The sequence below is a fragment of the Duganella sp. GW821-FHT01E12 genome, assembly GCF_059422325.1.
On the sequence record NZ_JBWKWR010000007.1, the window covers coordinates 56,208 to 113,878 of the forward strand.

Genomic DNA, 57,671 nt, shown 5'->3' on the forward strand with positions numbered 1-57,671 from the left:
GAATTCGGTTTCGCCTTCGCCCAGGTCCATGCTGGTCAGGCCCATGTAGCGCCCGATGCCGTGGTTGATGTGCACCACCGGATCGCCGATCTTCAGCTCCGACAGGTCGCGCACCATCGATTCGACCTGGGTGACGGCTTCCTGCTTCTTCTTGCCGACGCGGCGGCCGGAACCCGCATACAGCTCGGTCTCGGTGACGAAAATCAGATTCTCGTCCGGCGTCGACAACTCGAAGCCGGCGTGCAGCGGCGCCACGCCCAGCATCAGCTTCGCGCTGGAGGTGGCGAAGCCCTCGTAGCCTTCGACCGGCGTCAGCGCCAGGTCGTATTCGGTGAAGTACTGCTGCAGCGTTTCGCGGCGGCCGTTGGACTCGGCGCAGATCATCACGCGGCGGCCCGCCTGCAGCAGGTAGGCGCGCAGATTGGTCAGCGGGTCGTCGTCGTGGCGGTTGACGGCGATGTTGGGCACCGGCGCGGACAGCTCGGAGGCGCCTTCGCCCGCATCCTTGGACACCACCAGCCGGCCGTAGGGCTTGGCCAGCGTGAAGAACTGCTCGTCCGACAGGAACAGCGCTTCCGGCGCCAGGATCGGGCGGTCGCGGTCGGACTTGAGGAAGCGGTAGCGCGAGCCGGTGTCGGTCCAGAAGCGCTTGATGGCGGCGTCGATGTCGCCCACCAGGGCCAGCGCCGCGCCTTGCGGCAGGTAGTCGAACAGCGTGGCCGTCTCTTCGAAGAACAGCGGCAGGTAGTACTCGATACCGGCCGAGGCGATGCCGCTCTTGATGTCCTTGTACACCACCGAGCGCGAAGGGTCGCCTTCGAACTGCTCGCGCCAGCGGTTGCGGAAGGTGGTGCGCGCCGCCTCGTCCATCGGGAACTCGCGGCCGGGCAGCAGCCGCACCTCGTTGACCGGGTACAGCGAGCGCTGGGTGTCGGCGTCGAAGGTGCGGATGGTTTCGATGGTGTCGCCGAACAGGTCGAGCCGGTAGGGCAGGGCGGAGCCCATCGGGAACAGGTCGATCAGGCCGCCGCGCACCGAGTACTCGCCGGGCGACATCACCTGCGCCACGTGGGTGTAGCCGGCCAAGGTCAGTTGCGACTTCAGGCGCGCCTCGTCGAGCGACTCGCCTTTCTTGAAGAAGAAGGTGTAGGCCGCCAGGAAGGACGGCGGCGCCATGCGCACCAGCGCGGTGGTGGCCGGCACCAGCATCACGTCGCACTGGCCGCTGGAGATTTCGTGCAGCGTGGCCAGGCGCTCGGACACCAGGTCCTGGTGCGGCGAGAAGGCGTCGTAGGGCAGGGTTTCCCAGTCCGGCAGCAGGTGGCAGCGCAGCTGGTCGCCGCCGAACCATGGGATCTCGTCGAGCAGGCGCTGGCCGTCGCTGGCGTTGGCGACGATCACGGCCAGCATCTGGCCCTGGGATTTGAGTTCAAGCGCGGTCAGCGCCAATGCATAGGCGTCCGACGAGCCATGCAGCGCAGGCAGGGCGAAGCGGGTGCCGGGTTTTGGTAGGGAGTTTTTTAAGACCAGGGACACAACACACATTCAACGGTTAGGGAGACGTCAACGCAGCGCCGGAGGGGCGATGCCGCTGCCGACATTATAGACGAAGCCCCGTCCCCCCGCCGCGCTCCGCTCACGCCGGCTTGGGCGGCCGGTTCGCTATTCCGAAGGGCACATGGACCATCGGTATATTGCCGCCGGCCGACTTCAGGTGACTGAGCTGGTCGTCGAAGAAGATGTGCGGCTTGAAGATGCCCAGCACCCGGGCCTTTTCCATGCCGCCGAGGAAAAACGTCTCGTTGGCGGACACGCCCCAGCTCTTCAGGGTGGTGACCACCCGCTCGTGCGACGGCGCGCTGCGGGCCGTGATGATGGCGATGCGCAGGATGCGCTTGTACGACGGATCGCGGCGCTGGGCGCGCTCCTCCAGCCGCTGCATCAGCGACAGCTTCTGGAACAGGTCGGCCAGCGGGCCGGGCTGGTGCGGGATGGCGACCCGCTCGCGCTCGTGCGCATGGAACTCGTCGACGTCGTTGTTGCGCTTGAAGACGGTCTCGGACTCGTCGTCGGCGATCACGCCGTCGAAGTCGAAGGCCACCCGCAATTCCTCGTCGTCGTCGTCCTCGGTGCGCGAGGGCAGCACCAGGCCGGCCGGATAGTTGGCCTCCAGCGCGTTGCGGACGTCTTCCTCGTTGGCGCTCAGGAACAGGGAGGTATTGAAGGCCGGCAGGTAGCTGTACGGCGATTTGCCGGTGACGAAGCAGGCGCGCGAGATGTCCAGCCCGTAGTGGGCGATGGAATTCATCACCCGCAGCCCGGTCTCCGGCGAATTGCGCGACATCAGCACCACCTCCACCGGCGCCGACTGCGCGTAGTGCTTGTTGATGTTGAGGAAGCGGCGGATGAAGGGGAAGGCCACGCCCTTGCCCAGGATGACGTCGATGTGCTGCTCCTGGTACTTGCGGTACTCCTCGGCGCCGCCTTCCAGGTAGATTTTGTGCGATTCGGTCAGGTCAAACAGCGCGCTGGAGGCGATGCCGATCACCAGTTTGTGCTCGATAGGGTAGGCCATGGTCTAGTCGGTGGATTGCAATTAGCATCACTTTAACCGATTCGCATTCTTCACGCGCGGCATATTATTGGTATTGTTTTGGTCATATAAGTCAAATATTTTTCTTATCAATAAGCTCATTGCTGTTGTTATTGAGATATAATTTAGCCCTTGCTTGCGGGTTTTCTCCGTTTCCTAACGAACATACCAATTACATACCATGACCATTTCCACTCTGATGCACCGCATTTTGCCGTTGGTGCTGGGCGCGAGCGCCATGTGCGCCGCCCAGGCAGCGGCCCCGAGTTTCGACCTGGGCCCGGCTTCGGCCTACAGCGCCTATTTTTATGGCAACGCCAGTAACTTCACCGATATCGAAGGCCGCATGGCCGTCGGCGGCAACGTCATCACCTCGGGCGCGTCGATCGGCTACCGCACCCCGTACGGCGTGACCGCGCCCAGCCTGGTGGTGGGCGGCAACGTCAAACTGAACGGCGGCGACATCTATGCCGCGCCACTGGCCAATGTGAACACCAACGCCTCGATCGGCCCGATCACCGAGTACACCAAGAACTACAACGGTTACGGCGTGTATGGCGGCGTCAACTCGTCGTCGAACTACCTGACGCTGAACAAGGCCGACATCTCGGCCTACACCAACTTCGGCGCGGCCAAGACCCAGCTGACCGGCCTGTCGAGCACGCTGAACAGCCAGGCCGCCAACGGCACCGTCAACTTCGCCAACGGCGGCATCGAGCTGGTGGGCAATAACAGCGCCGGCCTGCAAGTGTTCAACGTCAACACCCGCAACCTGAGCAATCTGTCCCTGAGCAATGTGAAGGATGGCGCCACCGTGGTCATCAACGTCACCGGCAGCGGCGACGTGGTGTTCGGCGGCGGCCAGGACGGCCTGCTGGAGCACCTGCGCGCCAACGTGCTGTTCAACCTGAACGACGCCAGCGACGTCAAGATCAATACCTTCGTCTGGGGCTCGGTATTGGCTAACAACGCCGTGCTGTCGGGCGCCGGCCATCTGGAAGGCAGCGTTGTGGCCAAGGCCCTGGTCAGCGCCGTCGAAATCGGCTACGAGCCGTTCAAGGGCTACGTCGCGACGCCAGTGCCGGAACCGGAAACCTATGCCATGCTGCTGGGCGGCCTGGCGCTGATGGGCGTGGTCGCACGCCGCCGCCGCAACGCCTGATATGCACAGGCGTCGCCAAAAAAGCTGCTTCGGCGGCTTTTTTTGTTTCTTTCTTGCATGCGCGATTGCCACTGGCGTGACGCTGGGATACATTGGGGCATCCCCAGGTCAGGAAACCGGCGTGCTCAATCTCGACACACTCTTACTGGTTCAGGTCTGCATTACGCTGTTGACGACGGCGTTGCTGGTGGCTTCCGCTTGCTACGCCGGCAGCCCGCCCGAGTTGCGCTGGTGGGCAGCGGGCAACCTGGTGGTATCGGTCGGCCTGGCGATGACCAATCTGGACGGATTGCCGTCCATCCTCAACACCATCATCGGCTATGGTGTGATCGCATTCGGGATCGGCCTGGTGCTGCGCGGCTTGCGCGTGCATTGTTCCGATACCTTGTCCTGGCGCGTGGTGGCCGCCATCACCGTGCTGGCGTTGCTGATCCCCGCTTATTTCACGCTGGTGGTGCCGAGCCTGCGCGGACGGCTGTGCTTTAGCGGCTTCTATTTCGCGCTGCTCAACTGGCTGTGCGCGGCCACGCTTGCGCGCCATGGCGGCTGGCGCGGCATCGTCATCTGCGTGAGCGGCTTTGCGGTGCTGGGCTTGGCGCTGTTCATGCGCGGCGTGCACATGCTGCGGCATGGCGACCCGGCCGATGTCCCGGCCTCGCTGGTGATGGGCGCCAGCATGCTGGCCATTCCGCTGGCCCAGGTCTGCATCGTGTTCGGCATGATCCTGATGGTGATGTGGCGCTACGCCGAGCGCTTGCGCCGCCTGTCGACGCTGGACGCGCTGACCGGTGCCCTGAACCGGGCCGGCCTGGAGAACCAGGGCAAGCGGGTGGCGCTGCGGGCGCAGCGCGGGCGCCGCAGCCTGGCCGTGATCATGATCGATGTCGATTTTTTCAAGAACATCAACGACACCTACGGCCATCCGGTCGGCGACGAAGTGCTGCGCCATATGGCGCGGATGCTGAAGCTGGAGCTGCGGCCCTACGATCTGCTGGCGCGCTTCGGTGGCGAGGAGTTCGTGCTGGTGCTGGACGGCCTGGATCGTCAGGCCGCGCTTCAGGTGGCGGAGCGCCTGCGCGCGCGCATCGAGCTGGAATTGGTGGAGATCGACGCGCTGTCGGTGCGGTACACGGCCAGCGTGGGCGTGGTGTCGTCGGACGAATACGGCTATGACCTGATCCGCCTGATCTCGGCCGGCGACGCCGCCATGTACGAGGCCAAGCGCGCCGGCCGCAACCGCGTGATCGCCGGTTGAGCGGCCGGCGCCGGCCCTGTCAGGACAGCAGCGCGATCAGCGAGTCCGGGTGCAGGCCCCAGCCGGCCAGGCCCGATAGCCCCATCAGCACGCCGAACGCGGTCGGCACCAGCGCCGTGAAGTACAGTGCCCACAACTGGGTCAGCGCGGTGATGGCCAGCAGCGAGATGGCGATCGCCAGCAGCGCGTCGGACAGGTCGAACTGGTCGTCCTTGAAGTTGGCGGCGTCGTAGGTTTTCTGGTCTTGTTCGGCCTGGGCCTTGGCGTCGGCTTTCTTGGTGGCCTGGTCCCGCGCCACTTTCTCGTATTCCTGGATCGCTTGCTGGTAGGCCGCTTGTTCGGCCGCCGGCTTGCCGGTCGCCGCCAGGCGCAATTGCACCACGGTCGACCTGGCGACTTCTTCGCGCAGGTTGCGGGCTTGATAGAAGGCCCAGTGGTCGACCCGGTTGGCCTGTGCCTGCTGCATGCTCTGGTTGATGTTGTCGTCCTTGACCTTGCAGATGCCCATGAAGGTGGCCAGCAGCGCGACCGTGATGGCGACGGTGGCGTTGAGCTTCTTGCCGGTGGACTGGGCTTCGGTCTGGGTGTCGAGAATTTCCAATGGTTCCATGTTCGGTGAAGTCGGTATAAAAACCGCAAGCTTAACTGATAACTGTGAGGAAGGCGCCACACATCTGAAGAATCTGGTTGACGTTGCCGTGGCTGGGCAGCATATTGCGGCAAGAGTTCTAACAATAAAGTAAGCCACTATCTGGCGTAGCAGCAAAGTGAAGCAGCCTTCGGGCTGCTTTTTTTTTCGCTGATCTGGCGCAAACGGAGCGGACCACGTGGGCGTTAGTGTGGAGCTTTTCCCGCTGTCGAGGAACGGCCATGCCTGCGAACATTGAAGAAAGTAAGGTTGAAAGTGCCCCGGGCCGCACCTATGATGAACGGGTCGAGGCGCGTCTTGGGGCGCTGGAGAAGGACGTGGCTGTCATGCAAAACAACTTCGCCACCAAAGATGATTTACATGCGTTGCGAATGGAGATGCACGCCGGCTTCGAACGCATTTACACCGCCTTTTATGGCCTGCGGCAGGAGGTTAAGGGCGATATTGCCAAGTTGCGTGAAGAGGTGACTGCTGAGCTGTCCGACCAGCGTATTGAATTCAATGACGGGTTGTCCAAGCTGCGCACTGATTTCAATGACGCGCTGACCAACCTGCGCATTGATTTCAATGACGCGTTGACCAACCTGCGCATTGATTTCAATTCCGCGCTGTCTAACCAGCGTGAAGAGTTTCGCGTGGAGTTGTTAAAACTGCACGAGGAGTTTAGCGTTGCATTGGCAAATCAGCGCGACGACTTTCATGTTGCGTTGGCTCAGCTTCGTGATGAGCTTCATGCCGCGCTGGCCCATCAGCGCGAAGAGTTCCAGGCTGCGCTGGCCCATCAGCACGAAGAGTTCCAGGCCGCTCTGGCCCGTCAGCGCGAAGAGTTCCAGGTCGCGCTGGCACATCAGCGCGAAGAGTTCCAGGTCGCGCTGGCCCATCAGCGCGAAGATTTCCAGGCTGCGCTGGCCCATCAGCACGAAGAGCTTAAAGCCGCACTGGCTCATGATCGTGAGGAGTTTCGCGCTGCGCTGGCCAATCAGGCAATCGAGCTGCATAAAAGTCTCGCGAGCCAGGCATGGAGAATTTATGGCTTGGTATCGTTGCTGGTAGCGGGGGTATACTTCGTCGCCCGCTATGTGCATTAAGGAGACCTGGCTTACTGCTCGTAAGCACCCAGGCGCTTTTGCTCGTCGGCGGTGAAGATGGCGTCGCGCAGCTTCTGCAGTGACGCGGGATCGCCGGCCCCGGCCAGCTGCTGGCGCTGCGCCTGGTAGCTGGCGATGCGCCGGTGCCAGTCGGCTTCCTCGCGGTCCACGTCAGCCAGGCGGGCCGCCGCTTCGGGCGATAGCGCCGCGGCGCGCATCCGGTAGACCTCATTGTCGCCCATCCCCTGTTCGCGCGCCTTCGCCACCGCTTCCTCCAGCTTCAACACCCTGACCGGTGCAGCGCGTTCCTCGCGCTCCTGCGGCGACAGCTTCGCGTCCAGCGCCGCGATGCGCTCCTTGCGCTGCGCATCGCTCAAGCCCTTGTCCGCATTGATCTCCAACCGCGCCACCGCATCCCGGTCGTAAGCATCGCTGGCGCTGAACAGGCCCTCGGCTTCCGCGTCGCTGAAGTAGGAGCGGCGCAAGCGCTGCATAGCCTCCAGCCGCTGGCGCGCGCCCTGCGCCAGATCCGGCGTGGCCGGCAGGACCCGCTCCACATCGACCAGCGCCCGCTTGTAGGCCAGGTAGGCGTCGAGCAGGCGTTTGGCCTCGGCCGCCGGCGCGGCATTCAGCCGCCGATCCAGCTCGCGGCCTATCTCCACGCGGATCGCCTCCAGCGGCTTCTCGCCCAGCCCCGCCAGATAGTAGTCGAACAGGTAGGCCAGTTCCGCGTTGACGGCCAGCTTGTCGGCCACGCTCTGTCGAACGTCGCCGTCAGGCCGGGTGCCGATCATCGACGGCACGAACGCAAAGTAGTTCGGATCGGCGGCTGGCCTGGCCGGCGGCTCGCTGCGCGGCAGCGCCAGATACAGCACGATGCCGACGACAGCGGCCAACGCGCCCAATCGCAGCAGTTTCGCGTTCGTGCTCATCATGCGCTCCTTACAGGCCCAGTCCCTGCAGGCGATTGGCCTGCTGGCGGAAGATGGTCACCGGGCTGGTCTCGAACAGATTGGTGATGCCCACCAGTTGATTGACCTCGTCCAGATGGTTCATCGCATAGTCGTCGCGGATCACGCGGCCCAGATGGCTGGAGCAGCTGCTGACCAGGCCATCGTTCTTGGCGCCGTTGAAGGCGATCGCCGTCAGGGCCAGCACAGGATCGCTGACGTCGAGCAGATTGGTGTAGGGCTGCGCGCCGCTCCACGAGAAGTAGTACACGCCGCGCACCTGATACGCGCCTTCGCCGCAGGCCGACGTCGGCACGCCTTCGGGATGGTTGCTGTTGAAGGCCAGCGTGCCGGCGGTGCTCAGCGAGGTGGCCGCCGCGCGCGCGTTCTGCGGCAAGGTCGGGCTGCCGGACAGGAAGCTGATAAAGCCAGACACCGCGTTGGCCAGGCTGTAGGTCACATCCGGCACGGCGCCGATCAGCACATCGGCCACCCTGGAACCCTTGTTGACGCCACCGACGCTGCTGACCGAGGCCACCAGGTCGGGACGCACCGACGCCACATAGCGCGCGGTGGGGCCGCCGTGGCTATGGCCGATCAGGTTGACCTTGGACGCGCCGGTCGCCGCCAGGATCTGCTTGACCTGCACCAGCAGCTGTTCGCCGCGCACCTCGGTGCTGTTGGCGGCAGATACCGACGTCACGTACACATTGGCGCCGCCGCTGCGCAGGCCCGAAGCGATGCCGTAGAAGTAGTCGACCGGGCCGATGTTGTCGAAGCCGAACAGGCCGTGCACCAGCACGATGGGATATTTGGTTTGCGTGTAGCCGGCGGCCCAGGACGGCGCGGGCAGGGCGGCGAGTGCGATCAGGCAGGCAGCGAGGTGCTTCCAAAAGCGTATTTTCATTGAAGTCTCCGGTAGTATTTTGAGGTCCGGGTGCTTCCCCGGTCAGCAAAATGTAGCACCGAGCCGATGGCGTTGCAGTCCGCACGCTAGGCCTGGGGAGCCAATCTGACCGGCTGCTGATGCCAGTTGTTTTCCTGCGCTATAATCGATGACAAAAATCCTACAAAGAGACTACCTTGCCGTCGCGATTCGACTTCCAACAATTTCAGGCGATGACGCCGCTGGACGGCGCCAATATCTGGGCATACCTGCTCGACCACAACGCTGAACGCATCACCGTCAAGCGCCGCAAGCCGGCGCTGGAGAACCTGGAGCGGATCTTCCGGGCCACCTTCAAGCTGGCCAACGAGGTCGGCTTCCGCGCCATGAACCTGCGCGACCTGTGCCAGGAAACCGGCTTGTCGATGGGCGGCTTGTACGGCTACATCAGCAACAAGGACCAGCTGGCGGAGATGATCGAGGACGTGGTGCGCCACGCCACCCACGAGATGCCGCGCCTGTTCGACGACGTCGCCGATCCGCTCGACAAGCTGGAGGCGCTGATACGCGCCTCGATCTACGTGTCCGAGATCCTGCAGCCGTGGTTCTATTTTGTGTTCATGGATTCGCGCGTGCTGCAGGCGGCCCAGCGCACCACGGCCAAGGAATCGGAACTGTACGTGCAGGCTTTGTTTGCCGGGGTGATCGCGCAGATCCCGCAGCGTCCGGAAGGCAGCCCTGAGCTGCAGGCCGCGCACATCATGGCGATGTTCCAGGACTGGTATGTGAAACGCTGGAAGTACCGGGCTGCCGATGTCAGCCCGGACCAGTTTGCCGATAGCGCCGTGCGTTTGATGCGCGGCTACCTGGCCTCCTGAATTAGTTGGTTTGCGGCGGCGCCGTGCCGGTCGGCTGCGGCGCCACGTTCTCCGCACCGGGCGGCACGTCGTCCATGTCCAGCGTGTGGCGCGCGGCGTCGCCGGTGAATTCGTCGTACAGCCACTCGCCGTCCACCTGCGTCAGTCCGGCCGGCGCCTGGCGGTCCTGTGCCGGACGGTTTTGCAGCGCCACCTTCATGTAGTCGATCCAGATCGGCAGCGCCACGCTGGAGCCGAACTCCTTGCCGCCCAACGATTTCGAATCGTCGTAACCCATCCACGATACCGCCACGATGCCGCCGCCGTAGCCGGCGAACCAGCCGTCGATGGCGTCGCTGGAAGTGCCGGTCTTGCCGGCCAGGTCGGGCCGGCCCAGGCGGGCCACGGCGGCGCCGGTGCCGGTGCGCGTGACCTGGCGCAGCATGCTGTCGGTGACGAAGGCGTTGCGCGGATCGATCACGCGGGCGTCGTCCGGCAGCGTGGTGCGCGGCTTGGCCTCGGAGATGATCTTGCCGCTGCCGTCGACGATCTTCGCGATCAGGTAGGGCTCGACGGTGTAGCCGCCGTTGGCGAACACCGAGTACGCGCCCACCAGCTGCGCCGGCGTGACCGAGCCGGTGCCCAGCGCCATGGTCAGGTTCTTCGGATGCTTGGCCAGGTCGAAGCCGAACTTGCCCAGGTAGTTGTGCGCGTAAGGCACCGTGATCGAGCGCAGGATGCGCACCGAGGCCACGTTCTTCGACTCGGCCAGCGCGGTGCGCATGGTGATCGGGCCGTCGAATTTGTTGTCGTCGTTCTTGGGGCTCCACGCTTCGTTGCCGGTTTCGGCGCCGGTCAGGTCCAATGGCACGTCGTTGATCAGGGTCGCCGGCGAGAAGCCTTTTTCCAGCGCCGCCGAATACACGAATGGCTTGATCGAGGAACCGGGCTGGCGCCAGGCCTGCGTGACGTGGTTGAACTTCTGCAGGTTGTAGTCGAAGCCGCCGACCATGGCGTGATAGCCGCCGCTGACCGAATCGATGGACACAAACGCCGCCGCCACCTGCGGCACCTGCGTGATGCTCCAGCCGCTCTTCTCCTGCATGATGCGGATCACCGCGCCAGGGCGCAGGCGAACCGTGTCCTTGGCCTTGTCGGTCAGCGCGCCGGCGGCCAGGCGCAGGCCGTCGCCGCTGATGGTGATCTCCTCGCCGAACGGATTCTGCACCTTGACCGACTTGGCGCCTACTTCCAGCACCACGGCCGGAATCAGGCGGTCGCTGCCCGGACGGCGCTGCAGCGCTTCCTCGATGGCGTCGTCGCGTTCCTCTTCGCCGGCCGGCAGCGTGATGAAGGCTTCCGGGCCGCGGTAGCCGTGGCGCTGGTCGTAGTTCAGCACATTGCGGCGCACCGATTCGTAGGCCGCGTTCTGGTCGGCCTTCAGGATGGTGGTGTAGACGCTGATGCCCTTGGTGTACGAGTCCTCCTTAAACTGGGCGTACACCACCTGGCGTGCCAGTTCGGCCACGTATTCGGCGTGGGTGTCGAACTCCTGGCCGCGATGGCTGACGTGCAGTGTTTCGTGCAGCGCCTTCTGGTACTGCTCTTCGGTGATGTAGTCCAGGTCGCGCATGGACCGGAGCACCACGTGCTGGCGTTGCTTGGCGCGCTTGGGATTGACGGCCGGATTGTGGCGGGCCGGGTTCTGCGGCAGGCCGGCCAGCATCGCCATTTCGGCGATGTCGAGGTCCTTGAGCGGCTTGCCGAAGTAGACCTGCGAGGCCGCGCCAAAACCGAACGAGCGCTGACCGAGGTAGATCTGGTTCATATACAGTTCGAGGATCTGCTCCTTGCTGAGCGCAGCCTCGATCTTAAAGGCCAGCATGACTTCATTGAGCTTGCGGCCGTAGAATTTTTCGCGGGTGAGGAAGAAGTTGCGCGCCACCTGCATGGTGATGGTGGAGCCGCCCTGGCGCATCGCCCCGCCCAGGTTGGCGCGCGCGGCGCCCAGCGCGCGGCGCCAGTCGATGCCGTTATGGTCGTAGAAGCGCTTGTCCTCGATCGCCAGCACGGACTTCTTCATCATCTCCGGGATGTCCTTGATCGGCACGAAGTCGCGGTGCTCCTCGCCGAATTCGCCGATCAGGGCATTGTCGGCGGTGTAGATGCGCAGCGGGATCTTGGGCCGGTAGTCGGTGATGACCTCCAGTGACGGCAGGTTGGGCGCCACATACAGCAGCATGTAGGCCAGCAGCAGGCCGCCGGCGATCAGGACGGCGACGCCGGCCACGATAAAGCCGCGGATGGCGTTGCGGCGGGTCAGCCATTTGGACAGATTGATGGGGGAAGCAGTCAAAGCGTGGTCTCACGATAGCAGCGGTAGGCGCGATTATAGACCAACAAAATTTGGGCACACTTAAATGAAAAGTGGCTTTTTATGCAAATATGGTCACTCACCCCTATGACTATTGGTGATTTTGTCGTAACGTAATAGATATCCGACCAAAAACGCTTTACAACCGGGGAAGACATGGCAGAACCGCAGCACACTCTCGATTGCGACATCCTGATCGTAGGAGGCGGCATCAACGGCGCCGGCATCGCGCGCGACGCGGCGGGGCGGGGCTTATCGGTGGTGCTGTGCGAAAAAGACGACCTGGCTTCGCATACCTCGTCGGCCTCCACCAAACTGATACACGGCGGCCTGCGCTATCTGGAGTACTACGAATTCAACCTGGTCCGCAAGGCGCTGATCGAGCGCGAGGTGCTGCTGCGCGCCGCGCCGCACATCATGTGGCCGCTGCGCTTCGTGATGCCGCACGCGCCCGGCCAGCGCCCGGCGCTGATGATACGGGCCGGCCTGATGCTGTACGACCTGCTGGCCAGGCGCGAGCTGCTGCCCGCGTCGGCCGGCATCAACCTGCGCACGCATGCGGCGGGCAAGCCGCTCAAGCCCGAGTTCCAGCGCGGCTTTATCTACTCCGATGGCTGGGTGGACGACGCCCGCTTGGTGGTGCTGAACGCCATCGACGCCTGCGAAAAGGGCGCGACCATCCTGACCCGGACCCTGTGCAGCGGCTTGACGCGCAAGGCGGACGGCTGGGAGGCTGCGCTGCACAAGCCCGGCTGCGGCGATATCCGCGTCAATGCGCGCTACGTGGTCAATGCCGCCGGGCCGTGGACCGCGAGCCTGCTGCACTCGACGCTGCCGAAGGAGGGCGGCGGGAATCTAAGGCTGATCAAGGGCAGTCATATCATCATCAAGCGCATCTTCGAGCATGACAACGCCTACATCTTCCAGCACCCGGACGGCCGCATCGTGTTCGCCATTCCCTATGAGCGCGACTTCACGCTGATCGGCACCACCGACCTCGATTATCGCGGCGACGCCAACCAGGTCGCGATCAGCGAGGACGAAATCGCCTACCTGTGCGAACTGGCCAGCCAGTACTTCGTCAAGCCCATCGTGCCGGCCGACGTGGTGTGGACCTATTCGGGCGTGCGTCCGCTGGTGGAAGACGGCGCCGACGCCAAGGCCGTCACCCGCGACTACCGGCTGGAAGTCGACAGCGACGGGCCGCCGATGTTGAGCGTCTTTGGCGGCAAGATCACCACCTTCCGCAAGCTGTCGGAGGAGGCGGTCGACCTGATCGCCAGGTCGCTGGGCAACCGCCACGGCGCCTGGACCCACAACGCCTGCCTGCCGGGCGGAGACTTGTACGGCGCCGAGCCGCAGAACCGCTCGGTGCTGGAGTTCGACAACTGGCTGCGCAACGTGCAGGGCCGCTATAGCTGGCTGCCGCCGCTGCTGGTGGCGCGTTACGCCCGCGCCTACGGCACGCGCGTCCACACGCTGCTCGGGAAGAAAGAGGATATCGCCGCCATGGGCGAGGAGATCGCGCCGGGACTGTACGCGGCGGAAGTGGAATACCTGCGCCGCTACGAATGGGCGCGCACCGCGCAGGATATCCTGTGGCGGCGCTCCAAACTGGGCCTGCATCTGCCGAAGGAGACCGGCGACAAGCTGCAGGCCTGGCTCTCGGCGAATCCGTTCCAGTATAAGCAAGCGGCGTAAAAAAAATACCACCAGCCGGAGCGTGCTCCGTGCTGGTGGTATTTTTTTTTAAGTGCAGGACGCTTACTTCACGCCGTGCATCAGCTTCTGGATCAGCGGTGCGATCAGGAACAGCAGCACGCCGCCGGCCATCAGCGACCAGAAGCCGAAGGTGTAGCCGGACAGCGCCGACGGCACCGACATGCCGCTCTCGCCGCTGACTGCCGAAGCGAAGATGCCCGACAGGTTGTTGCCGATGCCGGTGGACAGGAACCAGCCGCCCATGCCCAGGCCAACCAGGCGGGTAGGCGCCAGCTTGGTCACCATCGACAGGCCGATAGGCGACAGGCACAGCTCACCGATCGACTGCAGCACGTAGACCATGACCAGGGTCCAGAACGGGATGTGGTTGTCGGCGCTGACCAGCGACGACAGCGCGAACATCAGCAGGCCGAAAGCGGAGCCGTTGAACAGCAGGCCCAGGCCGAATTTACGCGGAATCGAAGGATTCTTGTTGCGCATGGCGACCCAGATGAAGGCGATGATCGGCGCGAAGCCGATGATGGCCAGCGAGTTAAAGATTTGGAACCAGGCCACAGGGAAGGTCCAGTTGAACATCTGGCGGTCGATGATCTTATCGGCCAGGAAGGTGAACGAGCTGCCTGCCTGTTCGAAGAACATCCAGAACATGATGTTGAAGAAGAAGATCAGCAGCATGGCGATGACCTTGTCGCGGGCGACCTTGCCGTTCTTGATCCCTTCGATCAGCAGCATCACCGACAGCAGGATGAACAGCGCGGACAGTACGATCTGCAGGTTGTTGGCGCCAGCGGCCAGCAGGAAGTAGACCACAGGGATCACGCACAGCGAGCCCAGAACCACGTACAGCACGCGCTTTGGATCGGCGTTCGATGCGTCAGGAGCGCCGATGCCTTTCAGGTTGCGGCGGCCGATGAGGAACCACACCAGGGAAATCAGCATGCCGACACCGGCCGACATGAACACCACTTTGTAAGCGGGCATGCCGTTGGTGCCGAAGATGGTCGCAGCGAGCCACTCGGTGAGCACCGGTGCGACCATCGCGCCGGAGTTAATCCCCATGTAGAAGATGGTGAAGCCGGAATCGCGGCGTGGATCGGCGGCGCTGTACAGCTTGCCGACCATGGTCGAGATGTTCGGCTTGAACATGCCGTTGCCGACGATGACGGTCGCCAGGCCAAGCTGGAATACGGTCTGGTTGGGGAAGGCGATCATGAACAGGCCGGCCGCCATGAAGGTCGCGCCGACCAGGATGGAGCGCTGGTAGCCAAGCACGCGATCGGCCACGTAGCCGCCGAACAGCGCGGCGGCGTAGACCAGCGCCAGATAGGAGCCGTAAATCAGGTTGGCCGGGGCCTCGCCGGTGGGGGCGCCACTGTAGAACTGCGCCACGACGTAGAGCACCAGGGCCCAACGTATGCCGTAGAACGCGAAACGCTCCCAGAACTCGGTCATGAACAACATCCACAGCGGAGCAGGGTGACCCATGATCTGCTTGAATTCGGGAATAGCGACTTCCGTATTGGTGGTGGTAGCACCGCTCATGCGGCTTCTCCTAATTTTGTAATCGATGAAAAGTGTCTCAGGTTCCCTTATGGGGAGCCAAATTGGGCGCCATTTTAATCTACAAATCGCTCCTGTCCTACATTTTGATGGCAGGCCTGCAAAGATATGTCTTTTGTGCTAATAAATATGCACAATCCTGCTATGGCAATCTCCGCCCCAAAGCGCGCCGGTTTGTCGTATATTGGCAGGGCAGGCTTACCTGTTATGCATCGAATTTGAATAAGGATTTACGCATCATGGAACATGACGTTGTCGATACCCTGATTTCGCCCGAAGGCCAGCTGGAAGTGCTTTCGAAGGCGGAAGTGAACAAACTGCTCGACACTAGCCAGGGCGGCCTCTATAACATCTTCCGCAATTGCGCGCTGGCCGTGCTCAATTGCGGCAGCACGATCGACGATGGAAAGGAACTGCTGGAACGATACAAGTCGTTTGACATCAGCATTGTGCAGCGCGAGCGCGGCATCAAGCTCGATATCAAGGGCGCCCCGGCGATCGCCTTCGTCGACGGCAAAATGATCAAGGGTATCCACGAGCACCTGTTCGCGGTGCTGCGCGATATCGTCTTCGTCAGTAATGAGGTGAGCGACAATCCGAAGTTCGACATGGACAGCACCGAAGGCATCACCGACTCGGTGTTCCACATCCTGCGCAACGCCGGGGTGCTCAAGCCCATGCTCAACCCCAACCTGGTGGTGTGCTGGGGTGGGCACTCGATCAACCGCGCCGAGTACAACTACTCGAAGGAAGTCGGTTATCAAATGGGCTTGCGCGACCTGGATATTTGCACCGGCTGCGGCCCGGGCGCGATGAAGGGCCCGATGAAGGGCGCCACCATCGGCCACGCCAAGCAGCGCCTGCACAAAGGGCGCTACCTGGGCATCTCGGAGCCGGGCATCATCGCCGCCGAGTCGCCGAACCCGATCGTCAACGAGCTGGTGATCATGCCCGATATCGAGAAGCGCCTGGAGGCGTTCGTGCGCTCCGGTCATGGCATCGTCGTGTTCCCAGGCGGCGCGGGGACGGCCGAGGAGATCCTCTACATACTGGGCATCCTGCTGCATCCGGATAACGCCGACATCCCGTTCCCGCTGGTGTTCACCGGGCCGGAGACGTCGCGCGAATACTTCGTGCAGATCAATCAGTTCATCCACGATACGCTGGGGCCGGAGGCGCAGCAGCGCTACAAGATCATCATCGACGATCCGGAGCTGGTGGCGCGTGAGATGCAGGCGGGGATCAAGCAGGTGCGCGAGTTCCGCAAATCCCGCAGCGACGCCTACTACTTCAACTGGGGCCTGAAGATCGACCAGGAGTTCCAGCATCCGTTCGCGCCCACGCACGAGAACATGCGCAATCTGAGTCTGCACAAGAACCAGGAAGTGCATCTGCTGGCGGCGAATCTGCGCCGGGCGTTTTCGGGCGTGGTGGCGGGTAACGTCAAGGACGAGGGCATACGCGCCATCGAGAAGTTCGGCCACTTCGAAATCCACGGCGACAAGGAGATCATGGGGCCGATGGACGCGTTGCTGGCGTCCTTCGTGGCGCAGCACCGCATGAAGCTGGCGGGCAAGCAGTACACGCCTTGCTATCGCGTGATCCAGTAACACCAGCCGGCGTCCGCCCGCAGCCTGCGCGGATGCCGGACAAATTCAAGCAACGATGACTGATCCGATTTAAGCAGCCGTCGCGCGCCTCGGGCCGTGTGCTGCCGAAGCATCTGAGTCTGACCATGCATCTCTTCTACCGGCACCGCATCATCGATGTCTCCGACGCGCTGACCAAGTGTCTTGAGGGCAGCGATGGCCCGGAATATTCACTCGATTAGTTAATCTGCGCGTTAGTTTGACCAACTTCACAGCGTGAGTAAAAAATGGGTATCTGACTTTAAGCAGCGCCATGGACTTTACCCCAGCGAGTCGTATCGGAAATTGAAACCTGCATTTGTGATCTACCGTCACCCATGAATACGCCACTTTGCCATTTCAGGAAGATACAGGCCGTCTCGTTTTCGGTGTTCGTGGCGTTAATCATTTGTTGGAACCAGGCGATGGCGGCGGTCGCGCCGCTGGCCGCCGAGCAGACGGTATCCGCATTTTATGAGTGGTACTTGCATTCGCTGGCCATCGGCCGCGAGCCGCTTTCTGACGACCGAAAGGAGATATTGAAGTATGTCTCCCGCTCTCTTGTTCGCGAAATTGACAAGCGGATGAAAAGCGACGAAGGAATGGATGAGGATTACTTCATCAAGGCGCAGGACTATCTCGATGACTGGGAGCGGAGTGTAATCGTTGAAAGGGCTTCAGTTGACGGCGGCAAGGCGCGTGTGGTCCTACAGCTAGGGGAGGCCAGTGAAAGCCGTCGAAAGTTCTCCATTGCTCTGATCAGGGAAGGCGGGAGTTGGAAAATTCAGGGTGTCCAACTACTGGCACGATAGACGGGGCGCTCCAATGTGAGAATCCGCGCATTTCTATAGGCTTCGATTCGCTACACTACGCGACCTCAATAACTATGCGCCCGGTTTTTCGCCGGCGCGATCAAATGAACTACTTGAATCAACCAATGCAGTACGCCGGATTCCGCAAGAGGTTTTCGGCACAATTTATCGATTTGTTTTGTATGTTGCCCTTTATCGGGCTGGCATCTTGGATCGGACAACAATATAAATCGTTTGCGCTGATAGAGCCTGTCGTGACGCTGTCCATCGGGATCTGGTTCAATATCTATCTGGTGAAAAGATACGGCGGCACGCCCGGCAAGGTGCTGCTTGGCCTGCAAATTATCGGCGTCGATGGCCGGCCTGTCGATTACCGGCAAGCGGCGCTGCGATATTCCGTGTCGTTCGTGCTGGGCGTTGCTATTGCGGCGGCGGTGGTGATCGGAACCATGAAGATTTCGGACGCCGATTTTTACTCGCTCGGATTTGTGGAGCGAATCAAAAAAATCGAACAACTGGCGCCTGCCTGGTACAGCCTCGTTACGATTTTGTCGAACATTTGGACGTGGGGTGAGTCGATTATTATGCTTACCAATAAACGCCGCCGTGCGCCGCATGATTTTATGGCCGGAACCGTGGTTATCTACGCCCCGTGATAGCCTATCGCAGCAAGCTCGGAGGACAGCATGACAATTAAACGCATAGCAGCGGCAGCGCTTTCCTTTGTGATTGCGGCTGCGATCTTGTTTGCCCTTGCTCGCTATGGCAGGGACAGTGCGATCGCTTTGCTGTCGCTGGACCGGCGTGCGCTAAGCGTTATCACGCTGATTGGTTTGCCAGTGATGCTGATATGCGTGCTGGTACTGCGGCGGCGCAGGCGCAATCCAACTCACAGCGATAAATGATCGCAAATTAAAAAAGGCCGCTCGGTTGAGCGGCCTTTTTGCTTGCTTACTCTTCGCGGCGCAAGTGCGGGAACAGCAGCACGTCGCGGATGTTCGGCGAGTCGGTGATGATCATCATCAGGCGGTCGATGCCGATGCCGCAACCGCCGGCCGGCGGCATGCCGTATTCCAGCGCGCGGATGTAGTCGGCGTCGTAGAACATCGCCTCTTCATCGCCTGCGTCCTTGGCCGCAACCTGCGACAGGAAGCGGGCCGACTGGTCTTCCGCATCGTTCAACTCGGAGAAGCCGTTGGCGATCTCGCGGCCGACCATGAACAGTTCGAAGCGCTCGGTGATGCCTTCACGCGTATCCGAAGCACGGGCCAGCGGCGACACTTCGACCGGATAGTCGATGATATAGGTCGGTTCCCACAGCTGCGCTTCGGCGGTTTCTTCGAACAGCGCCAGTTGCAGCGCGCCCAGGCCGGCGGTGGCGAACGGCTTGACGCCGAACTTCAGCAGTTCAGTCTTGATGAACTCAACGTCGGTCAACTGCTCAGGCGTGTAGCCAGGCGCGTACTTGTTGATCGCCTCGACGATGGTCAGGCGGTGGAACGGCTTGGCCAGATCCAGTTCGCGGCCGCCGTAGGTCAGCGTCGCGGTACCGTGCGCGTCGATCGCTGCCTGGCGGATGATCGCTTCGGTGAAGTCCATCAGCCAGTGATAATCGGTGTAGGCCGCGTAGAACTCCATCATCGTGAATTCAGGATTGTGGCGAACCGACACACCCTCGTTGCGGAAGTTGCGATTGATCTCGAACACGCGATCAAAGCCGCCGACCACCAGGCGCTTCAGGTACAGCTCAGGCGCGATACGCAGGAACATCTGCATGTCCAGCGCGTTGTGGTGGGTGATGAATGGCTTGGCCGCCGCGCCGCCGGGAATGGCGTGCAGCATCGGCGTTTCCACTTCCATGAACTCGTTCTTCTCCATGAAGCGGCGCATCGACGAAATCGCGGCGGTGCGCGCCTTGAAAGTGCGGCGCGTTTCTTCGTTCATGATCAGATCGACGTAGCGCTGGCGGTACTTGGTCTCCTGGTCGGCCAGGCCGTGGAACTTGTCCGGCAACGGGCGCAGCGACTTGGTGATCAGGCGCAGTTCCGATACCTTGATGGTCAGTTCATCGGTCTTGGTCTTGAACAGCGTGCCGGTCACGCCCAGGATGTCGCCCAGGTCGTAGTGGTGCAGCGCGGCCATCGCGGCTTCGCCGGTCAGGTCCAGCGTGGCGTAGATCTGGATGCGGCCGTCGGCTTTAGGGCCGGACGAATCCTGCAGCGTGGCGAAGGCGGCCTTCTTGCCGGCTTCGCGCTTGAGCATCATGCGGCCGGCCAGCACCACGGTCACGGGATTGGCTTCCAGCTCTTCGCGCGACTTCTCGCCGTACTGCGCGTGCAGGTCGGCGGCTTTATGCTGTGGCTTGAAGTCGTTAGGGAATGCGACGCCTTGTTCGCGGATGGCGGCCAGCTTGGCGCGGCGCTCGGCGATGATCTTGTTTTCGTCGGGCGCTGCTGCTTGTTCTTGAAGATCCGTAGTCATGGTCTGTTCTTTTGTTGAGGTGATGATTAGTTAATGGCGGCGGCGAAGAGCGCTTCGACATCGAGCTCGCTGAAGTCGCGCACGACGGCGATGACGTTGTCGAATTCGGCGAAGGCCTCGGCCGGCAAGGTGGTGGTCAGCACCACCGCGCGCATGCCGGCGCGCCGCGCCGCTTCCACGCCCAGCGGCGCGTCTTCGAACACGATGCTGTGGACGGGCAGGGCGCCGCTGCGCTGGGCCGCCAGCAGGAACACGTCCGGCTCCGGCTTGCCGCGCGCGACGTCGGCGGCGCCGGCGATGGCGTCGAACTGTCTGCGCAGGTCCAGGCCATCGAGCGTGAAGTCGATGTTCTCGGTCGGCGCGGCGGTGGCCACGGCCAGCTTGACGCCCGCGCTTTTGGCGCGGGCGATGAAGGCCTCGAAGCCGTCGACCGCCGCCAGGTGCGGCGCGTACAGCTCGCGGTACAGCGATTCCTTCTCGAAGTCGAGCGCTGCGCTTTCTTCCTTGGACATCGGCTTGCCCAGGTAGGTGCTCATGATCTCATGGCCCTGGCGGCCGGCCGTGGCGCGGAAGAATTCATCGGCGTCGAGGTCGTGGCCGCGACGGGCGAAGAAGGCCAGCCACGATTTGGTGTGGAAGGCCATATTGTCGACGATGGTGCCGTCCATGTCGAAGATGAACGCGCGCTGCGAATTCGAGGTCATTAGACGCCTTGCTTCAGCGATGCCGAGATGAAGTCGTCCAGGTCGCCGTCCAGCACGCCCTTGGTGTTGCCGGTCTCGAAGTTGGTGCGCAAGTCCTTGATGCGGGACTGGTCCAGCACATAGGAGCGGATCTGGTGGCCCCAGCCGACGTCGGTCTTGGAGTCTTCCAGTTTCTGCTGCTCGCTCATGCGCTTGCGCAGTTCCAGCTCGTACAGCTTCGCCTTCAGCATTTCCATCGCCTCGGCCTTGTTGCGGTGCTGCGAGCGGTCGTTCTGGCACTGGACCACGATGCCGGAAGGGCCGTGCGTCAGACGCACCGCGGAGTCGGTTTTGTTGATGTGCTGACCACCGGCGCCGGACGCGCGGTAGGTGTCGATGCGCAGGTCGGCGGGGTTGATCTCGATGTCGATCGAGTCATCCACTTCCGGGTACACGAACAGCGACGTGAACGAGGTGTGGCGGCCGTTGGCCGAGTCGAACGGCGACTTGCGCACCAGGCGGTGCACGCCGGTCTCGGTGCGCAGGTAGCCGTAGGCGTAGTCGCCTTCGACCTTGATGGTGGCGGTCTTGATGCCGGCCACCTCGCCGTCGGATTGTTCCATGACCTCGACCTTGAAGCCTTTGCGTTCGGCGTAGCGCAGGTACTGGCGCAGCAGCATCGACGCCCAATCCTGGGCCTCGGTGCCGCCGGCGCCGGCCTGGATGTCGATGAAGCAGTTGTTCGGGTCCATCGGATTGTTGAACATCCGGCGGAACTCCATGCCTTCGATGACCTTGCGGACTTCTTCGGCATCGACGATCAGCGCTTCCAGCGTGTCGTCGTCGCCTTCTTCCTTGGCCATGGCGAACAGGTCGCCCATGTCTTTAAGGTCGGTGTCGGCCTTGGTCAGCGCGAAGACGATGGCTTCGAGCGATTTCTTTTCCTTGCCGAGATCCTGGGCCTTTTTCGGGTCGTTCCAGACCGTCGGGTCTTCCAGTTCTTCGTTTACTTGTTCGAGCTTCTCTGACTTTTTATCGAAGTCAAAGATACCTCCGAAGTTCGGCTTCGCGCGAGGTCAGATCGGCGAGCAGGGCGGAGAGGGCGTTGATGCGTTCGGCTTCCATGTTTTCTTCTTTTCTAAGGCTGAAATCAAACCTTCGATTATACCCTAGCCGGGCCGCTCCCTCGCAGCTAATTAGCCTGTGGCGTGCCTGGCGCGGTGCGGGGAGCGCCCGGCGGCTGCCGGCTGATGCAAAATACTGACATTTTCACCACGAACCGCACGAAATATGGCGGCTCTCCCTGAAGTAGCTTGATGCAAGGAATTCCTCTGCGTATGATGTTGCGCACCGGTTCGTTGCCAAAAAGTTGCAACTTTAGACAGTTTCCTCATGCGCCCAGCAGTTTGCCGCCTCACCATCGCGTTGCCCATTTTGCTGCTCGGCTGTGCCGGCTTGCCGCACGGCGTGACGACGCCCGCAGGCGCGCAGGCCACGTTGGCGCTGCTGGAAACCACCGACCTGCACGCGACCGTGCTCGGTTATGATTACTACAAGCTGAAGGCCGATGCGTCGATGGGCCTGGAGCGCACCGCGACGCTGATCAAGCAGGCGCGCGCCGAATTCCCCAATAATCTGCTGCTCGATAACGGCGATGCCATCCAGGGCACGGCCTTGGCCGACTATCAGGCGCTGGTCGCGCCGGTGCCGTGCGGCGAGACCCTGGCCATCTACAAGGCCATGAATGCGCTGGGCGTGGACGGCGGCGGCATCGGCAATCACGAGTTCAATTACGGGCTGGCGTACCTGAACCAGGTCACCGCCAGCCATTTCGACGTGGACGGCGTGCCGGCCAACGCGCCGCGCTGCGCCGGGCCAAACTTCCCGATCGTGCTGGCGAATATCTACAGCAGCAAGACCAGGCAGCCGCTGTTCGAGCCATACCGCATTCTCACGCGCCAGATCAGCGCCACCGGCCCCGATGGCAAGCCGGTGACGGCGACGATCAAGGTGGGCATCATCGGCTTCGCGCCGACGGTGGTCATGTCGTGGGATAAGCACTGGCTGGAAGGTAAAGTCTACGCCGAGGGCGTGCGGGAGACGGCGCTGAAGTACATCCCGCGGATACGCGCCCAGGGCGCGGACCTGGTGGTGGCCATCTCGCACGGTGGCCTCGATGGCGCGCAGTATGCACCGGAAATGGAGAACGCCAACTACTACCTGGCGCAGGTGCCGGGCGTGGACGCGATGATGATCGGCCACTCGCACCAGCCGTTCCCGGACGCCGCCAGCAAGGTGCCGGAATTCGGCCTGCCGAACGTCGACAAGACCAAGGGCACCGTCTACGGCGTGCCCGCCGTGATGGCCAACCTGTGGGGCAAGCACCTGGGCGTGATCGGCCTGCGCCTGAAGTACGACGGCAAGGCCTGGGTGGTGGACAAAAGCCGCACCACGGTCGAAGTGCGCTCGACGCGGAACCCTGACGGCAGCTACGTCGCCGCCGATCCCGCCATCGCACCGATGGTGGCGGCCGAGCACGAGGCGACCATCCGTTACGTGAAAACGCCGGTCGGCAGCAGCGACTTCCGCATGACGACCTATTTCGCCGACGTCGGCGACGTCAGCGCCATCGAGGTGGTGAACCAGGCGCAGACCGCCTACGTGCAGAGCTACGTCAAGGCCAACCTGCCGCAGTTTGCGGCGCTGCCGGTGCTGTCGATGGCGTCGCCGTTCAAGGCCGGCGCCGCCGGCGCGGGCGACTATACCGACGTCAAGCCGGGCGGCCTGGCGCTGAACAACGTGGCCGACCTGTACCTGTACCCAAACGCGCTGCATGTGGTGAAGGTGGACGGCGCCGGCCTGAAAGCCTGGCTGGAAAAGGCAGCGGAACGCTTCAACCGCATCGACCCGGCCAGCGGCGCGCAGCAGGAGCTGGTCAACACCGCCGTCCCAGGCTTCAACTTTGACATGTTGAGCGACGCCGACATCAGCTACCAGGTCGACGTGACCAAGCCGGCTGGCCAGCGCATCACGGCCCTGCGCTACAAGGGGGCGGCGCTGTCGCCGTCGCAGGAATTCCTGGTCGCGACCAATAACTACCGGGCCAGCGGCGGCGGCGCTTTCCCTGGCCTGGACGGCAGCCGGACCATCCTCGCATCGCCGGATGCCAGCCGCGATGTGCTGATCGCCTACATCCAGCAGCAGAAGAACGTGACCCGCGCCCGCAACGGCGCAACGCGCAGCTGGCGTTTCGCGCCGGTGGCGACCAAGGGCGCTGTGGTGTTTCACTCCGCCCCCAACATGGTGGAACTGGCGAGGGAGGCGGGCCTGAAGGCCGTCACCCAGCTTAAAACGGACGATGGCGGCGGCAAGGGCCTGGCCCTGTATGCCATCGATTTGTCCATATGAACGGAGGACGCATGAAGCAGGGACGTAAAGTGCTGGCGGGCTTGCTGCTGGCGGCGACCGGTATCGCAAGCTGCGCGGCGGCCGGGCCGGTGGACGAGGCGCGTCTGTACCTGCGCGGCGGCTCCGGCGTGGCCGTCAACTTGCCGAAAGCGTTTTCGATCTTCAGCACCGCCGCCAAGGCCGGCGATCCGCTGGCCGCCTGCTATCTGGGCATGATGTACCGGAACGGCATGGCGGTCGCGCGCGACGCCAAGGCCGCGGCCCGCTGGCTGAAATTTGCCGCCGACCGCCAGATGCCTGCCGCGATGTTGGCGCTGGCGAACCTGTACCTGAGCGGCGACGGCGTCAAACGCGACGAGCAGGCCGCGCGCCACCTGATAGAAAAAGCCGCCGATCTGGAGTATCCTGAAGCGGTGATGGCCATGGCCATCGGCCTGCGCGACGGTTCCATGGGCTTCGACCGCAACGAGGCGTTGTCCGAGACCCAGATGCGCTTCGCCAATCGCGCCCTGGCGCAGCGCACCTCCGGCATGTAATTTTCGCCTCCCGGCGCACGCCTTCCTTACTGCTTGCTTACACGCGGCGGCCCGTTTTCGGCTTGCTGCGATGCCGCACATCTATCTGTTGCTGCTGCCGATCTACTAACCTACAATGCTCCATCGATGGGGAGCCCATCCGGCCGAATTTCCCACGTAAGCGACCACTATAAGAACGTTGTAAACAGGAGATCACAGATGAATTTCAAGTTGAAAATGCTCGTTGCAGGCATGGCACTCGGTTTCTCGGCTTCCTCGATGGCGGCTGAACCCATCAAGATTGGCGTGGCCGGTCCTTTCACCGGCGGTTCCGCGCCGATGGGCGTATCGATGCGCGACGGCGTCAAGCTGGCCGTGGCGGAGATCAACGCCAAGGGCGGCCTGCTGGGCCGCCAGATCCAGCTGGTCGAACGCGACGACGAAGCCAAGAACGAGCGCGGCGTGCAGATCGCCCAGGAATTGATCAACAAGGAAAAGGTCACCGCCACCGTCGGCTACATCAACACCGGCGTGGCCCTGGCTTCGCAGCGCTTCTACCAGGAAGCCAAGATCCCGGTCATGAACAACGTCGCCACCGGCTCCATCGTCACCCGCCAGTTCGCCGACCAGCCTGAAAACTACATCTTCCGCAACTCCGCCAACGATACGATCCAGTCGCACATGATCGTGCAGGAAGCGGTGGACCATCGCAAATTCAAGAAGGTCGCCATCCTGGCCGACTCCACCAACTACGGCCAGCTTGGCCGCGAAGACCTGGAGAAGGCGCTGGCCCTCAAGAAGATGAGCGCCGTCGCCATCGAAAAATACAATCTGAAGGACGTCGACATGACGGCCCAGCTGCTCAAGGCCAAGCAGGCCGGCGCCGAAGTGGTGCTGACCTACGGTATCGGCCCGGAGCTGGCGCAGATCGCCAACGGCATGGAAAAACTGGGCTGGAAGGTGCCGCTGATCGGCAGCTGGACGCTGTCGATGGCTAACTTCATCGACAACGCCGGCAAGAACGGCAACGGCACCCGCATGCCGCAGACCTTCATCCAGGACCCGACCACGCCCAAGCGCAAGGCCTTCATCGACGCCTACGTCAAGGCCTACCATCCGCCTGGCGACCGCATGCCGTCGCCGGTGTCGGCGGCGCAGGGCTACGATTCGATCTACCTGCTGGCGGCGGCCATCAAGCAGGCCGGTTCCACCGACGGGCCTAAAGTCAAAGCCGCGCTGGAAAACCTGAGCGAGAAGATCGACGGCGTGGTCACCACCTACAACAAGCCGTTCAGCAAAGACAATCACGAAGCGATCACCGCCGACATCACCGTCTTCGGCGAAGTCAAAGATGGCAAAGTAGTGCTGGCCAAGTAAGCTCGCAGGTCTTCGTACTGGCCAGTCTTGAGGATTCAAGCCTGGCCTTTTTCTTGTCGTCCTAAAGTGGTGGTTATCATGGAAATCTTCCTGCAACTGGCATTCAGCGGCATCGCGCTCGGCATGATCTACGCCGTCATCGCGTTCGGCTATCAGCTCACCTTCGCCACGTCCGGCACGCTCAACTTCGGCCAGGGGGAGTCGCTGATGCTGGGCGCACTGGTCGGGCTTAGCCTGGTCGGCACCATCCACGGCGGGCCTTACATGAACTACCTGCTGATGATCCCCCTGGTGATCGTGTTCGGCGCGCTGCAAGGCATGTTCGTCGAATGGATAGGTGTGCGACCGGCGATCAAGATCAAGTCGGAGTTCGGCTGGATCATGTCGACCATCGCGCTGGCCATCATCTTCAAGAACGTGGCCGAGAACATATGGGGCAAGGACGACCTGACCTTTCCGTCGCCGCTGAGCTCCACGCCGTTCCAGGTGCTGGGCGCGAACGTGCAGCCGATGCAGGTGGCGGTGATCGTCGGCGCGCTGGCGATCATGGCGGCGGTGGAGATCTTCAACCGCAAGTCGATCTACGGCAAGGCCGTGGTGGCAACCGCCAACGACCGCGACGCGGCGGGCCTGATGGGCATCAACACGCGCATGGTGATCACCTTCTCGTACGCGCTGTCGTCGGCGACGGCGGCGTTTGCCGGCGTGCTGGTGGCGCCGTTGACGCTCACCGGCGCCACCATGGGCGCCTCGCTCGGCCTGAAGGCGTTCGCGGTGGCGATCATCGGCGGGCTGACCTCCGGCGTCGGCGCCATCGTCGGCGGCCTGATACTGGGCATCGCCGAGACCACCACCGGCTACTACGTTTCGACCGGCTACAAGGAAGTACCGGGACTGCTGCTGCTCCTGCTGGTACTGGCGATCAAGCCGTCCGGCCTGTTCGGCAAAGCCGCCATCAAAAAGGTCTGATCCATGAACAAGAAACTCCTCGCGGCGAGCATCGTGGGATTGGCGGCGCTGGTGCTGTATCCGGTGCTGATCCCCAATCCGTACTACATCCATTTGTTCGAGACGATCCTGATCTACGCCATCCTGCTGTTCGGGTTGGACATCGTGGTCGGCTACACGGGGCAGGTGTCGCTGGGCCACGCGGGCCTGTTCGGTATCGGCTCCTACGCCACCGGCGTGATGGTGTTCAAGCTGGGCGCGCCGTTCTGGATCGCGATCCCGGCCAGCGTGGCCGGCGCCGCGGTGTTCGGCGCCATTCTCGCGCTGCCGGCCCTGCGCGTCACCGGCCCATATCTGGCGATGGTCACGCTGGCCTTCGGCACCATCATCCAGATCCTGATCAACGAGATGACCTTCCTCACCGAAGGCCCGATGGGCATCAAGATCGCCAAGCCCACCATCATCGGACAGAAGCTCAGCGAGGTAAGCTACTACTACATGGTGGCGGCGCTGATGGTGGTGTCGCTGATCGTGGTCCACCGCATCCTGAAGTCCAACCTGGGCCGCGCCTTCGAGGCGCTGCGCGACAGCCCGATCGCCTCCGACTGCATGGGCGTATCGGTGTACCGCTACAAGGTGTATGCCTTCATCATCAGCGCCGGCTTCGCGGGCCTGGCCGGCAGCCTGTATGCGTATTCGGAGGAGTACATCTCGCCGAACACCTACAACTTCGAGCTGACCATCCTGTTCCTGCTGGCGGTGATCATGGGCGGCCGCAAGACCCGTTCCGGTTCGCTGATCGGCGCGATGATCGTGGTGATGCTTCCCAGCCTGCTGGCCGACATTGAACTGTTCCGCAAGATCGCGGTGGCCGCCGCCGTATTGGGTGTGATCGGCTCCGCGCTGATGCTGTACAAGCGGCGCGCCACCGTGCGCGGCGTGATGGTGCCGCTGGTCGCCACCATCGGCATGGCCGCGTATTCCTACAAGCTAGAAAACATCGTCGACTGGCGCCTGACCATCTTCGGTTTGATGACGCTGTTCGTGGTCTACTATCTGCAGGACGGCATCGTCGGCTTCCTGCAAAGCCTGATGGGGCGGGGCGCCGTGCACGCGCAGGCGGTGCAGGCCAGCGGCGCCGAACCGTTCGCGCGCGCCAAGGGCGGCGCGGCCGGCGAGACGCTGCTCAGCGTCGACCGCATCCTGATGCAGTTCGGCGGCCTGAAGGCGCTCAACCAGGTGGACCTGAACGTGGTGCAGGGATCGGTGCATGGCCTGATCGGCCCTAACGGCTCCGGCAAGAGCACGATGATGAACGTGCTCACCGGGATCTACAAGCCCACCGCCGGCAAGGTGTCGTTCTCCGGCGCGGTGATCTCCGGCCGCACGCCGTCCGAGATCGCGCTGGGCGGCGTGGCGCGCACCTTCCAGAACGTGCAGCTGTTCGGCGAAATGACGGCGACCGAGAACGTGCTGGTCGGCCTGCACAACACCTTCGAATCGAATGTGCTCGACGTGATGCTGCAAACGCCGCGCTACAAGCGCGAGGAGCGCGCCGCGCGCGAACGCGCCGCCAGCATCCTGGAATTCGTCGGCCTGACAGCGATGGCCAACGAGGAGGCGCGCAATCTCCCGTACGGCAAACAGCGCCTGCTGGAGATAGGCCGCGCGCTGGGCCTCAGTCCGCGCCTGCTGCTGCTGGACGAACCGGCAGCCGGCCTGACCGCGCCCGACATCAAGGAGCTGATGGCGATCATCCGCAAGATCCGCGACCACGGCATCACCATCATCCTGATCGAGCACCATATGGACGTGGTGATGGCCTTGTCCGACACGGTGACGGTGCTGGACTTCGGCCAGAAGATCGCCGAAGGCAAACCGGCTGCGGTGCAGAGCGACCCCAAGGTGATCGAGGCCTACCTGGGCGGCAGCGGCGAAGAACACGGCGGCACCAAAGCGCCAGCGGCGCATTAAAGAGGACAGCACATGCTATCGATCACCAATCTGCACGCCTCGTACGGCAAAGTCGAAGTCCTGCACGGCATCTCGCTGGAGGTCCCGAAGGGCAAGCTGGTCACGCTGATCGGCTCCAACGGCGCCGGCAAGACCACCACCATGCGCGCCATCTCCGGCATGCTCAAGCCGAAGGACGGCAAGGTCACGCTGGACGGCAAGGACATCACCGGCGCCGACTCGCACAAGATCGCGCGCGCCGGTCTGGCGCATTCGCCGGAAGGGCGGCGCGTGTTCGCGTCGATGACGGTCACCGACAACCTGCTGCTGGGCGCCTTCCCGCGCTTCACGCGCGCCCGGCCCAGGGGCGACATCAAGCGCGATCTGGAAAAGTCGCTGGAGCTGTTCCCGCGCCTGAAGGAGCGCCAGCACCAGCTGGCCGGCACGCTGTCCGGCGGCGAGCAGCAGATGCTGGCGATGGCGCGCGCCGTCATGCTCAACCCGGAGGTGATCCTGCTCGATGAGCCGTCGATGGGCCTGGCGCCCATCCTGGTCGAGGAAGTGTTCCGCATCATCCAGCGGCTGAAGTCCGAGGGCGTGACGATGCTGCTGGTGGAGCAGTTCGCCGCCGCCGCGCTGAACGTGGCGGACTACGGCTACGTGCTGGAAAACGGCACGATCTCGGTCCACGGCCCGGCGGAAAGCCTGAAAACCGACCCCAAAGTGATCGCGGCCTACCTTGGTGGCGGGCAGGGGCATTAACTTACTATCAAGGTAAAAGTTATATTTTCTTAAATAAATAAATTGCCATACGGAAACTCGATAGATATAATTTGCAACTATTGAGTTTCTGCAAGGCAATAAATGCAACAGGTAAGCAATCGGCTGTGCGGCGTGGTGCTGCTGTACAGCCTGGTCCATCAGGCGGCGCACGGCCAGAGCCAGGCCGAAATCGCGGCGCAGCAAATCCAGCGTCAGCAGCAAAAGGAGCGGGCACAGAACGAGCAGGCCGAGGAGCAGCGGCCGGCCGTGCGGCTGCCGCGCGAGCCGGTCCCTGCCGCTGCCGGCTATCCGGCTAACGAAGCCCCGTGCTTCCCGATCCGCCACATCTCCCTGCAGGGCGACCAGGCGGCCCGGTTCGCCTGGGCGCTGGACGCGGCGGCCGACGCCGCCGGCCGGTGCCTGGGCAGCGCCGGCGTCAACACGGTCATCGGCAAGGTGCAGAACGCGCTGATCGCGGCCGGCTACGTCACCGCCCGCGTGCTGGCCGCGCCGCAGGACTTGCGCGGCGGCGAACTGCAACTGGTGCTGGTGCCGGGGCGCATCCGGGCGATCCGCTTTGCCGAACCGGCCGCCGGCGCCAGCAACGACCGCGCCTCGTGGCGCACCGCATTGCCGGCCCGGCCCGGCGATCTGCTCAACCTGCGCGACATCGAGCAGGCGCTGGAAAACTTCAAGCGCGTGCCGACCGCCGAAGCCGATATCGAAATCGTGCCCGGCGAGCAGCCCGGCGAGAGCGACCTGCTGATCAAATGGCGCCAGGCGCTGCCGGTGCGCCTGAGCCTGTCCGCCGACGACAGCGGCAGCAAGTCCACCGGCCAATACCAGGGCGGCGCCACGGTGTCGCTGGACAATCTGCTGGGCTGGCAGGAGCTGGCCTATGTCAGCGTCACCCGCGACCTGGCCGGTGTCGGCTCGGGCCGCGACCACGGCACCCGCAACTACGCGCTGCACTATTCGATGCCGGCCGGGTACTGGCTGTTCTCGCTCAACGCCAGCCGCTACCGCTACTACCAGGGCATCGCCGGCGCCAACCAGACCTATGTCTACAGCGGCACCAGCGGCAACGTCGAGCTCAAGGCCGCGCGCGTGCTGTACCGCGACGCCGCGCGCAAGACCACGGCCTCGGTGCGCCTGTACCGCCGCCGCAGCAACAACTTCATCGACGACACCGAAGTGCAGGTGCAGCGCCGCCAGATGGGCGGCCACGAGCTGGGCCTGTCGCACAAGGAGTTCATCGGCGACGCCACGCTGGACGCCAACCTGCTCTACAAGCGCGGCACCCATCTGTTCGGCACCCTGCCGGCGCCGGAGGAGGAGTTCGACGACGGCACCGCGCGGCCCACGGTCATCAGCGCCGACGCCACGCTGACGCTGCCGTTCGCGCTGCGCTCGGTCAAGCTGCAATACCAGGCCAACTGGCGCGCGCAATGGAACCGCTCGACGCTGATCCCGCAGGACCGCTTCGCCATCGGCGGCCGCTACACGGTGCGCGGCTTCGACGGCGAGGCCAGCCTGTCGGCCGAGCGCGGCTGGCTGCTGCGTAACGACCTCAGCTGGTCAATCGGCGACCGCACGCAGCTGTACCTGGGCGTGGACTATGGCCAGGTCGCGGGGCCGCACGCCGCCGCGCTGGCCGGCACCAGCCTGGCTGGCGGCGCGGTGGGCTGGCGCGGCCAGTTCGGCGGCGCCCAGATCGATCTCTTCATCGGGCGGCCGATCCGCAAGCCCGAGCATTTCCGCACCGCCCCCAACGCCGGCGGCTTCAACCTCAATTATCAGTATTAATTTTCTTAGCCGGCCCCAACCCCGCCGGCGGAAGGACCCGCAATGAACAAGCTCTGCTACCGTATCGTCTTCAACAAAGCCCGTGGCCTCTGCATGGCCGTGCAGGAAACGGCACGCAGCCAGGGCAAGGGCGCGGGGCAGGCGGGGCCGGCGGGCGCGGCGGCGGCGGGCGGCTGGCAGGGCGGCATGGCGACGCGCTTGCGCAGCCTGGCCCGGGCGCTGCTCGGCGCGTTCGGCGGCACGGCCTTGCTGGCCGGCCTGGCGTCGGCGCAGATCGTTGCCGATCCCAACGCGTCCGGCCGCCAGCAGGCCACGGTGCTCAACGCGGCCAACGGTGTGTTGCAGGTCAATATACAGACGCCGAGCGCGGCCGGGGTGTCGCGCAATGTCTACAGCCGCTTCGACGTGCCCAAGACCGGCGCGGTGCTGAACAACTCGCGCACCGCCGTGCAAAGCCAGCTGGGCGGCTGGATCGACGCCAATCCGTGGATGGCGCACGGCACCGCGCGCGTGATCCTGAACGAAGTCAATTCCAACGACCCGAGCCAGCTGCGCGGCTATATCGAGGTGGCCGGCGCGCGCGCGGAAACGGTGATCGCCAATCCGGCCGGCATCGTGGTCGATGGCGCCGGCTTCATCAACGTCAGCCGCGCCACGCTGACCACCGGCAAGCCCTTGCTGGACGAGACCGACGGCGCGCTGCGCGGCTACGCCGTGCGGGGCGGCATGATCAGCATCGGCGGCGCCGGCCTGGATGCGCGGCAGACCGACTACACGGCCCTGATCGCGCGCTCGGTGCAGTTGAACGCCGGCCTGTGGGCGCAGCAGCTGGAGGTGACCACCGGCGTCAACGACGTGACGCTGGCCGTCGACGGCGCGGCGGCCGGCGGCACGGTGGCCACGGTTGCTGGCGGCGGCGAGGCGCCCCGTTACGGCATCGACGCTTCTCAGCTGGGCGGCATGTATGCCAACAAGATCACACTGGTCGGCACCGAGGCCGGCGTCGGCGTGCGCAACGCCGGCGCCCTGGGCGCGGCGGCGGGCGAGCTGGTCGTCACCACCGAGGGCCGGCTGGAAAATACCGGCAGCCTGGGCGCCAGCCTGGCCTTGTCGGCGACGGCGCGCGATGGCATGGTCAACAGCGGTGGAATCTCGGCCGGCGGCGCGCTGACCTTGAGCACGCCGGCGGCGGTGTCGAACAGCGGCACCATAAGCGGTGCGGCCGGCCTGCAGCTCACCGCAGCCAGCCTGAGCAACACCAATCTGATCAGCAGCACGAGCCGCGCCGTGCTGGCGTTGACGGGAGATGTCGACAACAGTCACGGCGTCATCCAGGCGCAAAGCCTTGCGCTGAGCAGTGCCGGCGGCGGCATCAACAACCAGTCCGGCAAGCTGTTGCAAACGGCGGCGGTCGCGCTGGATGTGGCGGTCGCCGGTCTGCACAACGCCAACGGCGGGCAGGTGGGGGCTGCGCCTTCGACCGGCTCGGATGGCAGCGGCGCGAGTACTGGCAACGGCGCGGACGGTGGAGCCGGCAACGCGGGCACTGGGACTGGTGGCACGGGCAGTGGCGGCAACGGCAATGGCTCGAACGCCGGCACCGGCAGCGGCAGCGACAATGGCAGCGCCAGCAACAGCGGCTCCGGCAACGGCGCCAACAACGGCGTCACGCCGCCGGCGCCGATCGCGCCAGGGTTCGTCCATGCCGCAGGGGCGTTGAACAACGATGGCGGCCAGATCCTGTCCGGCGGCGGCATTGCGCTGGCGACGACGGCGCTGGACAATACCGGCGGCCAGATCAACCTGTCGTCGCTGGCGGTCAGCGGCGGCGCGTTCAGCAATCGTGGCGGGCAGCTCAACGTGCAGCGCGGCGCCAGCATCCACGGCACCGGTTTCGACAATCACGACGGCAAGCTGGTGGCCGGCGCCGGCCTCGACATCCAGGCGCAAGGGCTGGACAACGGCAACGGCCTGCTGTCGGCCGGCGCCGACCTGGCGCTGGACAGCGGCGCCATCGTCAACCGCGACGGCAAGCTGGTCGCCGGCGGACGCGTATCGATCAACGCCGCCGGCGCAGTGGACAACCACGGCGGCCAGATCCAGGCCGCCACCAGCCTGGCGCTCAAGGCCAGCGGCAAGCTGGACAATGAATCCGGCATGGTGGAGTCCATCGGCGCCAGCGGCGCCATGCAGGTGCAGGCCGCCGGGATCGACAACAGCAAAGGCCGCATCGCCAACGCCGGCAGCGGCGCCAGCGAAGTGGTCGCGGCCGGCGGCCTGCTGAACAGCGGTGTCATCGGCGCCAACGGCGGCATGACCGTGAGCGCGCTGACGCTGCAGAACCAGGCCGGCGGCAGCATCCAGTCCAGCGGCGCCTTGACGCTGGCGGTGCGCCAGCAGCTGGACAACCAGGGCGGCATCGCCAGCGGCGGTGCGCTCGGTTTCAACGAAGCCGGCGCCACGCTCGACAACGGCGGCCAGATCGCGGCCGGCGGCGACATCCACATCGCCGTGCGCCACGCCGGCAACGACGGCGGCCAGATCGGCACGGCGGCCGCCTCCGGCGCCAGCCTGACGCTCAGCGCGGCCGATATCAGCAACCGTGGCGGCAGCCTGCTGGCCGATCGGGATGTCGGCATCAGCGCCGCTCAGGGCGGCCTGGACAACAGCAAGGGCCTGATCCACGCCCAGCGCGACGCCAGCGTCAGCGCGCTGCAAACATTGCTCAACCAGGACGGCGTTATCGAAGCGGTGAGCGCAGGCAGCAAGCTCAGCGTCGATAGCGGCGCGATCCAGAACCAGGGCGGGCGCATCGTCAACGCCGGCAGCGGCGACAGCAGCGTCGCCGCCACGGGCGCGATCGTCAGCAGCGGGCTGATCGCGGGCAACGGCAACCTGGCGATGGCGGCGGCGAGCGTCACCAACAGCGGCACGCTGTCGAGCGCCGGCGCGTTCAAGCTGGCCGTGACGGAACAACTCGACAACTCCAGCCTGATCAGCAGCGGCGCCGCCATGGACCTGGGCAGCGCCAGCGCCGACATGCGCAACACCGGCCAGGTCTATGCGGTGGGCGACATCGGCGTGCAGGCGCGCAATGTGGTCAACGCCGGCCAGCTGGCCACCACCGCCGCCGGCGGCGGCATTACCCTGCATGGCGCGACGCTGGACAACCACGGCGGCAGCGTCGCCGCTAGCGGCGCGGTCGACCTGCAACTCGACGGCGCACTCAACAATGCCAGCGGCCTGGTGCAGGCTGGCCGGGACCTGGGCATTGCCGCCAAGGGCGCGCTGGACAACAGCGCCGGCGTGATCGAAGCCCTGGGCGCCGGCAGCGCCATGCGGGTGAACGCGGCCGCCATCGTCAACGCTGGCGGGCGCATCGCCAACGTCGGCTCGGGCGACACCGCCATCGCGGCCGAGGGCGACATCCAGAACAGCGGCCTGATCGCGGGTAACGGCGCGGTCGACGTGGCGGGCGCTACTGTGCACAGCAACGCCGCCGGGGCCCTCACGTCCGGCAAGCGGATGACGCTGGCGGTGGAGCAGCTGTTGCAGAACGACGGCGCCATCCGCAGCGCCGCCGCGCTGGACTTCAGCAAGACCACGGCGGTCGTGGCCAACACCGGCAGCATCGTCGCCGACGGCGCCATGCTGATCAAGGCGGGCGCGCTGTTCAACGACGGCGGCCAGATTTCGACCACCCCGGCCGGCGGCGCGGATCTGCGGATCGAAAGCCGGCAGTTGCGCAACTATGGGGGCCACATCCTGGCCGCCGGCAACGCCGGCATCGACGTGACCGGCGCGGTGGACAACCGCTACGGCGTGATCCAGGGCGGGCAGGACCTGGCGCTGAGCGCAAGCGGCGGACTCGACAACAGCAGCGGCACGGTCGAGGCGCTGGGCGCCGGCGGCACGTTGACGGTGCAGGCCAGCAGCATCGACAACACGGCGGGCAACATCGTCAGCGCGGGCAGCGCGGGCGTGAGCAGCGCGAGCTACATCTGGAACGGCGGGCGCATCGGCGCGCGCGACCAGCTGGCCGTGGGCGCGGTATCGGTCGTCAACGCCAGCGCCGGCAGCATCACGGCCGGGGCCGGCCTGGGCTTGTCGGTGCGCGACCTGCTGGACAATCACGGCCTGGTCAGCAGCTACGGTGGCCTGAACTTCGGCCTGGCCACCGCCTTGGTCAAGAACGATGGCCAGATCGTCGCCGGCGGCGGCATCGATCTGATGGCTGGCGTCCTGAATAACGATCGCGGGCTGATTTCGACCGTCAAGCAGTCGCAGACGGACGTGAGCATCGTGGCCAACAGCGTCAGCAACCAGGGCGGCACCATCGTGGGGGACCGCAATACCGCGCTGGCGGTCACCGGCGCGCTGGACAATACGCAAGGCGTGATCCAGGCCGGCAAGGATATGCAAGCGCGGGTCGGCGCGGCGCTGACCAACACCAAGGGCGTGATCGAGGCCACGGGCGCCGCCAGCGCCCTGAACGTGCAGGCCGGTTCCATCGACAACACCGACGGACGCATCGTCAACGTCGGCACCGGCGCCAGCAGCGTCGGCGCGCAGGGCACGCTGCTCAACGGCGGCCTGATCGCCGGCAACGGCGGCCTGTCCGTCACGGCCGCGACCTTGCAGAACAGCGCGGCCGCGACTATCTCGGCCGGCAAGGACCTGGCGCTGGGCGTGAGCCGCCAACTGGACAACCTGGGCGCCATCAGCAGCGGCGGCAAGCTCGACTTTACGCAGGTCACGGCGGCGGTGCGCAACGGCGGCACCATCGTCAGCGGCGGCGCGGTGAGCATCAAGGCGGGCACCTTCAACAACGACGGCGGCCAGCTGGCCACCGTGCGCGGTTCCGGCGCCGACCTCGCGCTCGACGCGCAGAGCCTGAGCAACCGATCCGGCGTGATCCAGTCCGACCGCAGCGTCGCCGTCGGCGTGGCCTACACGGTGGACAATGCGCACGGCAGCATCCAGGCCCGGCAGGACTTGCAGTTTGCCGCCGGCTCCGCGCTGAACAATAACAGCGGCGTGATCGAGGCGATCGGCGCCGGCAGCGCCTTGCGCGTGCGGGCCGGTTCCATCGACAACAGTGCGGGACGCATCGTCAACGTCGGCACTGCGGCGGCGTCGGTGTCGGCGCAGGACGCCATCGTCAACAGCGGCCTGATCGCCGGCAACGGCCAGCTCGACCTGGCGGCCGGCAGCCTCCAGAATCAGACGGGCGGAACGGTGTCGTCCGGCGCGGCGATGGACCTGGCCGTCACGCAGCAATTGGACAACCAGGGCGCGATCAGCAGCGGCGGCACGCTGGAATTCAGCAAGACCACCGCCGTGGTCAACAACAGCAGCCAGATGGTCGCGGCCGGCCAGGTGCACGTCGCGGCGGGCACGCTGAACAATGACGGCGGCCAGATCGCCACGCTGAAGGACAGCGGTGCGGGCATCGCGATCGACAGCCAGAGCCTGAGCAACCAGGCCGGCAGCGTGGTCGCCAGCGGCAGCGCGACCCTGGCGGTCGCGGGCGCGGCGAACAATGCGCACGGCACCATCCAGGCGCAGCGCGACCTGCAATTGACGGCGGGCGGTGCGCTCAACAACGCCGGCGGGACCATCGAGGCGGTGACCGCCGCCAGCAGCCTGGCGGTGCAGGCGGGCGCGATCGACAACAGCGCGGGCCGGCTGGTCAACGTTGGCACGGGCGCGGCCACGGTGGGCGCCACCGGGCTCGTCACCAACAGCGGCCTGATCGCCGGCAACGGCAGCCTCGACCTGACTGCCGGCAGCTTGCGTAACCAGACCGGCGGCACCGTGTCGTCCGGCCAGCGCATGGGCCTGGGTGTGACGCAGCAACTGGACAACCAGGGCAACATCAACAGCGGCGGCAGCCTGACTTTCAGCCAGACGACGGCGGTGGTCAACAACAGCGGGCAGATCGCAGCGGCCGGCCAGGCCAGCATCGCGGCGGGTAGCTTGAACAACGACGGCGGCCTGATCGCGACGCTGCCGAACTCCGGTTCCGGCATCGCCATCGCCAGCCAGAGCCTGAGCAACCGTAGTGGCCGCGTGCAAGCCAGCGGCGACGCCGTGCTCGACGTTGCCGGCGCGCTGGACAATGCGCAAGGCACGCTGCAAGCCGGCCAGGACCTGCGCCTGAGCGCCGGCGGCACCCTGAGCAACAACGCCGGCGTGATCGAGGCGCTGGCGGCGGGCAGCGCCATGCGGGTGCAGGCCGGCGAGATCGCCAACGGCAGCGGCCGCATCGTCAACGTCGGCTCGGCGGCGACCAGCGTGGGCGCGCAGGGCGGCATCAGCAGCAGCGGCCTGATCGCCGGCAACGGCAAGCTCGACCTGGCGGCCGGCAGCCTGCGGAATCAGACGGGCGGAACGGTGTCGTCCGGCGCGGCGATGGACCTGGCCGTCACGCAGCAATTGGACAACCAGGGCGCGATCAGCAGCGGCGGCACGCTGGAGTTCAGCAAGACCACCGCCGTGGTCAACAACAGTAGCCAGATGGTCGCGGCCGGCCAGATGCATATCGCGGCCGGCGCGCTGAACAACGACGGCGGCCAGATCGCCACGCTGAAAGACAGTGGCGCGGGCATCGCCATCGACAGCCAGAGCCTGAGCAACCAGAGCGGCAGCGTGGTCGCCAGCGGCAGCGCGACCCTGGCGGTCGCGGGCGCGGCGAACAATGCGCACGGCACCATCCAGGCGCAGCGCGACCTGCAATTGACGGCGGGCGGCGCGCTCAACAACGCCGGCGGGACCATCGAGGCGGTGACCGCCGCCAGCAGCCTGGTGGTGCGGGCGGGCGCGATCGACAACAGCGCGGGACGGCTGGTCAACGTCGGCACGGGCGCGGCCACGGTGGGCGCCACCGGGCTCATCACCAACAGCGGCCTGATCGCCGGCAACGGCAGCCTCGACTTGACTGCCGGCAGCTTGCGCAACCAGACCGGCGGCACCGTGTCGTCCGGCCAGCGCATGGGCCTGGGTGTGACGCAGCAACTGGACAACCAGGGCAACATCAACAGCGGCGGCAGCCTGACTTTCAGCCAGACGACGGCGGTGGTCAACAACAGCGGGCAGATCGCAGCGGCCGGCCAGGCCAGCATCGCGGCGGGCAGCTTGAACAACGACGGCGGCCTGATCGCGACGCTGCCGAACTCCGGTTCCGGCATCGCGATTGCCAGCCAGAGTCTGAGCAACCGTGGCGGCCGCGTACAAGCCAGCGGCGACGCCGTGCTCGACGTTGCCGGCGCGCTGGACAATGCGCAAGGCACGCTGCAAGCCGGCCAGGACTTGCGCCTGAGCGCCGGCGGCACCCTGAGCAACAACGCTGGCGTGATCGAGGCGCTGGCGGCGGGCAGCGCCATGCGGGTGCAGGCCGGCGAGATCGCCAACGGCAGCGGCCGCATCGTCAACGTCGGCTCGGCGGCGACCAGCGTGAACGCGCAGGGCGGCATCAGCAGCAGCGGCACCATCGCCGGCAACGGCACGCTGGACCTGGGCGCGCAAACCCTGCAAAACACCGGCGCGATCTCGTCGGGAGCGCAGATGACGCTGTCGCTGTCGCAGCTGTTGGACAACCGCAGCGCCGTCCGCAGCGGCGGCGCCCTGACTTCCACGCAGACGACGGCGCAGGTCAACAACAGCGGCACGCTGGTGGCCGCTGGCGTGATCGGCATGGCGGCGGGCAGCCTGAACAACGATGGCGGCCAGATTGCCACGCTGAGCGACTCCGGCGCCGGCATCGACCTGAGCAGCCAAAGCATGAGCAACCGGGGCGGCAGCGTGCTGGCCAGCGGCAATGCAGGCGTCAACGTGTATGGCGCGCTGGACAACGCAGGCGGCACGCTGCAGGCCGGCCGCGACATGCAATTGACGGCCGGCGGCGCGCTGGGCAACGCCGGCGGCGTGATCGAAGCGCTGTCCGCCGGCGGCACCTTGACGGTGCAGGGCCAGTCCATCGACAACACCTCGGGCCGCATCGTCAATGTAGGCAGCGGCGATACGCGGATCGCCAGCCAGAGCACGCTGGTCAGCAGCGGCATGATCGCCGGGAACGGCAACCTTCTGCTGGCCGCCCAGAGCGTGCAAAACAAGGCGGGCGGTACGCTGGCCGCCGGCGGCAACCTGGAGCTCGCGGTCACCGCGCAAATGCAGAACCAGGGCACGGTCAGCAGCGCCGGCTCCCTGGACTTCGTGCAAACCGGCGCCAGCTTCAGCAACAGCGGCCAGATGATCGCGGGCGGCACCGCCACCTTCGACGCGGCCAGCTTCAGCAACGACGGCGGACAGATCGGCACCACCAGCGCCTCCGGCGCCGACATCAGCGTCACCAGCCAGAGCATCAGCAACCACGGCGGCAAGATCCTTGCCAGCGGCAATACGACGCTGAGCAGCGCTTCCGGCCTGGACAACAACGCCGGCACGCTCCAGGCGGGCAAGAACCTGAAGCTGGGCGCCACCGGCGCGCTGGGCAACGCGGGCGGCACGATCGAGGCCGAAGGCGGCGCCAGCACGCTGGAGCTGACGGCGGCCACGGTCGACAGCAGCGGCGGACGCATCGTCAACGTCGGCAGCGGCGACACGACGCTGCTGATCGCGACCGACCTCGTCAACAGCGGCCTGATCGCCGCCAACGGCAACCTGAGCCTGACGGCGCAGACGCTGAAGAACAACACCGGCGGCGCCATCGGTTCGGCCGGGAACCTGCTGCTGGCGGTGAGCCGGCAAGTGGACAACCACGCGGCCATCACCAGCACCGGCACGCTGACCTTCCAGCAGGCCGGCGCCAACCTGAACAATGACGGCCAGCTGGTCGCGGGCGGCGCGATGACCATCGTTGCCAAGGCAGTCAACAACAACAACGGCCAGATCGCCACCGCCAAGAGCAGCGGCGCCGACCTGGCCTTGACCGCCGCCAGCCTGAGCAACGAGAAGGGGAAAATCCTGGCCGACGGCAAGGCCGTGCTGGCCATCGCCGGCGCGCTGGACAACGTGCAGGGCACCATCCAGTCCGGCAAGGACATGCAGGTCAACGCCGGCGGTGCGCTGACCAACGACGGCGGCGCCATCGAGGCGGCCGGCGCCGCTTCGGCGCTGACGCTGAAGGCGCTGTCCATCGACAACGGCAACGGCCGCATCGTCAACGCCGGCAGCGGCGACACCAGCATCACCAGCCTGGGCGGCGTGAGCAACGCCGGCGTGATCGCCGGCGGCGGCAATCTGTTGCTCACTGCCACGACGCTGCAGAATGGCGCCACCGGCATGCTCGCCTCCGGCAAGGACATGAGCTTGCAGGTGACCCAGTTGCTGGACAACCAGGGCACAATCAACAGCGCCGGCACGCTGACCTTCAACCAGGCCGGCGCCAACCTGAACAACAGCGGCCTGATCGTCTCGGGCGGCAACGCGCTGATCGTCGCCAACCAGATCAACAACAACGGCGGCCGTCTGGGCACCGGCGCCGGTTCCAGCGGCGATCTGAGCCTGACGTCGCAGCAGCTGAGCAACGAAGGCGGCCACATCACCACCGGCCGCGACCTGAGCGTGAGCACCCATGTGATGCAGGGCAGCGGCGAACTGCAAGGCGGACGCGACCTGGCGCTGAGCATGGACGGCGATTACACCCAGGGCAGCGGGACCCAACAGTTCCATTCGAACCGCGACCTGAGCCTGACGGTGACGGGCAATATCGTCAACACCGCGACGTTCGAGGCGGCCGGCAAGCTCACGCTGAGCGGGAACAACGTCAGCAACAACGCCGGCGCCGTGATGCAGGGGCAGGGCGTGGCGGTCAACGCGGCGGGCAATCTGAGCAACGCCGGCCAGATCAACGGCACGGCCACGGTGGACCTCAAAAGCGGCGGCACGCTCGACAACAGCAACGCCATCGTCGGCGGCCAGCTGACGCTGACGGCGCAGAACCTGAACAACACGGGCGCCAGCACCTTGCTCGGCTCGACCGGCGCGATGACGCTGGGCGTGGCGGGCACGCTCAACAATACGGGCGGCGCCAGCATCTACAGCGGCGGCAGCCTGGCCATCGCCGCCGCGCCGGGCGGCGGCGCGACCGGGCTGGTCAACAACATGTCGTCGACCATCGAGGCGGCCGGCGACCTGTCGCTGAACGCGGCCAGCGTCAACAACATCCGCGAGAACGTCACGCTGGTCAAGGTGCAGACTGTCGACGAGACCAAGCAGATGTATCTGCCGAGCTGGGACCACAACGGCGACAACCATAACAACTACGATACCAACGCGGCGAACTACTATCCGCACGAGCTGTACTACGTCAACCCCGACGACATTCTGGAAAATCAGATCCTGTTCGCGCCGGACGGCAACTCCTACGGCCGCGCGGTGATCCGCACGCACGCCAACGATTCGGCCTTCTTCTGGGCGTCGACCGGCGCCTACAACGCGCAAGGGGCGCGCCAGCGCATCACGATGACGGATGGCACAAGGGTGCTGTATTACAAGTACAGCCAGAACGACCAGGCCAACCCGGACCAGGGCGGCCCGACCGGCACGCCCGACGGCTTCTATCTGGAACATGTCACCAACTGGACCAGCGCTCCGCCGGCGTATTCGAGCCTGTATGGCAGCTGTGCGGCCAACTGTGTGCGATTCGTCACGCAACCCGGCTACGACGATCCAACCACCATCATCAACCGGTCGACGGCGCGCGCGCTGGTGTCCGAGGCCGGCAAGCTGGAACAATCCCGTTTGGCGCATCACACGGCGGAGGAAGACCAGATCGCGCCTGGCTCCGGCGCCGTGGCGCAGATCCTTTCCGGCGGCAATATGCACCTGACCGTCGGTCAGGCGCTGACCAACCAGTATGGTCAAATCATGGCCACCGGCGCGCTCGCCATCGACGGCGGCGCGGCCATCAGCAACCAGGGCGCGACGTTGTACCGCAACCATACCTTCGACGGCACCTGGAAAACCTACGACGGCGATGTCACGGCCTACACCATGCCCTCGCAGAGCGAAATCATCGGCTCCGCCGCCGGCGTGATCTCGGGCGGCAAAGGCGTCTCGATCACCGGGCGCAGCTTCAGCAACGTCGACATCACGGCCGGCACGGTCGGCAATATCCGCGACAACGTCACCGTGCTGGCGACCGGCAACAACAGCGCCAGCGCCGCCAGCCACGCCACCGGCAACGGCGCCAGCGGCGGCAGCGCCGGCGGGCACGTCGGCGGCAGCGGCATCGGCAACAACGCCAGCGGCGCCGGCGCGGCCGGCGGCAGCGGCATCGGCAACAACGCCGGCGGCCCAGGCGTGGCCGGCGGCAGCGGCATCGGTAACAACGCCAGCGGCGCCGGCATGGCCGGCGGCAGCGGCATCGGCAACCAGGCGGGGCGCGCCACGCAGGCCGGCGGCAGCGGCGCCGGCAACAATGCGGCGCTGGGCGGCCAAGCCGGCGACAGCGGACTGGCCAATCAAGCAGCGGAAGCCGGGCAGGCGGCCGGCAGCGGCATCGGCAACCAGGCACGCACGCGCCTGGACACCTACGGCAGCGGCATCCATAACGGCTCCCGCGAGGCCGACAGCGTCAACGCCAGCGGCAAGACCAGCACGGCCACGACCAGCGCCGCAGCCCATGGCAGCGGCGCCGGCGGCAAGGCTTTGGGTGACGTCAGCACCGGCCATGGCGCCAGCCTGGCGCAGAACGCCGCCGACAGCGGCGCCGTGGTCAAGGTGGCGCCGAACGGTCTGTCGCTGCTGAATCCGAACGCCAACGGCAGCTATGTGTTCGAAACCCGTCCGCAGTTCGCCAACCACGGCGACTGGATCAGCAGCGACTACCTGCTCAAAGCGCTAGACACCGACCCGGCCGTGACGCAAAAGCGTCTCGGCGACGGCTTCTACGAACAGCGCCTGGTGCGCGACCAGCTGATCGAACTGACCGGCCGCGCGCCGTCGGGCGGCCAGAGCGACGACAGCCGCTACAAGGAACTGCTGAACAGTGGCATCAGCGTCGCGCAGCAATACGGCCTGCGTCCCGGCATCGCGCTAAGCGCCGACCAGATCAGCCACCTGACCAGCGACATCGTCTGGATGGAGACGGAAACCGTCAGCCTGCCGGACGGCACGGTGGAGAACGTGCTGGTGCCCAAGGTCTACCTGGCGCACGCGGGCGCCGGCGCGGTCAAGGCCAACGGCGCGCTGGTGACCGGCGACGGCGTCGACATCCGCACCACCGACAGCATCGTCAACCGTGGCGGCCTGATCGACGGCGCCAACGGCCGCACGGTGCTGGTGGCCGGGCAGGACATCGTCAACCAGGGCGGCGCCATCAAGGGCGGCGCGATGGACCTGCAGGCCGGACGCGACGTGATCAATCAGTCGCTGACGATCAAGCAGGAATACGCCAGCGTCAACACCAGCGGCAGCTACACCACGCTGTCCAACCAGGCCGGCATCGCGGCCGCCGACGCGCTGACTATCAAGGCCGGACGCGACGTGACCGACACCGGCGGCAGCATCGCCGGCGCCAGCGTCGGCATCGGCGCTGCGCGCGACGTCAATTTCAACGCGCTGCAGACCGGCAGCACCTACGCCTCGCAGGTGGCCGGCTACACGGAAAAAGACAGCAGCACCACCTACAAGACCGGCCAGGTCGCCAGCACCGGCGACCTGAAGCTGACGGCCGGCCAAGACATCAAGCTCAGCGGCACGCAGGTGGCGATCGGCGCCACCGGCAACGGCACCCTGGTGGCGGGACGCGACGTGAGCATCACGGCCGTCGTCGACGAAGTCAACATCAGCAAGCAGAACGACCCGCGCAGCAAGCTGTACGACAAGGAAGTCCGCCAGGACCAGAATGTGGTCGGCGCCTCGGTGACGGCCGGCGGCAACCTGAGCGTCAAGGCCGGCGACAGCGGCGCGGGTACGCTGGCGATCGCCGGCAGCAATCTGGCCGGCGGCGGCAAGGTGCAGCTGACCGCCAGCGGCGATGTCAGCATCACGCAGGTGCAGGAAATCCATCTGAGCGACCTGGCGCACCACAACGAGTCGAGCAGCTTATTCAAGAAGAGCAGCGACACCACGGCCGACTACAGCAACGTCAGCAAGGTGGTGGGCAGCAGCGTCAGCGGCGACGCCGTCACGGTGCAGTCGGGCAAGGACATCGTCATCCGAGGTAGCGACCTGAGCGCCACCGGTGCGTTGACGCTGAACGCGGGCCGCGACCTGCTGGTGGCCAGCGCGCAGCAAAGCGACAGCGAGCAGCACAGCGCCGAGCACATGCGCAGCAGCTTCTCGGTGGACCCGCGCGCGCTCTACACCAAGAGCGAGGACGCCAAGGCCGCCAACGGCACCACGGTGACGCAGGTGGGCAGCGTGCTTAGCGGCGGCAGCGTCAGCGCCAGCAGCGGGCGCGACACGGTCATCAGCGGCAGCACGGTGGTGGCCGACAAGGACATCGCCATCGACGCCGGCCGCAACCTGAGCATCGTCAGCGCCGAGAACACGAGCGAAGGCGCGTCGTCAAGCAGCAGCAAGAAATCCGGCTCGATCGGCACGACGTTCCAGCCGGCCATCGGCACGGTCAAGAGCGCCACCGACGGCACCAACGCCAGCGTGACGCAGGTGGGCAGCCAGATCGCCAGCCTGGGGGGCGACGTCAGCCTGACGGCGGGCGAGCGGTACACGCAGACGGCCAGCGAGGTGAAGGCGCCGAAGGGCGACATCGACATCAGCGCCAAGGACGTGCTGATCAACGCCGCCATGAACAGCAGCGACAGCAGCGACCATACAAGCTACAGCAAGACCGCTATCGGCGGCAGCGTCAGCGTGCCACTGGTGGATGCGTTGAAGAGCGCGAACAGCATGGTCAGCGCGGCCAAGAACACCAGCGACAGCCGCATGCAGGCGTTGGCGGCGATGAACGCGGCGGGCAGCCTGAACAACGCTTACGACGCCTACAGCAAGGGCGTCATGAAGTCCGGGATACAGGTCAGCATCAGCCTGGGCAGCCAGAAGAGCGACAGCACGGTGGTGCACACCAGCGACACGGCGGTGGGCTCGACCATCACGGCGGGTGGCGACGTGACCATCACCGCGTCCGGTGCCGGCAAGAACAGCAACCTGACGGCGATCGGCAGCGACATCAAGGGCGGCCAGGACGTCAGCCTGTCGGCGGACAACCAGGTGAACCTGCTGGCGGCGCAGAGCACAGCCAGCCAGCACAGCACCAACAGCTCCAGCAGCGCCAGTATCGGCATCGGCTTCGGCATCGGCGGCACGTCGAACGGCTTCACGATCGACCTTGCCGTCAGCCAGGCGCGCGGCAAAGCCGACGGCGACGACATCGGCTATACCAACAGCCATGTCACGGCAGGCAGCCAGGTCGGCGTGCACAGCGGCGGCGACACCACGCTCAAGGGCGGCGTGATCGCGGCGCCGACGGTGGTGGCCGACATCGGCGGCAATCTGAACGTCGAGAGTCTGCAGGACAGCAGCAAGTACAACAGCAAGCAAAGCAGCGCCGGCCTGAGCGCCAGCCTGTGCATCCCGCCGGCGTGCTACGGCGCCAGCACCGTGAGCGGCAGCATCGGCAAGTCGCATGTGGACGGCGACTTCCTGTCGGTGCTGGAGCAAAGCGGCATCAAGGCCGGCGACGGCGGCTTCCAGGTGGCGGTGAATGGCAACACCGATCTGAAGGGCGGACTGCTGAGCAGCAGCCAGAAGGCCATCGACCAGGGCAGCAATGTGCTGATCACCGGCAGCCTGACGTCGAGCGATTTGCAGAACAAGGATCACTATGACGCGGGCGGCTTTGCATTGTCCGGTTCGGTCAGCGGGAAGATGGGAGATCAGAGCCCGCCCAAAGAGAAGACCGACAAGTGGACCGACGAACAGAAGAAAGCCGCAGCCGCTGACGGCAAGCCCGGCGCCAGCGCGGGCTTCAGCTCGGCCAGCGGCGATCAGGGCAGTACGACCGCAAGCGGCATCAGCGGCGGCCTGATCGCGATCACCGACCAGGCCAAACAACTGGCGACCGGCAAGGACGCTTCGACGGTCGTGGCCGGCCTGGATAACGATGTGACGACGGAGTCGGCGGCAGCCAAGGCCGGCGCCTTGACCAAGGGCTGGGATGCCCAGCAATTGCAGAAGGACGTCGACGCCCAGATCGCCATCACGCAAGAGTTCAGCAAGCAGGCACCGAAGGCGATTGCCGACTTCGCTGACAAACAGATCAAGAAGCTGGAAGAACAGGGTGCGAGCCAGGAAGAAATCGCCAAATGGGCTGACGGTGGTAGCTACCGCGTTGCGCTCCATGCTATTGGTGGAGCTTTATCCGGTGGATTGGGCGGCGCCGTCGGTGCGGGGTTAGTAGCGGATCAGGCGAAGCTGCTCAAAGAACTACAGGTTAAGACAGCGGCCGCATTGGTTGATCAAGGCATGAGCCCGGAGACGGCGAAGATGTTTGCGCAAGGCCTGGCGGAAACAACCGCGCTGGGAATAGGTACCGCTTTGGGTGGCACGGAAGGCGGGGCTGCGGCGCTGGCGACGGATACCAACAACCGACAGCTGCACAGCTCTTGGCTGAATAAGCTGACCGGTACGGATGAGGCGGAAAAACTGAAGCAGTTGCAAGAAGGTAAATCCCCTGACGAGCAACAACGGCTTGCGGATGCAGCATGTTTCTTAACGCACTGTTCAATACAGTTATCCGAAGAGAATCCCGCTAACGCTGCGGCATTGGCGCAAGAGTTTAGAGGGCAAAATTATTCAAAGGAACTCGGCGACCTGAAGGCAACGGGATTATTTAAATACGACAATGTTGATCTTGTGACTGATTTTGCAAGTCGGGCGAGAGACCGTATTTCCCAAGAGGTGCTAGCAGCGGGACGCGCCGCCGTTAATTTGGGCTACCAAATCTTGACGCACGGTCCTGGTGGGAATATACAGATTCCGCCTGACCTTCCAGATGACACGAATTGGCCCAGAGGGGTAACGGCCGGAAGTACGGGAGCAATGACACCGCCGATGGTACTATGTGGCCCGCCGCCGCTCTTGGTTTGTGGCGTGACGCGTCCGATCATGACGCCTGGCACACCGGGTTATGTGCCGAGCAATGTGTTATTGTCGGATGGGCAAGGCGACGCTGAAAGGGCGGGGAAACCAGATAAAGTGGCAGGAACGGTCGACGCTGCTGGGGGGGCAAAGACACCGGATGGGGCAAATAAAACGGGAACTATTTGGGACGCTATTCAACCAGTTGGTCCTATGCATCCCGGTTCCGAAATACCGCAGAATTTTGAGCTTACGCTGGAAAATGGTGGGAAAATTTGGGTAGACGGAAATGCTACCAAACACGTCGCTGAGTATGCTGCGGCTAAGGCAATAAACTCTACGCCAGAGGCTGTTCGGCTGGCGAGTCAAGTGCAACTCGAAAGCCTCGGATCCGCTGTCAACACGGCAGTGAAAAATGGAGTGACATATCGGCAGGTTACGAACGTTAATGGTTGGGAATTGATTTTTGCGCCGCCAAAATCAGCTGATCAATTCCCAGCGCTTTATCACGCGCTCTACAAGGGTAAATAACATGTTAAAAGTAACTGGTTTCCAAAATTGTGGAAAAACTGAAATTGAATTTGGTGACTACCTGCCGTTCAAATTTTGGCATCAAACTCAATCGAATGGGCCGAAATTTTATTGGCGAACTGGTGATTTGAAATCGACACTTCTCGAAGTGGAAATTGACCCCGTGGCAGGTCAGATTATTGGTGTTTCTTTGCTTCTTCCTGGGGAGGTGAGTAGAGATTTTCCTGAATTGAATATTTCCAATGCAATGAGTTCGGATGGCTATCCGTTAGTGGATACCACAGAATGGCCAGTTGATAGAATTAAGGATGAACCAGGTGCACTACATGTATTTGTCGATGCAAGCCGTTTACTGATCACGCTTTCTGATTCGGTTGTGATCACAAAAACGATTTTGGCTGACGACGCCACTTTTGGCGTGGATGCCAACGGTTCTATAGTTTGGGTGTTGGTTAGTAATTTGCCGGGGGGGAAGCTGAGCGAGTTTGAAAATTTATAGGGTTAAAGGCGGGAGGCGAGACTGCAAGTTCTCTTGCAAAATCACCAGTTGACATTGCCCATGCCATTGGTGCTGATTACACGAAGGCGGGCAAGCCAACAGGAGGGCATAGCCTGCTAAACGGAGATGTTCAAATCGTACCTGGAACGGAGTCAGTTCCTGATGCAACTGATGTTTATAACGCGACCATTCAGGTTCCAGGTCCACAGAATCCGGGGCAGTGGCTCACAAAAACTAGTAATAATTCGACGAACTCGATGTTTCCAAAGGACTGGGATGCGGCGAGAATTCAGTCCGAAGTTGACGGCGCGTGGAATTTTCCGAACAAGATTATAAATGGAGCGAAATGGAGCTCGTTCACACCTTCTTGTGAGAACGGTAGATGTTGGCCGGGTGATTGGTACTACTACACTTAAAGAAGGCGGGAGCCCAACGTCAAGTTTAAAGGTTTTTACGGATCGTGCAGGCAATCTTATTACTGCATTCCCAGTGAAAGGACGTAAATGATGAAGAAGCTGGCGCCGAATCAATGGGCCGAATTTCAAGGTCATATTAATCGCATGCCTGACAATTCATCGCCACGTGAAATTTTAAATGCGATATTAAGTTGGGTAAGAAGTTATCCGGAAATTTTTTCAGGTGGGCCATTCTCCACGTATTGGTTTGATCGATATTTGAAATTGAAAGACCAGCAATGTCCGGTTGATACGTCAAAGATGTATGGTGTCGAATTTTTGCATTTTAAGAAAATCATAAAAAAGTACGACGTAAAGGATGTGAAAAATATCGCGAGGTATCTTCGCGATACGCTGGAGGCTCTCGTTGTTATGGAGATAGATAAACAATGTCCAAGGTGCGAGAGTTGGGGGATGAATGTGTACAAACATTTTCAAAGCGGTAAAATCGCGTTTGAATGTCGTCAATGTGGTTTTTCAAGCTATTCGGATGGGTCTAGAGTCAGCGCCAATGAACTTACGTTCGCGAATGGTGGCGATCTGCGTGAGGCTGGCCTGTTGTAATTTAACACTCGCTTCCACAGTGGGTTAATTCCAACATTTCGTGATCGCTTTAACGGGGACATGGATCAATACCGGTCCATGTTTCCATGGATGAAAGACTTAAATGTTAAGCATGAGCAAATGAAAGAAGTTTTGTGGTCTAAGGAAGGCTGAATGCCAAGCCCAATACCCGAAAGTTCATAGGATGCCGACTTTAACAACCGACAGCTGCACAGCTCCTGGCTGGATAAGCTGACCGGTACGGATGAGGCAGAAAAACTTAGGCAGTTGCAAGAAGGTAAATCCCCTGGTGAGCAACAACGGCTTGCGGATGTAGCATGTTTCTTAACGTACTGTTCAATACAGTTATTCGAAGAGAATCCCGCTAACGCTGCGGCATTGGGGCAAGAGTTTCGAGGGAAAAATTATTCAAAGGAAATCGGCGACCTGAAGGCTACGGGATTATTTAAATACGACAATGTTGATCTTGCGACTGATTTTGCAAGTCGGGCGGGAGCAGCAATGGTCATTTGAATGTGACTCCATGAAAGCAATTGTTAAATCAATATGGCTTGATAGTACAACCATCGATCTGGATACATACTTGCCCGATGACCCAGAATGTTTCGGCTTGTGGATTGAATTCAGGGTAGGCATCACAGATAGGGATGGGGCGGATGATTTTCGACTGTTTGTTTGCACGGCAGAATGGCTGAAAAGTGAACGCAGCCGGCAGAGGACTATTTGGGGGAGCCACATGCTGTTTGTATTTGAATATGATCTTGATGAGATTAAAGCTGAGATTGATCGCCGAGTCGAAAGCTGCAAGGGCGATGATTGGTTAACCATTGCGCGCCAGATTGCTAGGTTCGCCGCTTGGGAATTCGAGGATTATCAGCCGTGAACATTTCCTTTGCTTCAAACGTTTAGATCCGATCCGATCTCGGCCGCCCACGCGCTGCAACTGGACACCCAGGCCAGGCGCTCGACACGGGCCGCGTTTATGGCGACACGGTCAACATCGGCGCCGCCCAGATCCCCAACAGCGGCACCGGCGTCATCGCCGCGCGCGCCAGCCTGAACCTGGGCGCGCAAGAGATCAGCGACAGCGGCGCCGACGCCTTGCTGCTGAGCCAGGGCGACATGCATCTCGGGGCGCTCGTCGAACAGGTGCTGTAACGTCAAACGGACATATGGTGATCAAATGAAGCGGGCACACGTTAATACTAAGAATGTATAAGCAGGATGTTGCCACGTTGCGCTCGCAATGGAGCACGTACAATCCTCAAGGTCATTGGTCGACGCAGCATATCGGCGGCAACGACTGGTGGCTGTTGGAGGATGACGAGGCTACGTTGCCACCGCCGCCGCCAAGTTGTCTTGGTGGCTGGTTCCAGAGCTGGTTGCTGCCAATCGGAGACACTGGTTACTCCATGAGTATCCAACTCGGCGCCAGCCAGAAGTCTTTGCAGAACCCCAAGGCGCATGAGCAAACGAAGGTGACCTTGCGCCACATGGTCGAGTCCGTGAAGATTGAGGCGCTGCCCTGATTTTTCCCAGTTGAGTACTTATAAACCATAGAAATCAGAAGACTTAAGAAATGAAAGAAAACAAATACCTCGCCGCGGCAATTGCCGCCTGCATGATCCAAACCGCCCACGCCAGCGAGCCTGCCCAGTGCCAGACGCAGACCGCTGAAAAGACTGTTTTCGAAATGTGCTTGCTTCCCGGCGCCGCGTTTCAGCATGACCTGTACACGCTGAAGGCGGACAAGGTCTTGATCGCCGCTTTGGTCGATGACTACGCCGAGTCGGTGCAACTGGAGCATAAACTGCTCGACGGCCTGACCATCGAATTCCCCTTGTCACGCCAAGGCGGCAACCCGGTCAGTATCGTCGGCGGCTGCGTCCCCGAAAGCAAGGACCAGATCGAGGTCGCCCGTGTTTGCAACTTCCGCTGGGGGAAGGTTCAAATCATCAAGGACGTTCGCTTCGAATTCAAATAATCCCGTGTATTTGCCTAAAAAGCACGGTTGGGGATACCATACATTTTTTTAACGGCGGGCGCCGCGATGAAGACTGTGAACTTCCCTTCGGGATCGACCGTACCTGCGCTGGGCCAGGGCACGTGGAACATGGGCGAGGAATCCGCGCGCAAGCGCGATGAAGTCCGCGCCTTGCAACTGGGCCTGGACCTCGGCATGACCTTGATCGACACCGCCGAAATGTACGGCGAGGGCGGCGCGGAGGAGGTGGTGGGCGAGGCGATCGCCGGCCGCCGCGACGAGGTCTACCTGGTCAGCAAAGTCTATCCGCACAATGCCAGCTTCGAAGGCACGCAGGCCGCGTGCGAGCGTAGCTTGCGCCGGCTGAAGGTCGATTGTCTCGATCTCTACCTGCTGCACTGGCAGGGCCACTTCGCGCTGGCCGAAACCGTCGACGGTTTCGAAGCGCTCAAGAAGGCCGGAAAAATCAAGGACTACGGCGTCAGCAACTTCGATCTCGAAAGCATGCAGGACGCCGTCGGCCTCGGCGCCATTGCCACCGACCAGGTGCTGTATAACCTGTGCAAGCGCGGCATCGAATTCGATCTGCTGCCGTGGTGCCGCCAGCAGGGCATACCGCTGATGGCTTACTCGCCGCTGGAATCGCACGGCCGCGAACAGGCCGCGCTGCTGGACAATCCCGGCCTGCATGCCGTCGCCCATGCCCACGGCGTGACGCCGGCGCAGATCGCGCTGGCCTGGGTGCTGCACCAGGAAGGCGTGATCGCCATCCCCAAAGCCACTGATCCGGTTCACGTGCGCGCCAACCGCGCCGCCGCCGATATCAAACTCTCGCCGCAGGATATGGCCGCGTTGGATCGCGCATTCCCTCCACCCCGTCGGAGCCGCGCGCTCGACATGCGATAAAAGGACACATGAAACGCAAACTGCTTTGTTTAAGCCTGCTGCTGGCCTGCGCCGGCGCCAGCGCGCAGGAAGCCCCGGCGGCCGATGCCGAGGCGCCGCAAGTGGTGGAAGTGGGCGGCGTGAAGAACCCCGAACTGAAATCCTACAAGGTCATGCTGAAAGGCGTGGACGCATTCGAGGAGCACCGCAAGTACGCGCCCGCCGCTCCGATGAAATTCAAGCTGGTATCGGCCGCGGGCGGGCCGGTGGATGGCATCACGCTGCGCATCGCCGGCGACAACACGTCGGAAAACGTTCCTGTCGCGGAGGATGGTACGTTCGTCCTGCCTCGCATCCAGGCCGCGATCGACGACAAGGCCGATCTGGTCACGAACAAAAAGAAAAGCATGGTGCGCTGGCGCGGCGATATCCACACGCCCGGCGTGCCGGCCAACGCGCGCCGCCTCGGCGACTTGCGCATGGAATGCGAAATCGCCTGGGCCGTTAACAAGGACGACTTGTCTTTCCTGATCCGTAACGGACTCGCGCTGGCGGGCGGTTTTTGCCATATCAAGAGCGTCCAGCTGACCTATCAGGCGCCGCTGAACGCGACCGGCGTGACGCTGGTCTCTGGAGACCGCCGTCAAACGCTGCCGTTCCTCCCCAAGAAGAAAAGCGTATTCTCGCCGCCCTTGGCCGACACCAGCTGGGACGACGAGTCGCTGATCGAATATGAATTCGCGTCGGCCGCCATGTAAGGCCCGGGCTTAGCCTCTGCTACACTGCTGGGCAGTCAAACTGTCCAGCAAATCATGCTAAACCGAATCAAGCAACTGTTCTCCTCCAAAGACACCAGCCACCACATCCTGATCAACGCCTACTGCACGGTCGCCGAGGTTCCCAAGCCCGGCTTCCCGCATGTGCTCAACGCCAGGCGCGACCTGTCCGATCCCGAACTGCAGCCCCACCTCAATGGCTTCATGAACTATCTGGCCCAGGCCGGAGCGGGCCAGATGAAGCAGGTGCGGTATCACGTGATCCGTCATGTGCAGCGTGTGCGCCAGCATGTCAGCCTGTCCGTCGAGGAAGGCGCGATGGACAGCTTCGCCGCCTGGGCGCAGGCGGCAAACGCCATCGTCTTCATGGCCGACGGCAGCGTGCGCGATCCGCAAGGGCGCGTGCTGCTGCCAACGGCCGGCGACGATGGCGATCCGCAGGCAGTGGTTCCGTATCCGCCGCAAGCCTGGCAGCGCAAGGCGCGTTCCGACGAGCTGCTTGCCGCCCGCAAGATCGCAGTGCCGGCCACGCTGCCGCCCTTGGTCTCCGAGCCTGAGCTGCGCCTGCGCACGCCGGAGGATGTGCTGCGCAGGATGCAGGCGCTGTTCGTGGTCGCGATTCGCGCGGAGTCGCTTGCGGGCGGCCACGCCATCGCCGTCGACGATCTGAAAAAACGCTTCCCACCCGCCTTCGCCGGCCTGACCGACGCGGAGCGCGCCTTCCTCGCGCAGGAAGCGCCCACGGAGCAGCAGACCACGCAGTTCCTGTGGCGTTACGAAGCCATCCTCGTGCTGCAATGGGCGCTTGGTTTGCAAGAGGCGCTGCCATTCGCCGACGCGATCTGCGACGTCGCCGCCATCTCGCGCACCGTCATCGAGCGCGGCACCGAGGGCTTGCGTAAGCAATTGGCCATGCGTCCGGCGGCGGAGATACTGGATGCGCTGGACCTGCACTACCGCCAGCACTGGGCCACACGCCAGGCGATCTTGAAGAAGACCGCCGCCCCCGCAGCGCTGAACGACGGCGTGCTACAGGAACGTCATCACGCGCTGAACTGGCTGGTGCATTTCGAAGACCGCGACTGGGACGAAGTCGACACCCCGACCTGACCTGCTGCTACACTGCTGGCTGATAAAAACTGTCCAGCGTACTTCTATGAGCCTGCAATCCGTTCGTGAATTCTTCCTCGCCCGAGACCTTGATCTTCCCATTGTAGAACTGGACGTCAGCACCGCCACGGTGGCGCTGGCGGCCGAGGCGCACGGCGTGGAGCCGGGCCGCATCGCCAAGACGCTGGCTTTCCGCGTCGCCGAAGGCCGCGTCATCCTGTTGGTGGCCAGCGGCGTGGCGCGCATCGACAACCGCAAATTCAGGGAAGCCTTCGGCAAAGGGAAGATGCTGCCGCCGGACGAAGTGGCGGAAGCTACCGGCCATCCGGTTGGTGGCGTTTGTCCGTTCGGTCTTGCGCAGGCGCTGCCGGTCTATCTCGATCATTCGCTCAGCAAATTCGATGAGGTGCTGCCGGCCGCCGGCTCCACCAACAGCATGGTGAGGATCACGCCCGCGCTGCTGGCGACCGTCACGCAAGGGCAGTGGGTGGACGTCTGCTGATAGCGGCACCGGCACCTAAGGAGCAGACGGATCGGAGAGCGCCGCCAGTTGCTCCTGCAGGCGCCTGATCTGTGCATGCAGCGGCGCGACCATGGCGCCAATTTCCTGCTCGGTATATCGCGGCGTGATGTGCTGCGGGCAGTTCCAGTCGTAGCCTTCCACGGTGATGATGAAGGCCCGTTCGATGCGGCCGGCGTAGCCGGGCATGCGCAGCCTCTCCATCAACGCCGGGTCGTCCGCCGCTTCAACGGTGCGCGCGCGGCCAATGATCTTCAGCCTTACCTGCTCCGCATAATCGATCAATATCATCGAGATGCGGTCGTCCGTTTTAAGATTGCCCACGCTGAGATATTGCAGGTTGCCGCGAAAGTCCGCGAAGGCCAGCGTCTTTGCGTCGAGCGCGCGCAGGAAGCCCGCCGGCCCGCCGCGATGCTGCACGTACGGCCATCCGTCCTGGTTGACGGTGGCCTGGAAAAAATGATCCCGCTCTTCGATGAAGGCGATTTCACGTCTTCCCAGGCTGTCCTGCTGGTCCTCCATCCGGTCGAGGAACCCATATCTGGCGCGGCTTCCCATGTTCTCCTGAACCTCGCGCACCGCAGGCGTGAAGGTGATGTCGGAATATGCACGTCCCATGATGGGCTCCTCGGCTAGATGGGTATCAGGCGGCTATCTTCAGTTCGACTTTCGGGAAGTCGATCTCCACGCGGCTGGCTTTGCCCAGGATGTTGGTCAGGAAGTTCATGCCGACGTGGGTGATGATCTCCACGATGTCCGATTCGCTGTAGCCGGCGTTGCGGATCTCCGCCAGTTCGACGGCGCTGATTTCGCCATTTTTCTCCATCAGGCTTTGCGCGAACTTCACCGCGACCGCTGCTTGCGCATCGGCGCTGGTGCCGTTGCGGTTGGCGTTCATCTCTTCGCCGCTCAGGCCAGTCTTGCGGCCGATGGCGGTGTGCGCGGACACGCAGTATTCGCAGCTGTTCTGCTGCGCCACCGCCAGGGCGATGCGTTCGCGGGTCAGGGCGTCCAGGGAGCCGCCGTTGGCCACCCCGTGCAGGCCGAGGAAGGCGCGCAGCGCGACCGGCGAATTGGCGAACACTTTCAGGAAGTTGGGCACCATGCCGAGCTGGCCCTGGATGGCGTCCAGCAGGGCTTTTTGTTCGGCGTTGGCGGTGGCGTTTTCGATGGTGGCGATACGGCTCATGGTGTTGCTCCTTTGGGTTGTGGGTTGTTTGTTCAGCGAACACTTGCAGTTTCATCGATAAGCGCGATAATGAGAATCCATTAAAGATGCAATGCACTATTTCTGAATTGGGAATAATATGGACAAGCTCTCCGCCATGGCGATCTTCGTGGCCGTCGTCGACGAAGGCGGGTTTGCCGCCGCCGCCCGCAAATTGAAGATATCCCCGCCGGTGGTCACGCGCGCGGTGACGGAACTGGAGGAGGGCATGGGCGTGCGCCTGCTGCTGCGCACCACGCGCGTGGTGCGGCTGACCGAAACCGGCGCGCGTTACGCGGCGGACTGCCGCCGCATCCTTGCCGACGTGGCGGACACCGAAACCTCCGCCGCCGGCGCGCACGGTGCTCCGCGCGGGCGCCTGGTGATCACGGCCTCGGTGATGTTCGGCGCGATGTACGTCACGCCCATCGTCACCGAATACCTGCGGCGTTATCCGGAAACCGATGTCGAATGCCGCTTCCTCGACCGCGTGGTCAACATGATGGACGAAGGCGTGGACGCGGCGATCCGCATCGGCGTGCTGCCCGATTCCAGCTATCAGGCGATCGGCGTGGGGCAGGTGAGGCAGGTGCTGTGCGCGTCGCCGCAATACCTGGCCCTGCGCGGCACGCCGTCCACGCCGCAGGAGCTGTCCGGCCATGACCTCATCGCGGCGACCGCCGTCACGGCCACCAACGACTGGCGCTTCGAATGCGACGGCAAGGCGCAGACGGTAAAGATCCATCCCCGCTTGAGCAGCACCAGCAACGACGCCGCCTTGCGCGCCGCGCTGTCCGGCTTCGGTATCACCCGCGTGCTGTCCTACATGGCCGCGCCGTATCTTGCCGACGGCCGCCTGGTCGCCGTTCTGGGGCGCTACGAACCCGCACCGGTGCCTGTCAGCGTGGTGCATCACGAAGGCCGCCACTCGTCCCGCAAGCTGCGCGCCTTCCTCGACCTGGCCATCGCCACGCTGCGTGGCGACGCCGCGCTTCGATAAAAAATTGTATACAAAATTCGTTGACAATGTATCCGGCGAGGCGCAATATCGTCGTCAATAAACGCGCCGGTCACGAGCTGTTGCGTTGCTAAGCATCCTTTCTACGCACGGTTAAGGGCAGCCCGTGCGGGTTGTAGTTGCAAAGTAACGCCCATAAAAAAAGACAGACGGAGACGCGTTTATGAATCACTTGTTATTTCAGGTCGAGGACCGGCCACCCCTATTCACAACCGTATTGCTGGCGGCGCAGCACATGCTCGCTGCGCTGGGCGGCATCATCGCCGTGCCGCTGGTGGTGGGCGCGGCGCTCAAGCTGCCGGCCGACCAGATCATCACCTTGATCAACGCCGCCTTGCTCGGCTCGGGCATCGTCACCATGGTGCAGTGCAAAGGCATAGGCCCAATCGGCATAAGGCTTCCTTGCGTGATGGGCACCAGTTTCGCCTTCGTCGGCGCGGCCATCAGCATCGGACTGGAACACGGCGTGCCGGCGATACTTGGCTCGTCGCTGGCGGCTTCGGTGGTGATGATCGTCGGCAGCTGCTTCATGCCGAAGATCCGCAAGCTGTTCCCGCATGCGGTCACCGGCGTGGTGGTGACGATGATCGGCTTGTCGCTGGTGCC

The 57,671-nt window shown here is 63.7% G+C and carries 43 protein-coding genes and 2 pseudogenes (2 of these 45 cut by a window edge); 32 read left to right on the forward strand and 13 right to left on the reverse strand.

The features are described from left to right. Both mfd and AC07WS_RS19695 read right to left on the reverse strand, forming a co-directional pair. On the reverse strand, positions 1-1,545 hold the 5' portion of the coding sequence (gene mfd, locus AC07WS_RS19690) for a transcription-repair coupling factor (RefSeq protein ID WP_494730719.1). 1,908 nt of this gene lie to the left of the window's left edge; only the first 1,545 of its 3,453 coding nucleotides appear in the window; its start codon is at positions 1,543-1,545; the stop codon falls past the left edge of the window. Between the two features lie 91 nt (positions 1,546-1,636). Beyond that, positions 1,637-2,575 (reverse strand): 5'-nucleotidase, encoded by a 939-nt coding sequence (locus AC07WS_RS19695; protein WP_161096431.1) that lies wholly within the window; start codon positions 2,573-2,575, stop codon positions 1,637-1,639. Between the two features lie 199 nt (positions 2,576-2,774). On the opposite strand from AC07WS_RS19695, the gene AC07WS_RS19700 reads away from it, so the two are divergent. Next, the gene (locus tag AC07WS_RS19700; protein ID WP_494730720.1) at positions 2,775-3,755 is read left to right on the forward strand and encodes a choice-of-anchor A family protein; all 981 of its coding nucleotides are present in this window, start codon (positions 2,775-2,777) and stop codon (positions 3,753-3,755) included. Between the two features lie 121 nt (positions 3,756-3,876). Next, complete coding sequence (locus tag AC07WS_RS19705) at positions 3,877-5,010, forward strand: GGDEF domain-containing protein (protein WP_494730721.1); 1,134 nt, start codon at positions 3,877-3,879, stop codon at positions 5,008-5,010. Positions 5,011-5,029: 19 nt separating this feature from the next. On the opposite strand, the gene AC07WS_RS19710 is transcribed toward AC07WS_RS19705, so the two are convergent. Further along, positions 5,030-5,620: a DUF4337 domain-containing protein gene (locus AC07WS_RS19710; RefSeq protein ID WP_494730722.1), complete on the reverse strand. Its 591-nt coding sequence runs from the start codon at positions 5,618-5,620 to the stop codon at positions 5,030-5,032. A gap of 260 nt (positions 5,621-5,880) precedes the next feature. Here AC07WS_RS19710 and AC07WS_RS19715 point away from each other — a divergent pair, with 260 nt between their 5' ends. After that, positions 5,881-6,747, forward strand: a complete 867-nt coding sequence (locus tag AC07WS_RS19715) for a hypothetical protein (RefSeq protein WP_494730723.1) — start codon at positions 5,881-5,883, stop codon at positions 6,745-6,747. A gap of 11 nt (positions 6,748-6,758) precedes the next feature. Here AC07WS_RS19715 and AC07WS_RS19720 read toward each other — a convergent pair whose 3' ends face one another. Both AC07WS_RS19720 and AC07WS_RS19725 read right to left on the reverse strand, forming a co-directional pair. After that, positions 6,759-7,679, reverse strand: coding sequence for a lipase secretion chaperone (locus AC07WS_RS19720; RefSeq protein ID WP_494730724.1), 921 nt, complete (start codon positions 7,677-7,679; stop codon positions 6,759-6,761). A gap of 10 nt (positions 7,680-7,689) precedes the next feature. Then, positions 7,690-8,604: a lipase family alpha/beta hydrolase gene (locus AC07WS_RS19725; protein WP_494730725.1), complete on the reverse strand. Its 915-nt coding sequence runs from the start codon at positions 8,602-8,604 to the stop codon at positions 7,690-7,692. Between the two features lie 176 nt (positions 8,605-8,780). Here AC07WS_RS19725 and AC07WS_RS19730 point away from each other — a divergent pair, with 176 nt between their 5' ends. Then, complete coding sequence (locus tag AC07WS_RS19730; RefSeq protein ID WP_494730726.1) at positions 8,781-9,461, forward strand: TetR/AcrR family transcriptional regulator; 681 nt, start codon at positions 8,781-8,783, stop codon at positions 9,459-9,461. A 1-nt stretch (position 9,462) separates the two neighbouring features. Here AC07WS_RS19730 and AC07WS_RS19735 read toward each other — a convergent pair whose 3' ends face one another. Then, entirely contained in the window at positions 9,463-11,796 is a 2,334-nt protein-coding gene (locus AC07WS_RS19735) for a penicillin-binding protein 1A (RefSeq protein WP_494730727.1), read from the reverse strand. 174 nt (positions 11,797-11,970) lie between these two features. Between AC07WS_RS19735 and glpD the strand changes: the two genes are divergently transcribed. Beyond that, positions 11,971-13,515 (forward strand): glycerol-3-phosphate dehydrogenase, encoded by a 1,545-nt coding sequence (gene glpD, locus AC07WS_RS19740; protein WP_494730728.1) that lies wholly within the window; start codon positions 11,971-11,973, stop codon positions 13,513-13,515. 63 nt (positions 13,516-13,578) lie between these two features. Here glpD and AC07WS_RS19745 read toward each other — a convergent pair whose 3' ends face one another. Then, positions 13,579-15,078: a peptide MFS transporter gene (locus AC07WS_RS19745; RefSeq protein WP_494730729.1), complete on the reverse strand. Its 1,500-nt coding sequence runs from the start codon at positions 15,076-15,078 to the stop codon at positions 13,579-13,581. Between the two features lie 257 nt (positions 15,079-15,335). On the opposite strand from AC07WS_RS19745, the gene ppnN reads away from it, so the two are divergent. The 5 genes and pseudogenes from ppnN to AC07WS_RS19770 all read left to right on the forward strand — a co-directional run bounded on the left by ppnN (position 15,336) and on the right by AC07WS_RS19770 (position 18,441). Beyond that, entirely contained in the window at positions 15,336-16,706 is a 1,371-nt protein-coding gene (ppnN, locus tag AC07WS_RS19750) for a nucleotide 5'-monophosphate nucleosidase PpnN (protein ID WP_494730730.1), read from the forward strand. An 80-nt stretch (positions 16,707-16,786) separates the two neighbouring features. After that, positions 16,787-16,927: pseudogene (locus AC07WS_RS19755) on the forward strand (GFA family protein); the annotation flags it as partial. A gap of 135 nt (positions 16,928-17,062) precedes the next feature. Further along, entirely contained in the window at positions 17,063-17,536 is a 474-nt protein-coding gene (locus AC07WS_RS19760) for a DUF3828 domain-containing protein (protein ID WP_494730731.1), read from the forward strand. A gap of 104 nt (positions 17,537-17,640) precedes the next feature. Then, positions 17,641-18,192, forward strand: a complete 552-nt coding sequence (locus tag AC07WS_RS19765; RefSeq protein WP_494730732.1) for an RDD family protein — start codon at positions 17,641-17,643, stop codon at positions 18,190-18,192. A 30-nt stretch (positions 18,193-18,222) separates the two neighbouring features. After that, positions 18,223-18,441: a hypothetical protein gene (locus AC07WS_RS19770; RefSeq protein ID WP_494730733.1), complete on the forward strand. Its 219-nt coding sequence runs from the start codon at positions 18,223-18,225 to the stop codon at positions 18,439-18,441. 46 nt (positions 18,442-18,487) lie between these two features. Here AC07WS_RS19770 and lysS read toward each other — a convergent pair whose 3' ends face one another. The 3 genes from lysS to prfB form a co-directional block, all read right to left on the reverse strand. Then, positions 18,488-20,017 (reverse strand): lysine--tRNA ligase, encoded by a 1,530-nt coding sequence (lysS, locus tag AC07WS_RS19775; RefSeq protein WP_494730734.1) that lies wholly within the window; start codon positions 20,015-20,017, stop codon positions 18,488-18,490. Positions 20,018-20,043: 26 nt separating this feature from the next. Beyond that, positions 20,044-20,721, reverse strand: a complete 678-nt coding sequence (locus AC07WS_RS19780; RefSeq protein WP_494730735.1) for an HAD family hydrolase — start codon at positions 20,719-20,721, stop codon at positions 20,044-20,046. Next, positions 20,721-21,825 (reverse strand): peptide chain release factor 2 gene (prfB, locus tag AC07WS_RS19785; protein WP_161096446.1). Its coding sequence is split into 2 segments (ribosomal slippage): positions 20,721-21,743 and positions 21,745-21,825, totalling 1,104 coding nucleotides; the frame shifts between segments, so codons are not numbered across the junction. Before prfB ends, AC07WS_RS19780 begins: the two co-directional genes overlap by 1 nt. 267 nt (positions 21,826-22,092) lie before the next feature. On the opposite strand from prfB, the gene AC07WS_RS19790 reads away from it, so the two are divergent. The 14 genes and pseudogenes from AC07WS_RS19790 (at position 22,093) to AC07WS_RS19855 (ending at position 50,448) form a co-directional block, all read left to right on the forward strand. Next, positions 22,093-24,108, forward strand: coding sequence for a bifunctional 2',3'-cyclic-nucleotide 2'-phosphodiesterase/3'-nucleotidase (locus AC07WS_RS19790; RefSeq protein WP_494730736.1), 2,016 nt, complete (start codon positions 22,093-22,095; stop codon positions 24,106-24,108). Positions 24,109-24,119: 11 nt separating this feature from the next. Further along, complete coding sequence (locus AC07WS_RS19795; RefSeq protein ID WP_494730737.1) at positions 24,120-24,644, forward strand: tetratricopeptide repeat protein; 525 nt, start codon at positions 24,120-24,122, stop codon at positions 24,642-24,644. Between the two features lie 198 nt (positions 24,645-24,842). Further along, complete coding sequence (locus AC07WS_RS19800; protein ID WP_494730738.1) at positions 24,843-26,000, forward strand: ABC transporter substrate-binding protein; 1,158 nt, start codon at positions 24,843-24,845, stop codon at positions 25,998-26,000. A 78-nt stretch (positions 26,001-26,078) separates the two neighbouring features. After that, complete coding sequence (locus tag AC07WS_RS19805) at positions 26,079-26,969, forward strand: branched-chain amino acid ABC transporter permease (RefSeq protein WP_494730739.1); 891 nt, start codon at positions 26,079-26,081, stop codon at positions 26,967-26,969. A gap of 3 nt (positions 26,970-26,972) precedes the next feature. Continuing rightward, a complete protein-coding gene (locus tag AC07WS_RS19810; RefSeq protein WP_494730740.1) occupies positions 26,973-28,922 on the forward strand; it encodes a branched-chain amino acid ABC transporter ATP-binding protein/permease in 1,950 nt (649 codons plus the stop codon). Between the two features lie 12 nt (positions 28,923-28,934). Continuing rightward, positions 28,935-29,663, forward strand: coding sequence for an ABC transporter ATP-binding protein (locus AC07WS_RS19815; protein ID WP_494730741.1), 729 nt, complete (start codon positions 28,935-28,937; stop codon positions 29,661-29,663). Positions 29,664-29,765: 102 nt separating this feature from the next. Continuing rightward, positions 29,766-31,469: a ShlB/FhaC/HecB family hemolysin secretion/activation protein gene (locus AC07WS_RS19820; protein WP_494730742.1), complete on the forward strand. Its 1,704-nt coding sequence runs from the start codon at positions 29,766-29,768 to the stop codon at positions 31,467-31,469. Positions 31,470-31,511: 42 nt separating this feature from the next. Beyond that, positions 31,512-48,047 carry a hemagglutinin repeat-containing protein gene (locus AC07WS_RS19825; protein ID WP_494730743.1) on the forward strand — a complete coding sequence of 5,512 codons (16,536 nt, stop codon included), beginning with the start codon at positions 31,512-31,514 and terminating at the stop codon, positions 48,045-48,047. A 1-nt stretch (position 48,048) separates the two neighbouring features. Beyond that, complete coding sequence (locus AC07WS_RS19830; protein ID WP_494730744.1) at positions 48,049-48,546, forward strand: hypothetical protein; 498 nt, start codon at positions 48,049-48,051, stop codon at positions 48,544-48,546. A gap of 65 nt (positions 48,547-48,611) precedes the next feature. After that, entirely contained in the window at positions 48,612-48,962 is a 351-nt protein-coding gene (locus AC07WS_RS19835; RefSeq protein ID WP_494730957.1) for an EndoU domain-containing protein, read from the forward strand. After that, a pseudogene (locus AC07WS_RS19840) lies at positions 48,916-49,053 on the forward strand (adhesin); the annotation flags it as partial. The gene AC07WS_RS19835 and the pseudogene AC07WS_RS19840, both read left to right, overlap by 47 nt. Further along, positions 49,050-49,565 carry a hypothetical protein gene (locus tag AC07WS_RS19845; RefSeq protein WP_494730745.1) on the forward strand — a complete coding sequence of 172 codons (516 nt, stop codon included), beginning with the start codon at positions 49,050-49,052 and terminating at the stop codon, positions 49,563-49,565. The pseudogene AC07WS_RS19840 and the gene AC07WS_RS19845, both read left to right, overlap by 4 nt. A gap of 267 nt (positions 49,566-49,832) precedes the next feature. Next, positions 49,833-50,078 carry a hypothetical protein gene (locus AC07WS_RS19850; RefSeq protein ID WP_494730746.1) on the forward strand — a complete coding sequence of 82 codons (246 nt, stop codon included), beginning with the start codon at positions 49,833-49,835 and terminating at the stop codon, positions 50,076-50,078. A 10-nt stretch (positions 50,079-50,088) separates the two neighbouring features. Then, complete coding sequence (locus AC07WS_RS19855; RefSeq protein ID WP_494730747.1) at positions 50,089-50,448, forward strand: immunity 8 family protein; 360 nt, start codon at positions 50,089-50,091, stop codon at positions 50,446-50,448. A 97-nt stretch (positions 50,449-50,545) separates the two neighbouring features. On the opposite strand, the gene AC07WS_RS19860 is transcribed toward AC07WS_RS19855, so the two are convergent. Continuing rightward, positions 50,546-50,689: a hypothetical protein gene (locus tag AC07WS_RS19860; RefSeq protein WP_494730748.1), complete on the reverse strand. Its 144-nt coding sequence runs from the start codon at positions 50,687-50,689 to the stop codon at positions 50,546-50,548. Positions 50,690-50,776: 87 nt separating this feature from the next. On the opposite strand from AC07WS_RS19860, the gene AC07WS_RS19865 reads away from it, so the two are divergent. From AC07WS_RS19865 to AC07WS_RS19890, 6 genes are all read left to right on the forward strand, one after another. Beyond that, positions 50,777-51,094: a hypothetical protein gene (locus tag AC07WS_RS19865; protein ID WP_494730749.1), complete on the forward strand. Its 318-nt coding sequence runs from the start codon at positions 50,777-50,779 to the stop codon at positions 51,092-51,094. Positions 51,095-51,144: 50 nt separating this feature from the next. Next, on the forward strand, positions 51,145-51,549 hold the full coding sequence (locus tag AC07WS_RS19870) for a hypothetical protein (protein ID WP_494730750.1): 405 nt from the start codon (positions 51,145-51,147) through the stop codon (positions 51,547-51,549). Between the two features lie 66 nt (positions 51,550-51,615). Continuing rightward, positions 51,616-52,455 carry an aldo/keto reductase gene (locus AC07WS_RS19875; RefSeq protein WP_494730751.1) on the forward strand — a complete coding sequence of 280 codons (840 nt, stop codon included), beginning with the start codon at positions 51,616-51,618 and terminating at the stop codon, positions 52,453-52,455. Positions 52,456-52,463: 8 nt separating this feature from the next. Beyond that, entirely contained in the window at positions 52,464-53,192 is a 729-nt protein-coding gene (locus tag AC07WS_RS19880) for a hypothetical protein (RefSeq protein ID WP_494730752.1), read from the forward strand. Between the two features lie 54 nt (positions 53,193-53,246). After that, positions 53,247-54,320, forward strand: coding sequence for a DUF4272 domain-containing protein (locus AC07WS_RS19885; RefSeq protein ID WP_494730753.1), 1,074 nt, complete (start codon positions 53,247-53,249; stop codon positions 54,318-54,320). A gap of 46 nt (positions 54,321-54,366) precedes the next feature. Next, positions 54,367-54,822 (forward strand): YbaK/EbsC family protein, encoded by a 456-nt coding sequence (locus AC07WS_RS19890; protein WP_494730754.1) that lies wholly within the window; start codon positions 54,367-54,369, stop codon positions 54,820-54,822. A gap of 15 nt (positions 54,823-54,837) precedes the next feature. Here AC07WS_RS19890 and AC07WS_RS19895 read toward each other — a convergent pair whose 3' ends face one another. Next, positions 54,838-55,458, reverse strand: a complete 621-nt coding sequence (locus AC07WS_RS19895) for a pyridoxamine 5'-phosphate oxidase family protein (protein WP_494730755.1) — start codon at positions 55,456-55,458, stop codon at positions 54,838-54,840. Between the two features lie 25 nt (positions 55,459-55,483). After that, complete coding sequence (locus tag AC07WS_RS19900) at positions 55,484-56,029, reverse strand: carboxymuconolactone decarboxylase family protein (protein ID WP_494730756.1); 546 nt, start codon at positions 56,027-56,029, stop codon at positions 55,484-55,486. Positions 56,030-56,147: 118 nt separating this feature from the next. Between AC07WS_RS19900 and AC07WS_RS19905 the strand changes: the two genes are divergently transcribed. Both AC07WS_RS19905 and AC07WS_RS19910 read left to right on the forward strand, forming a co-directional pair. Next, a complete protein-coding gene (locus AC07WS_RS19905; RefSeq protein WP_494730757.1) occupies positions 56,148-57,047 on the forward strand; it encodes a LysR family transcriptional regulator in 900 nt (299 codons plus the stop codon). Between the two features lie 181 nt (positions 57,048-57,228). After that, positions 57,229-57,671: the 5' end (the start) of a nucleobase:cation symporter-2 family protein gene (locus tag AC07WS_RS19910; RefSeq protein WP_494730758.1), read on the forward strand. Its footprint extends 916 nt past the window's final position; 443 of the gene's 1,359 nt are visible here — the first part of the coding sequence; it begins with the start codon at positions 57,229-57,231; the stop codon falls past the right edge of the window.

Coding starts and splice junctions, on each gene's coding strand:
- AC07WS_RS19855 (WP_494730747.1), top strand. CDS start 50,089: ATGAAAGCAATTGTTAAATCAATATGGCTTGATAGTACAACCATCGAT.
- AC07WS_RS19770 (WP_494730733.1), top strand. CDS start 18,223: ATGACAATTAAACGCATAGCAGCGGCAGCGCTTTCCTTTGTGATTGCG.
- AC07WS_RS19715 (WP_494730723.1), top strand. CDS start 5,881: ATGCCTGCGAACATTGAAGAAAGTAAGGTTGAAAGTGCCCCGGGCCGC.
- AC07WS_RS19900 (WP_494730756.1), bottom strand. CDS start 56,029: ATGAGCCGTATCGCCACCATCGAAAACGCCACCGCCAACGCCGAACAA.
- AC07WS_RS19745 (WP_494730729.1), bottom strand. CDS start 15,078: ATGAGCGGTGCTACCACCACCAATACGGAAGTCGCTATTCCCGAATTC.
- AC07WS_RS19780 (WP_494730735.1), bottom strand. CDS start 20,721: ATGACCTCGAATTCGCAGCGCGCGTTCATCTTCGACATGGACGGCACC.
- AC07WS_RS19800 (WP_494730738.1), top strand. CDS start 24,843: ATGAATTTCAAGTTGAAAATGCTCGTTGCAGGCATGGCACTCGGTTTC.
- AC07WS_RS19710 (WP_494730722.1), bottom strand. CDS start 5,620: ATGGAACCATTGGAAATTCTCGACACCCAGACCGAAGCCCAGTCCACC.
- glpD (WP_494730728.1), top strand. CDS start 11,971: ATGGCAGAACCGCAGCACACTCTCGATTGCGACATCCTGATCGTAGGA.
- AC07WS_RS19825 (WP_494730743.1), top strand. CDS start 31,512: ATGAACAAGCTCTGCTACCGTATCGTCTTCAACAAAGCCCGTGGCCTC.
- AC07WS_RS19720 (WP_494730724.1), bottom strand. CDS start 7,679: ATGAGCACGAACGCGAAACTGCTGCGATTGGGCGCGTTGGCCGCTGTC.
- AC07WS_RS19865 (WP_494730749.1), top strand. CDS start 50,777: ATGTATAAGCAGGATGTTGCCACGTTGCGCTCGCAATGGAGCACGTAC.
- AC07WS_RS19890 (WP_494730754.1), top strand. CDS start 54,367: ATGAGCCTGCAATCCGTTCGTGAATTCTTCCTCGCCCGAGACCTTGAT.
- AC07WS_RS19820 (WP_494730742.1), top strand. CDS start 29,766: ATGCAACAGGTAAGCAATCGGCTGTGCGGCGTGGTGCTGCTGTACAGC.
- AC07WS_RS19830 (WP_494730744.1), top strand. CDS start 48,049: ATGTTAAAAGTAACTGGTTTCCAAAATTGTGGAAAAACTGAAATTGAA.
- AC07WS_RS19695 (WP_161096431.1), bottom strand. CDS start 2,575: ATGGCCTACCCTATCGAGCACAAACTGGTGATCGGCATCGCCTCCAGC.
- AC07WS_RS19795 (WP_494730737.1), top strand. CDS start 24,120: ATGAAGCAGGGACGTAAAGTGCTGGCGGGCTTGCTGCTGGCGGCGACC.
- AC07WS_RS19870 (WP_494730750.1), top strand. CDS start 51,145: ATGAAAGAAAACAAATACCTCGCCGCGGCAATTGCCGCCTGCATGATC.
- AC07WS_RS19845 (WP_494730745.1), top strand. CDS start 49,050: ATGATGAAGAAGCTGGCGCCGAATCAATGGGCCGAATTTCAAGGTCAT.
- AC07WS_RS19815 (WP_494730741.1), top strand. CDS start 28,935: ATGCTATCGATCACCAATCTGCACGCCTCGTACGGCAAAGTCGAAGTC.
- AC07WS_RS19880 (WP_494730752.1), top strand. CDS start 52,464: ATGAAACGCAAACTGCTTTGTTTAAGCCTGCTGCTGGCCTGCGCCGGC.
- AC07WS_RS19805 (WP_494730739.1), top strand. CDS start 26,079: ATGGAAATCTTCCTGCAACTGGCATTCAGCGGCATCGCGCTCGGCATG.
- AC07WS_RS19885 (WP_494730753.1), top strand. CDS start 53,247: ATGCTAAACCGAATCAAGCAACTGTTCTCCTCCAAAGACACCAGCCAC.
- AC07WS_RS19810 (WP_494730740.1), top strand. CDS start 26,973: ATGAACAAGAAACTCCTCGCGGCGAGCATCGTGGGATTGGCGGCGCTG.
- AC07WS_RS19875 (WP_494730751.1), top strand. CDS start 51,616: ATGAAGACTGTGAACTTCCCTTCGGGATCGACCGTACCTGCGCTGGGC.
- ppnN (WP_494730730.1), top strand. CDS start 15,336: ATGGAACATGACGTTGTCGATACCCTGATTTCGCCCGAAGGCCAGCTG.
- AC07WS_RS19790 (WP_494730736.1), top strand. CDS start 22,093: ATGCGCCCAGCAGTTTGCCGCCTCACCATCGCGTTGCCCATTTTGCTG.
- AC07WS_RS19725 (WP_494730725.1), bottom strand. CDS start 8,604: ATGAAAATACGCTTTTGGAAGCACCTCGCTGCCTGCCTGATCGCACTC.
- AC07WS_RS19860 (WP_494730748.1), bottom strand. CDS start 50,689: ATGTCGCCCTGGCTCAGCAGCAAGGCGTCGGCGCCGCTGTCGCTGATC.
- AC07WS_RS19700 (WP_494730720.1), top strand. CDS start 2,775: ATGACCATTTCCACTCTGATGCACCGCATTTTGCCGTTGGTGCTGGGC.
- AC07WS_RS19905 (WP_494730757.1), top strand. CDS start 56,148: ATGGACAAGCTCTCCGCCATGGCGATCTTCGTGGCCGTCGTCGACGAA.
- AC07WS_RS19765 (WP_494730732.1), top strand. CDS start 17,641: ATGAACTACTTGAATCAACCAATGCAGTACGCCGGATTCCGCAAGAGG.
- AC07WS_RS19760 (WP_494730731.1), top strand. CDS start 17,063: ATGAATACGCCACTTTGCCATTTCAGGAAGATACAGGCCGTCTCGTTT.
- lysS (WP_494730734.1), bottom strand. CDS start 20,017: ATGACTACGGATCTTCAAGAACAAGCAGCAGCGCCCGACGAAAACAAG.
- AC07WS_RS19895 (WP_494730755.1), bottom strand. CDS start 55,458: ATGGGACGTGCATATTCCGACATCACCTTCACGCCTGCGGTGCGCGAG.